The sequence below is a fragment of the Oscillatoria sp. FACHB-1406 genome (assembly GCF_014698145.1).
Classification (GTDB): Bacteria; Cyanobacteriota; Cyanobacteriia; order Cyanobacteriales; family Spirulinaceae; genus FACHB-1406.
On the sequence record NZ_JACJSM010000034.1, the window covers coordinates 1 to 52897 of the forward strand.

General features: G+C 49.1%; 39 protein-coding genes. 19 read left to right on the top strand and 20 right to left on the bottom strand.

Annotated elements, in window-relative coordinates:
• Positions 1–332: 332 nt before the first annotated feature.
• From H6G50_RS22575 to H6G50_RS22585, 3 genes are read right to left on the bottom strand one after another with little or no spacing between them, the layout of a single operon-like run.
• Positions 333–971 (bottom strand): nucleotidyltransferase family protein, encoded by a 639-nt coding sequence (locus H6G50_RS22575; RefSeq protein WP_190721604.1) that lies wholly within the window; start codon positions 969–971, stop codon positions 333–335.
• Positions 968–2128: an XdhC/CoxI family protein gene (locus H6G50_RS22580; protein WP_190721606.1), complete on the bottom strand. Its 1161-nt coding sequence runs from the start codon at positions 2126–2128 to the stop codon at positions 968–970. The genes H6G50_RS22575 and H6G50_RS22580 overlap by 4 nt, the downstream gene beginning before the upstream one ends.
• Entirely contained in the window at positions 2125–4245 is a 2121-nt protein-coding gene (locus H6G50_RS22585) for a xanthine dehydrogenase family protein molybdopterin-binding subunit (RefSeq protein WP_190721608.1), read from the bottom strand. Before H6G50_RS22585 ends, H6G50_RS22580 begins: the two co-directional genes overlap by 4 nt.
• Positions 4246–4343: 98 nt before the next feature.
• On the opposite strand from H6G50_RS22585, the gene H6G50_RS22590 reads away from it, so the two are divergent.
• The gene (locus tag H6G50_RS22590) at positions 4344–5474 is read left to right on the top strand and encodes an RNA-guided endonuclease TnpB family protein (RefSeq protein WP_190721610.1); all 1131 of its coding nucleotides are present in this window, start codon (positions 4344–4346) and stop codon (positions 5472–5474) included.
• A gap of 52 nt (positions 5475–5526) precedes the next feature.
• Here the strand turns inward: H6G50_RS22590 and H6G50_RS24595 are convergent, their stop codons facing one another.
• Positions 5527–6522 (bottom strand): FAD binding domain-containing protein, encoded by a 996-nt coding sequence (locus tag H6G50_RS24595; RefSeq protein ID WP_190721612.1) that lies wholly within the window; start codon positions 6520–6522, stop codon positions 5527–5529.
• Positions 6519–7238, bottom strand: a complete 720-nt coding sequence (locus H6G50_RS22600; RefSeq protein WP_190721614.1) for a 2Fe-2S iron-sulfur cluster-binding protein — start codon at positions 7236–7238, stop codon at positions 6519–6521. Before H6G50_RS22600 ends, H6G50_RS24595 begins: the two co-directional genes overlap by 4 nt.
• A gap of 365 nt (positions 7239–7603) precedes the next feature.
• Between H6G50_RS22600 and H6G50_RS22605 the strand changes: the two genes are divergently transcribed.
• The 4 genes from H6G50_RS22605 to H6G50_RS22620 all read left to right on the top strand — a co-directional run bounded on the left by H6G50_RS22605 (position 7604) and on the right by H6G50_RS22620 (position 10146).
• Entirely contained in the window at positions 7604–7870 is a 267-nt protein-coding gene (locus H6G50_RS22605) for a type II toxin-antitoxin system ParD family antitoxin (RefSeq protein ID WP_190721616.1), read from the top strand.
• Positions 7867–8175: a type II toxin-antitoxin system RelE/ParE family toxin gene (locus H6G50_RS22610; protein ID WP_190721618.1), complete on the top strand. Its 309-nt coding sequence runs from the start codon at positions 7867–7869 to the stop codon at positions 8173–8175. Before H6G50_RS22605 ends, H6G50_RS22610 begins: the two co-directional genes overlap by 4 nt.
• A gap of 703 nt (positions 8176–8878) precedes the next feature.
• On the top strand, positions 8879–9415 hold the full coding sequence (locus H6G50_RS22615) for a hypothetical protein (protein ID WP_190721620.1): 537 nt from the start codon (positions 8879–8881) through the stop codon (positions 9413–9415).
• A gap of 392 nt (positions 9416–9807) precedes the next feature.
• On the top strand, positions 9808–10146 hold the full coding sequence (locus tag H6G50_RS22620; RefSeq protein ID WP_190721622.1) for a hypothetical protein: 339 nt from the start codon (positions 9808–9810) through the stop codon (positions 10144–10146).
• A 126-nt stretch (positions 10147–10272) separates the two neighbouring features.
• Here the strand turns inward: H6G50_RS22620 and H6G50_RS22625 are convergent, their stop codons facing one another.
• Positions 10273–11352: a hypothetical protein gene (locus H6G50_RS22625; RefSeq protein ID WP_190721624.1), complete on the bottom strand. Its 1080-nt coding sequence runs from the start codon at positions 11350–11352 to the stop codon at positions 10273–10275.
• Positions 11353–11451: 99 nt separating this feature from the next.
• Here H6G50_RS22625 and rpsD point away from each other — a divergent pair, with 99 nt between their 5' ends.
• On the top strand, positions 11452–12069 hold the full coding sequence (gene rpsD / locus H6G50_RS22630) for a 30S ribosomal protein S4 (RefSeq protein WP_190721626.1): 618 nt from the start codon (positions 11452–11454) through the stop codon (positions 12067–12069).
• A 198-nt stretch (positions 12070–12267) separates the two neighbouring features.
• Here rpsD and H6G50_RS22635 read toward each other — a convergent pair whose 3' ends face one another.
• From H6G50_RS22635 to H6G50_RS22645, 3 genes are all read right to left on the bottom strand, one after another.
• The gene (locus H6G50_RS22635) at positions 12268–12594 is read right to left on the bottom strand and encodes a Nif11-like leader peptide family natural product precursor (protein WP_190721628.1); all 327 of its coding nucleotides are present in this window, start codon (positions 12592–12594) and stop codon (positions 12268–12270) included.
• Between the two features lie 250 nt (positions 12595–12844).
• A complete protein-coding gene (locus tag H6G50_RS22640; RefSeq protein WP_190721630.1) occupies positions 12845–13897 on the bottom strand; it encodes a D-alanine--D-alanine ligase family protein in 1053 nt (350 codons plus the stop codon).
• A gap of 64 nt (positions 13898–13961) precedes the next feature.
• Positions 13962–14873, bottom strand: coding sequence for a DMT family transporter (locus H6G50_RS22645; RefSeq protein WP_190721632.1), 912 nt, complete (start codon positions 14871–14873; stop codon positions 13962–13964).
• A gap of 93 nt (positions 14874–14966) precedes the next feature.
• Here H6G50_RS22645 and H6G50_RS22650 point away from each other — a divergent pair, with 93 nt between their 5' ends.
• From H6G50_RS22650 to H6G50_RS22670, 5 genes are all read left to right on the top strand, one after another.
• Positions 14967–15452 (top strand): DUF4079 domain-containing protein, encoded by a 486-nt coding sequence (locus H6G50_RS22650; protein WP_190721634.1) that lies wholly within the window; start codon positions 14967–14969, stop codon positions 15450–15452.
• 283 nt (positions 15453–15735) lie between these two features.
• Positions 15736–16242 carry a tRNA adenosine(34) deaminase TadA gene (gene tadA, locus H6G50_RS22655; RefSeq protein WP_347239986.1) on the top strand — a complete coding sequence of 169 codons (507 nt, stop codon included), beginning with the start codon at positions 15736–15738 and terminating at the stop codon, positions 16240–16242.
• Positions 16243–16378: 136 nt separating this feature from the next.
• Positions 16379–17089, top strand: coding sequence for a lysophospholipid acyltransferase family protein (locus H6G50_RS22660; protein ID WP_190721636.1), 711 nt, complete (start codon positions 16379–16381; stop codon positions 17087–17089).
• Between the two features lie 69 nt (positions 17090–17158).
• Positions 17159–17656 carry a hypothetical protein gene (locus tag H6G50_RS22665; RefSeq protein WP_190721638.1) on the top strand — a complete coding sequence of 166 codons (498 nt, stop codon included), beginning with the start codon at positions 17159–17161 and terminating at the stop codon, positions 17654–17656.
• 102 nt (positions 17657–17758) lie between these two features.
• Positions 17759–18505 (top strand): metallophosphoesterase, encoded by a 747-nt coding sequence (locus tag H6G50_RS22670; RefSeq protein WP_190721640.1) that lies wholly within the window; start codon positions 17759–17761, stop codon positions 18503–18505.
• Here H6G50_RS22670 and H6G50_RS22675 read toward each other — a convergent pair.
• From H6G50_RS22675 to H6G50_RS22700, 6 genes are all read right to left on the bottom strand, one after another.
• On the bottom strand, positions 18493–19140 hold the full coding sequence (locus H6G50_RS22675) for a VTT domain-containing protein (protein ID WP_190721642.1): 648 nt from the start codon (positions 19138–19140) through the stop codon (positions 18493–18495). The two genes, H6G50_RS22670 and H6G50_RS22675, sit on opposite strands and share 13 nt — an antisense overlap.
• 297 nt (positions 19141–19437) lie before the next feature.
• Positions 19438–20820, bottom strand: a complete 1383-nt coding sequence (locus H6G50_RS22680; RefSeq protein ID WP_190721644.1) for a cytochrome P450 — start codon at positions 20818–20820, stop codon at positions 19438–19440.
• A gap of 33 nt (positions 20821–20853) precedes the next feature.
• Positions 20854–21342: an HAD domain-containing protein gene (locus tag H6G50_RS22685; protein ID WP_190721646.1), complete on the bottom strand. Its 489-nt coding sequence runs from the start codon at positions 21340–21342 to the stop codon at positions 20854–20856.
• Positions 21343–21408: 66 nt separating this feature from the next.
• Positions 21409–22380, bottom strand: coding sequence for an alpha/beta hydrolase (locus tag H6G50_RS22690; RefSeq protein WP_190721648.1), 972 nt, complete (start codon positions 22378–22380; stop codon positions 21409–21411).
• 57 nt (positions 22381–22437) lie between these two features.
• Positions 22438–22731 (bottom strand): isochorismate lyase, encoded by a 294-nt coding sequence (locus H6G50_RS22695; protein WP_190721650.1) that lies wholly within the window; start codon positions 22729–22731, stop codon positions 22438–22440.
• A gap of 72 nt (positions 22732–22803) precedes the next feature.
• Positions 22804–24519 carry an iron uptake porin gene (locus H6G50_RS22700; RefSeq protein ID WP_190721652.1) on the bottom strand — a complete coding sequence of 572 codons (1716 nt, stop codon included), beginning with the start codon at positions 24517–24519 and terminating at the stop codon, positions 22804–22806.
• 697 nt (positions 24520–25216) lie between these two features.
• Here H6G50_RS22700 and H6G50_RS22705 point away from each other — a divergent pair.
• Both H6G50_RS22705 and H6G50_RS24600 read left to right on the top strand, forming a co-directional pair.
• Positions 25217–25963, top strand: a complete 747-nt coding sequence (locus H6G50_RS22705; RefSeq protein WP_190721654.1) for a PEP-CTERM sorting domain-containing protein — start codon at positions 25217–25219, stop codon at positions 25961–25963.
• A gap of 395 nt (positions 25964–26358) precedes the next feature.
• On the top strand, positions 26359–29529 hold the full coding sequence (locus H6G50_RS24600; RefSeq protein WP_190721656.1) for a HEAT repeat domain-containing protein: 3171 nt from the start codon (positions 26359–26361) through the stop codon (positions 29527–29529).
• 17 nt (positions 29530–29546) lie between these two features.
• Here the strand turns inward: H6G50_RS24600 and H6G50_RS22715 are convergent, their stop codons facing one another.
• Complete coding sequence (locus H6G50_RS22715) at positions 29547–31427, bottom strand: glycosyltransferase family 39 protein (protein ID WP_242032953.1); 1881 nt, start codon at positions 31425–31427, stop codon at positions 29547–29549.
• A 356-nt stretch (positions 31428–31783) separates the two neighbouring features.
• The gene (locus H6G50_RS22720; RefSeq protein WP_190721658.1) at positions 31784–32989 is read right to left on the bottom strand and encodes an argininosuccinate synthase; all 1206 of its coding nucleotides are present in this window, start codon (positions 32987–32989) and stop codon (positions 31784–31786) included.
• Between the two features lie 238 nt (positions 32990–33227).
• On the opposite strand from H6G50_RS22720, the gene H6G50_RS22725 reads away from it, so the two are divergent.
• A complete protein-coding gene (locus H6G50_RS22725) occupies positions 33228–33929 on the top strand; it encodes an NAD-binding protein (protein ID WP_190721661.1) in 702 nt (233 codons plus the stop codon).
• On the opposite strand, the gene H6G50_RS22730 is transcribed toward H6G50_RS22725, so the two are convergent.
• The gene (locus H6G50_RS22730; protein ID WP_190721663.1) at positions 33926–36856 is read right to left on the bottom strand and encodes a TIGR02921 family PEP-CTERM protein; all 2931 of its coding nucleotides are present in this window, start codon (positions 36854–36856) and stop codon (positions 33926–33928) included. The genes H6G50_RS22725 and H6G50_RS22730 overlap by 4 nt on opposite strands.
• 368 nt (positions 36857–37224) lie before the next feature.
• Here H6G50_RS22730 and H6G50_RS22735 point away from each other — a divergent pair, with 368 nt between their 5' ends.
• Positions 37225–39606, top strand: a complete 2382-nt coding sequence (locus H6G50_RS22735) for an ATP-binding protein (protein WP_190721665.1) — start codon at positions 37225–37227, stop codon at positions 39604–39606.
• A complete protein-coding gene (locus H6G50_RS22740; protein ID WP_190721667.1) occupies positions 39593–42355 on the top strand; it encodes a hypothetical protein in 2763 nt (920 codons plus the stop codon). The genes H6G50_RS22735 and H6G50_RS22740 overlap by 14 nt, the downstream gene beginning before the upstream one ends.
• A gap of 76 nt (positions 42356–42431) precedes the next feature.
• Here H6G50_RS22740 and H6G50_RS22745 read toward each other — a convergent pair whose 3' ends face one another.
• Positions 42432–44837, bottom strand: coding sequence for a GH116 family glycosyl hydrolase (locus H6G50_RS22745; RefSeq protein WP_190721669.1), 2406 nt, complete (start codon positions 44835–44837; stop codon positions 42432–42434).
• A 332-nt stretch (positions 44838–45169) separates the two neighbouring features.
• Here H6G50_RS22745 and H6G50_RS22750 point away from each other — a divergent pair, with 332 nt between their 5' ends.
• The 3 genes from H6G50_RS22750 to H6G50_RS22760 all read left to right on the top strand — a co-directional run bounded on the left by H6G50_RS22750 (position 45170) and on the right by H6G50_RS22760 (position 49001).
• Positions 45170–45460: a hypothetical protein gene (locus H6G50_RS22750; RefSeq protein WP_190721671.1), complete on the top strand. Its 291-nt coding sequence runs from the start codon at positions 45170–45172 to the stop codon at positions 45458–45460.
• 250 nt (positions 45461–45710) lie between these two features.
• Entirely contained in the window at positions 45711–46739 is a 1029-nt protein-coding gene (locus tag H6G50_RS23945) for a hypothetical protein (RefSeq protein ID WP_199303381.1), read from the top strand.
• A 108-nt stretch (positions 46740–46847) separates the two neighbouring features.
• Positions 46848–49001, top strand: a complete 2154-nt coding sequence (locus H6G50_RS22760) for a DUF4912 domain-containing protein (protein WP_190721673.1) — start codon at positions 46848–46850, stop codon at positions 48999–49001.
• 539 nt (positions 49002–49540) lie between these two features.
• On the opposite strand, the gene H6G50_RS22765 is transcribed toward H6G50_RS22760, so the two are convergent.
• Positions 49541–52897, bottom strand: a 3357-nt coding sequence (locus tag H6G50_RS22765) for a tetratricopeptide repeat protein (protein WP_190721674.1), incomplete at its 5' end; no start/stop codon positions are given.

Genomic DNA, 52897 nt, shown 5'->3' on the forward strand with positions numbered 1-52897 from the left:
TTTCCCAAAATGGCAGTTGAGATTGGGATTGGATTCTAAAAAGAGCGAAAAACCTCGCTATCAGAGCGTGAGAAACCGAGGCAGAGCTATGTCGCACAGAGGGCTACTATTTGTCGTGCGGAATGTGGGTTGGATTTATGTTTGAAGTCTTATCGAATCATTTTTTAGCATGATTTCTCGGCTTGAGCTTATCGAATTGTTCTGAGTGGTGCGATGTGCGGTTTGTTCTGGGAGGGGCAGCACACTGAATGGGGTTGTGTTAGGCATGGGTCGTTTCCTCATGCTTGCGTACTGATTACCAGTGTACTTTGCCTAAATGAAAACATTAAGCCCTAATTAGTATTAGAAACCTTCGCGATCGCACTGCTGTAATCATGAGGAGTATCGATATCAATGATTCCTTGAGGGAACGAAACTCGTGCAACTTGTCGAATATACTTTTGAATGATTTTTCTCGCACCCATATCGCCACTGAGGGCAGTTAGTTGAGTAAAAAAAGAGCGATCGAATAAAGCAGGAACGCCTATAACTTGAGTATATTCTGAAGCAACAATAGGCGCAGAAGTTGTTCGATAAACGTCAATTAGTTGCTCAATTAAATGAGGAGATACAAAAGGTTGGTCGCACAACATTAATATCGCTGCTTCCGTTTGAGAATAGCTTCTACTTAGGGTTTCTATTCCCATCCGAATTGACGTACCCATTCCCTGATGCCAAAGTGGATTTTCAATCGTTTTTACCGATGCAGCTATCTCTGGTTTAATGCGATCGCAATAGGCTCCAAGAACAACAATAACGGGATGACAAACCGATGCAGTTGCTACCTCAACGGCGTGTTGAATCAAACTTCGTCCGTTATATTCGAGCAGTTGTTTTGCTTTTCCCATACGGGTTGAAGCCCCCGCAGCTAGGATGATAATTGCGATGGATGATTCCTTTTTTCTCACGGGCTGAGCAGTAGAAAGCGTCATAAAGTAGAAACATAATGCTCTTTTAATATATCGACTGGCGAAACTTTAACGGTCAGTTTTTGATGAATAGAACCCTTACGGTCTTTCAACATCCCGCCACAACGATTTGATAAGACAGCTTGAATTTCTGCAATAATTGCGATCGCAATCTCTTGAGGTGTCTCTGCACCAATATCGAGTCCGACTGGAAAATATAATTTATCTAACTGTTCTTTTGAATGATGGATCTGTTGCAGTATTTCGTTAGTGCGCTGTTTCGCTCCTAAAATTCCTATGTACTTTACCGAAGAAGGCAACAACATTTTTAAAATTTCGAGGTCGTCGAAGTAATTATGAGTCATCACCACAGCAACGGTATCTAAATCGATACTGACTTGCTTATCAAGCATTTCTCGACGGGTAAGAATGACACGATCTGCCATCAAAAAGCGATCGCGGGTTACTTCATTCGCCCTACAATCGACGACTGTAACCTGCCAGCCTAATGCTTTGGCAAATTGTACGATAGAAATCGCATCGCTTCCCGCGCCAAAGATAATCAGTGGTGTCGGCGGATGAATGACTTCTATAAAGACTTCTATACTACCACCAGGAAGTTGATATTGATTGATGTTCGATTGTTGAGCGTGAAGGGCAGATTTCGCCTCGTAGACGAGAGTCTGCCATAAATTTGGGTCTTCGATATCGCTGGAGATAGAACCATCTGAAGCCAGCATCAATCTAGCACCGATCGCAATTTCAACCGAACCTTCAACCTTAAAAACAGTTGCAATAACGCCTCGCTGTCTTTTATTGAAACATTGTTGTATAAAAGGTAATGGATTGAGCGAGCGAGCGAGACGTTCGATGAGAACTTGCACTACACCATTACAACCGATACCAAATCCCCAAATAATATCTTCATCAGCCGTAGTATCGTAAGTGACAACAATCGGTCTGCCAGATGGCATTCTTTGGCGAGTATGTTCGAGAACATCGTTTTCCAAACAGCCGCCGCTAATCGCTCCTACCATTTGCCCCGTACTCGTCATTAACATACGGGCACCAGGTCGCCGATAAGTCGAACCTTGAGTATTGACAATTGTAGCTAAATATGAGTCCTCCTTTTTTTGCTGACATTCCTCAAAGACTTTCAGAATTGCTTGTAATTCGTTCATAAAAGCTTATCGGGTGTGATGGGCAAATCGCGAATTCGCTTGCCCGTGGCATGATAAACCGCATTGGCAACAGCCGCCGCGACCCCAGTAATGCCAATTTCTCCTACGCCACGAGCGCCTACAGGATTGAATTTGAGATCGGGTTTGCCGACAAATGCCACATCGATGCGAGGAATATCGGCATGAGAAGCAACATGATAGGTTGCCAAGTCGTAAACGACCGGATTGCCCAAATTGGGATCGAGTTCGCCTTCTTCCATCAAAGCGTGACTGATGCCCATAATGATTCCACCCCGCACTTGACTCGCCGCCGTTTTGACGTTGATAACGCGCCCTATATCCATGACGGAGAGCCAGCGCGTAACCCGCAAGCGTCCGATTTCTTCATCGATCGCTACTTCGCAGAAATGGGCACCCGATGAATGAAAAGCATACTTTTTCTTTTCTTCCCCTGGAGCAGTTGAAGCCGTTGCTTCCCAGGCGGCGCGTCCAGATTCCTTCAAAATAGCGATCGCTTCTGGAGCGTTTTTTGTCTTAGCTTCTTGAAGCACTTTTTCGCAAGCACCCTTAACCGCAGGCAAAAGGGATGCCGTCATTTGAGAGCCTCCCGCAATTCCCCCATCGGGCAAGCGAGAATCCCCCAATTCCACCCGAATTTGCTCGACGGGCAAACCCAAGGCTTCTGATGCCGTCATCGCAACTACAGTATAAGCACCCGTTCCCATATCGTTTCCTGCCGTCAAGACGTGAGCCGTACCATCGGGCAAAAGTCTTACTTTAGCGGAAGTCGCGCCGCGATTGCCGGGATATGTAGCGGCTGCTATGCCAATACCAACGAGCTTGCCATCGCGGGTAAGCGAGCGAGGTTTTTGGCGTTCCTGCCAGCCAAAGCGTTCTGCCCCCACCTTGAGACAATCGGCAAAATGATGCTCGGAAAAGGGTAAATTCTTGCGTTGGTCGCCTTTTGCGATGTTTTTGAGCCGTAGAGCAATTGGATCGATATTCAACTTCCAAGCCAGTTCGTCCATTGCCGATTCTAAGGCCCACATCCCTGGAGTTTCACCAGGTGCGCGCATAAAAGTAGGCGTTCCCACATTCATAATCGCCAACTCTTGATAGAGTCGGATATTGGGGCTTTCATACATCACGGGAACCATTTTAGTACAAGGTTCGCTAAATTCACCTGCTGGTGAGGCGGCAGACTTTACCTCGTGTTCGATCGCGTTTAAGGTTCCATCTGGGGTTGCACTAAGACGGATGCGCTGTTCGGTGTGCGATCTGTGTCCGGTGTTAGCGGTCATTTGACGGCGCGAGACAACGACTTTGAGAGGTTTTCCTACTTGTCTAGCAGCCGCGGCACAAAGCAACCCGTGGGGCCAAGGAAACGCTTTTGAACCAAAAGCTCCGCCAATGTAAGGACTCAGGAGTCTAACGCGCTCTGCTGGCAAGCCTAACACTTCAGCATAGGTTCGCTGCCCCACCAATACCGCCTGGGAAGGTTCGTAAATCGTAACGGCATCTTTGCCCCGCCACTGAGCAATAATGGCAGGGGGTTCCATCGGTGCATGATGCTCCATCGAAGTCAAATAAGTTGCCTCAACGGTCAGAGCGGGATCGCTCTGTGGCACCTTTCCACTGGCAAAACTACCTTTTTCAAAATTGAGCTTTTCCCCCATCATCCCTGGAGCTTCTTTATAAGTCGCCTTTTCCGGCTCGACCAGGGGAGATTGCGTATCGTACTCCACCTCGACCAAATGAGAGGCATGACGCGCGCGCTCAAAGGTATCGGCCACAACTAAGCCAATAATTTGTCCCCCATAATGAATGCGATCGTCCGCTAAGGGCAAGCGCGATTCGTAGGTCATCGAGGTCATGAAATCGTTGGTAGGTTTAAAAAGTTTCGGCGCATTGCGATGGGTAAAAACGGCGATAACCCCTGGAGATTTTTCGGCAGCGCGGGTGTTAATAGTACGAATTCGACCTTTGGCAATTGTCGAAGTGACTAAATAGCCATGTACTAACCCTTGAATTTGATGTTCGGCAGAGTAGGTAGCTTTACCCGTAACCTTTGCCCGTCCATCGATGCGGTTGAGTGAAGTTTTCATTGGCTCGTTCATCGAAAATCCTGGGTCTGAAACCCCGCCCAATAGCTGCGCTCCGGGCGGCTTTATATTTGAAACCATGCTATACTGGGATGAGTTAACATCTCAGTTAAATGCAGACTATATCAGTTCGTTGTAAGCTTCAAGTCCCACCAGAATTGCGTCAAGAGATTGACCGCACTCTGAGCGGGTTTGCCGATGCTTGCAACCAAATATTGTCTGTAGCTAAACGCGATAATTGCTGGAATACGACTAAGCTCCATCACAAGGTTTACAAACCAGTGCGGGAAGCGACGGGGTTGAAAGCTAATCACGTCTGCCAAGCAATTCGTCGCGTTATTGGCAATGCCAAAGCTGTTAAAGAAGTCCATAAGTTTAGACCAACATCTCTCAACTTGGATACGCGGACTTTTAGTTATATTGAGGAATCGCAAACAGTTGGCGTAACTTTGATGTGCGGTCGAGTCAAGTTCAAATTGAGTATTGGCAACTATCAGTTGGCATTGCTCAAAGGGCAATCCCCAACTGCTGCTACGCTTAAAAAGACAAAACTCGGCGACTACTACATCAATATCTGTGTCAATCTGCCTACTGAGCCAACTGGGAAAACACCTAAAGTAATTGGTGTCGATCTCGGTCGTCGCGAAATTGCTACCACCTCTACGGGTAAAACCTGGAGCGGTCAGCAAATCCAAGCGGTTCGGGATAGGTACAGTCGAGTTAGGGCTAACGTTCAATCCAAACGCACTCGCAGTTCGAGAAGACTGTTGAGAAGGCTTTCTAGGAGAGAACAAAGATTTCAAAAATGGCTCAACCATAATATTTCTTGCCAGCTAATTCGAGAAGCGAAAGAATTGAATGCGGCGCTGGCATTTGAGTATCTGACTGATATTAGGCAGTCTTTAAACCAAAAGCCACGGAGTAAAACAGAACGGCGGCGCACGAATAATTGGAGTTTTTACCAATTGCGAATGTTTGTCCAATACAAAGCAGCAATTGTGGGAATTCCAGTTGTGTTTGTGCCTCCTGCATACACTTCCCAAACTTGCGCGCGCTGCGGTCACGTCCACACCGAAAAAGGGAAATCGTTTCGCAATGGTAAGAAGTTTAAGTGTTTGCATTGTGGTTTTGAGTTTGACGCTGATTTAAACGCTAGTTTGAACATTTCTGCACTGGGGATGTCCGTAATCCATCCTGAAAGTCCGGGGATGAGTTGTCAGTTAGAGGGACAGTTGTCTCTATGAGCGATATCTCAAATCTGTGGCTAAAGCTCTGTCCCTTTAGGGCGGAGTAAGCTTACGCGATTCCTCCTCCTTGGGCTGACACGGTTAAGGCACGACGAATGGCACGCTTGGCCATCTCAACTTTAAAAACATTATGTTTTAGGGGCTTAGCTCCTTTTAAAGCAATCTCAGCGGCTTGTTGAAAGGTTGCCGTTTCTGGGGCTTTGCCTTTTAAAAACTCTTCGGCTTCGAGCGATCGCCAGGGTTTATGCGCTACCCCTCCGAGTGCCATACGCCCTTGCTGAATTTTGCCATCTTGAATATCCAAAGCAACCGCTACAGAAACCAAGGCAAAGGCATAGGAAGCGCGATCGCGTAACTTCAAATACACGCCAGATTTAGCAAAAGATGTAGGCGGCAAAAGCACTGCCGTAATGATTTCTCCAGGCGCAAGATTATTATCCAACTGAGGCGTGTTGCCTGGAAGTCGATGAAACTCGGTAAAAGGAATTTCTCGGGTTCCCCGCGCTCCTTCAACTTCAACAATGGCATCTAATGCCGCTAATGGCACGCACATATCCGAAGGATTAACCGCGACACATTGGTCGCTTGCGCCTAAAATCGCGTGCATTTTATTAATTCCAGTCGCCGCCGGACAGCCCGAACCAGGTTGCCGCTTATTACAGGCAAACGCCGTATCGTAATAATAGGGGCAGCGAGTGCGCTGCATTAAGTTGCCGCCAACGGTAGCCATATTGCGAATTTGCTGCGATGCCCCCGATAGAATGGCACGGGACAGCAAGGGATAGTTACTGCGGATCTCAGGATGATCGGCTACTGCGGTATTACTAACCAATGCCCCAATGCGAAGTCTTCCATCGCGGGTACGCTCGATTTTGTTGAGATTCAAGCGGGAGATATCGATGAGTTGCGAGGGTTCGTCGAGAAAAACTTTGAGGCGATCGATTAAATTAGTCCCCCCTGCAATAAATTTAGCCGTTTTTTCTTGGCTTGCTTTTTGGATGGCATCTTTGGTCGAGATGGCCCGAAGATAAGTAAAATTTTTCACGCTGATTCCTCTGCATCTTGCACCAACATTAATGCCGTCGGATCGGGCGGGGTTTGTCCGGTTGCTTGTTGTACTGCCGCGACGATGCCGTTATAAGCACTACAGCGACAAAGATTGCCGCTCAATCGTTCGCGAATTTCTGTTTCAGACAATTGAGCGAGTTGCGGCGGACTATTGAGATCTGCGGTGATGGCGCTAGCACAACCGCGTTTGACTTCATCTAGTAAAGCAACGGTCGCACAAATTTGTCCGGGAGTACAGTAACCGCACTGAAAACCATCATTTTCAACAAAGGCAGCTTGCACGGGATGTAAAGTTTCGCCTTGTGCCAACCCTTCAATCGTGACGATTTCCTTGCCATCTTGCATGATAGCTAAAGCGAGACAAGAATAAACTCGCTGTCCGTCGATCAGTACCGTACAAGCGCCGCATTGTCCGTGGTCGCAACCTTTTTTACTGCCCGTTAAGTCAAGCCTTTCTCGCAGTGCGTCTAGAAGCGTTACGCGCGGTTCGATGTTGAGGGTTTGCTCTTTACCGTTGATTTTAAGCGTTACTTGCGCTTCTCCTTGAGCCGTTGGCGTTACGGATGTTCCTTGTTGGGCTTGAGCCGATTTAATCAACGATGGAGCGGCGATCGCTCCTCCTGCTGCTGTTATTGCCCTTCCTAAAAAACCCCGTCGAGATGACGATCCCCATCTTTTGTTTTGGTCTGCCATTTGTTTTTCTGGTAGCTTGAGTGTTCTCCGAAATGCTGGGCAAGCTCGACTAAATATATGTTTGAGAGTGTTCTATCCACTCTCAAAACAATCGCCATTGTTTTAATGGGTTGGGAAGTGTTTTGCACGAACATATTTTCTTCTGTTGAATTATAACAGCTAAATATTCGCGCTTGGATTTATGTTTGAAGTCTTAGCGAATCATTTTTAGCTGGGGTACTGCGTTTGAGGTTGATTCGCGCTTGGATAGTGTCGAGAGGCGATCGCCCCAAACTCATGAGAACTAGAGAGTAAGGTCGCTCTTTCAGAGGCAGGCTAAAGCGCGATCGCATACAATAAGAGCAGCATTCCTGCCATAGTCCTCTATGCAAATTGTTCTCCCACCCGAACTTGAAGAACTCGTGCAGCGCCAACTGGTTAGCGGCAAATATCAGACTGCGATCGACGTTCTTATTGCAGGTGCAAAACTCCTCGAACAGCAAGAAGACATTTATCAGGGACGACTGCAAGAACTCCAACAGGAAGCCCTTATTGGATGGGAAGCCGCTCAACGGGGTGAACTCGTCGATGGCTCCACCGCAATGACACAAATTCGCGCTAATCTACATTCTCGTCATGCTACCCAGCCATGACCCCCCAGTTTCGCCTCACCGAACCTGCGATTCGGGATATTGAGCAAATTGCAGACTACATTGCCCGTGAATCGGGTTTGGCTCAAGCGGATCGCTTTCTAACCCGGCTTGATGCAAAATTTGCCAAAATCGCTCAATTTCCCAATCTCGGACGACAGCGCAGCGAAATCTTACCTGGATTGCGTAGTCTTCCAATGGATCGATACCTCATTCTCTACATACCAGCAAATCAGGATGTAGATATTCTTCGAGTTGTCAGTGGCTATCGCGACCTGCCAGCCCTTTTTGCTGACTCCGATGAATAAAAACTGTTTTCGTTTCCTGCACCTAATCTCACATCCGCTCTGCGGCGAGTCGTCATTCATCAGGAGTCCGGTATTGACGCGCGATCGGAAACGATGCCTTAGAAAAGTTTTTCAACCTGCAATAATTCTTAGAAAATTCGGCTGTTCGGGTATTTTAGGATAAAGTGCGACAAAGCAACACTGATGTCTCCTGTGCTAAAGAATATCCTCTGCTCAAACATTCAACACTGGCTTCAATTCAAGTTGAAGTCCTGGCGAGCGCTCGGTGTTTTGTTCGGTTTGACTTTATGTTGCAGCCTGATGTTGCATGGTTGTGCAATTGGATAGCTTGCTACCAAGGTTTAGCGCTCGCCGAAAAAAACGATTCGACAAGGACTACTCTTATCGAATCACGACTGTGGGGAGCGAGTTAGGAAAAGCAGGCGATTTGCACGGATATGAACGTAAACTTGATTGGGAAAGATTGCCGCGATACTTTGAGAAACGATTCGATAAGGTTTTTTTGAAGTCTTCTTGACGAATCATTTTCGGCAGAAGTGTCCGCGAACCTCTGTCCCCTGCCCGTAAGGGTTTCGGGGTCAACGCCAAAGGTTACAGCATCTCCGGCAACCGCGATCGCGGTGGATTATTTCAAGCCGGACGAGCCGAGGGGCGCGCTCGCTGGTAGGATGAGCAACCAAGGCCGTGGAAATCCTACCCGCAAATGAACCCAACTCCAACGCTCGTTGCCAATAGCTGGTTGACCGTCTTTTTCGCGCTCTTGCTCGCCACACTCTTAAGCGCTCTGGTGGGTTGGTTCGTCAAAAAAAGGGCATTACCCCTCAAACCTATGATGGCTTTTAGCTCGCAACAGTGGCGGTTTATAAGGATTTGGGTCAAGGTCGCTCTCGTTGTTGGAGTCATCCTACCCTTGGTCATGTGGGTAACTTTTTGGGAGCAGTCTCTTGTGCGCCAGTTTTTCAGTTGCTATTTGTTGACTGTTGCCGTTCAGCTTGCCTGTGAGGTGACTTTGAGCCGTCTGTTGACCCAAAGCGTTGTTGTCATTATTGGCACCCTTTATACAGGCTATCGGATTTGGCAGGTGTGGGAAGGTCTGCACTTAGTCGCTTATCCGATGTATGGGCTGGGCTTATTGGGGTTAGTTTTGTGCTTTTGGGTCGCTAACCTGATTATGCTGATGAGCGTGGCCATTCCGAGCATCTTTCCCGAATCGGAGGAACAATCGGCTGAGACGGGTTAATCCATTCTCGCGCGCTCGCTCGATCGCGCGAATCTTGTCCCAGAGAGCAAGCCGCTTGAATTGTTGCCCAGTACAACGCAGGGAAACGAGTTGGGGTAACTCAAGAGTGATCTACGGGCGGAAAATAGAGAACTGCGATCGCGCGTTGAAGAACGCGGCGGTTCCGAACCGTATCACTTGGACAGGAGTGAGTCGGTCATTGCGAGGAGCTAACTCTGGGGGCGATCGCAAGTCTCTTACCAACGCGACACGATCGCGCAAACCTTACGCCAAATTCACGCGCCTCTCGATTCTAGATCGAGTGCGATGATACGCCTCATGGTTCGTCAACATGGCAAGACTATGAGCCAATTGTCAAAAGACTTTCGGAGTAAATTATATTTTTTGGAATTGTGTGTTTAAGATCGAGGGCAGGTTGTCGGGAAGACGCGCTCGACGATCGCTTTTTCAACGGCGATAGCGATCGCGTGGTTTGGGTGATTCGTTTTGAGTTCGTCGAGAGCGATTTCAAAGTATCTACGGCCGGTCAACAACTCGAAATTGAAGACCCGACTTGGGGAACCGTAATACTGACTCATTGGAGTCAACTTCATTTTTACCAATATTGGCACTCCAGCTACAGCACCCAAACTCAGGGGAAAGTCGCCCGGTTGGAAAAAAGATACTCCCCGCACCCCAAGAAAGCGATATCCGACGGTCAAAAAGGGTCGAGGACAGTTCCAATCGAGTAAAAATTACGTCGAAGTTCGGCTTGAACCTGGAAAAATCTCCTTGAATTCGACTCAACTACGGGTTGGGTTACTTTGTCATTAGTCTAAACTCCAATTCTCAAAAATGCTATCGAGCATCTTAGTATCTTATTTGGGTTCAACGACAACTGGCGAGCTTCCTCGAGCGATTAATGCAATTTTTCTGGCTTGAGGATCGAGGAGGCACATTTGATTTTTGTGGAGTTGAAAGACGACTAGATCTCCTTCGAGGTGAGTGGCATGACTGACGTTCCAGAAAGCAAATGGTGTTTCAAGGGCGAAGTGGATTCTCGAACCCTTTTTCCGGTTGAAACCCATAATTCCGCCTGCCGCCCAAACAGAGGTTTCATACTCCCAATTGCTGTTTTTGGTTAATTTGAGAGCGCGTCCAAAACTCGTCGAATTACAACTATTGTCTTCTCGTTCGGGGGAGAGCGGAACTCGTTTGGCAAAATCGGAGATAATTGGCTCTTGCTTTTCGCTCACCAGGGCAAACAAGTCAAATTGTTGCCGCTCATTTTGGCGAAAGCAAGGCTCCTCGTTAGGGTTAACTTTTTTGAATTCTTTAACTTGTTCTGGCGGTTCCCCATTGAGGCGCGCTCGCATGAGTTGCTTGCCATCCATGCTGATAAAATATAGAGCATATTTTTGACTCGCTTGTAGCTGTTGGATGGGAACGAGTTCGAGTTGAGTTAGCAAACTCGTCTGACTGTTAGCGCCATACCATCCAAACAAGCAGATATAACTAATTCCGTGAATAATAAAAATAGCTTTTAAGGCTTTCCAGAAGGAATTTTTCCGATCGCGCAGGAGAAACCAGAAGAAGGGAAATTCAACGAGCAAAGTTAGCAGAAAGGCAGCCGCAACGAGAATGCCGAGCCAAAGCTCGATATTTTCTAGGGTGAGATTTTGGGAGCGGGCAGCCCATTGCGGAAGTAGAAGTATTCCTGCCCAAGCAGAAGCGTAGTTAGCAACAACGAGCAGATTTATCGATAAATTTCGGGCGACTCCGAAGAATTTTGCGAGTAATAAACCTTCAAAAATACCAATGATGGCATTTCCTAGAAATAAATGAAACATTCCCGCCCAGATCAAGGGCGTTCCCGCGTTGGCGAGGGCGGGAGCGGGGAAAAACGCGATCGCAACAATTGCCGCAATTTTCCATTTTAAAGGCCTGCTGTTCGCCATAACTTCTCCCAAACTGGTTTTGCTAGTTGTAGGCTATATCGAAACCTGCTATAATGGGGCGTTTGGGATCACTTCACAGTTAGGAGAAAGGAACGCAATATGTCTCGCTATAGAGGCCCGCGCTTGCGAATCGTCCGCCGTCTCGGCGAGTTGCCCGGTTTAACTCGCAAAAGTCCGGGTGCTGCTCGGAAGGATAAACCACCCGGCCAACACGGCCAAAACCGACGCAAGCGCTCGGAATATGCCATCCGTTTGGAAGAAAAACAAAAACTGCGCTTTAACTACGGCGTAAGCGAAAAGCAGCTAATTCGCTACGTGCGCAAAGCCCGCCGCGCTACGGGTTCGACGGGACAAGCTTTGTTGCAATTGTTGGAGATGCGCCTCGATAATACGGTGTTTCGCTTGGGGATGGCGGGGACAATTCCCGGCGCGCGCCAATTAGTCTGTCACGGTCACGTTACGGTTAATGGTCGAGTGCTTGATATTCCGAGTTACCAGTGCCGTCCGGGAGATGTTATCGGGGTTAGAGACCGCGATGGCTCTCGGAAGTTGGTTAAGGCTAATATGGAATATCCGGGTCTGGCTAACCTTCCCAGCCATTTAGAATACGATAAAAATACGATGGTCGGGAAAGTCAATAGCGTTATCGATCGCGAGTGGATCGCTCTCAGCATTAACGAACTGCTCGTGGTTGAGTATTATTCGAGAAAGGCTTGAGTTTTTGGAGTAAGCGCTTGCTGGCGTAAGTGCTTACTTCTCGACTATCTCGTTCGCTGCTCGCTTTTATCGGCAGCTTTCGTTTAAGCTCGGAAGGCAAGCTGCGTTTCTTCTACGCCTTCTCTAACGAAGACAGCCGAAACCAACTAACTCTCCTCAGCCCGAAGTCTGAGGAGAGTCAATTTTTGCTCGCGAGGCTCACAGATAACGCTTAATTGTATCCCGGCGGTCGTCGTGGGGTACTTCGTCCAGTTTTTTGAGGTGTTTCTCCCATTTATTGAGCCAAGTCGCCAGATGCTCTTCACCGTTCTGGTGGCGCGCGATCGCGTCTTGGAACTGCTCGTAAAATTGGGCAAATCTGACGTATTCATCCAGATCTTCCCCTTCAATATCTTGTCCCTTTTCCTGCGCGATCGCGGCAAATGTTTGGCGATTGGGAGGATTCAAAGATTTTAACCGATCCTGCAACTCGCGGTCTCCGCAGGCTGTTTGAAAAAAACGAATTACTAGCTGTCGTTTGGACATCGCGCCACTGGATTACAATCAATAAGCTTCACTGTTCATTTTAGGAAGATTTCACGAACACCTGCACGATCCCAATCCTAATCGAACGGGAGTCCGAAAAATCCACCATTAAACATTACTTAATTTTCTGGCTGTAGATAAATTTAACGTGAGTTCGACGGAGCCTGAAACCTAACTCTATTGTAAGCTGAAACTTACATTCTTTCGTGGCAAGGTTCAAAACTCGGGTTTTCATCGAACTCGCGTCAAATTAAGCGCGTTCGAGGGCCAATTGAATCAGGCGATCGATCAGTTGAGGAAAAGGAACGCCGGTTGCTTCCCACAAGCGCGGATACATACTCGTTGCGGTAAATCCGGGCAGCGTATTGATCTCGTTGATAACAATTTCGTCCGTCGCCTCAATATAGAAAAAGTCCACGCGAGACAAACCCGCTCCCTCTAAGGCAATAAAAGCTTTCAACGCCATTTCTCGGATGCGATCGCTAACCGCTTCCGGTAAGGGCGCGGGAATCGCGAGTTCTGCCAAACCTTCGGTATACTTCGTCTCGTAGTCGTAGAACTCGCTCTGATAAGTAATTTCACCGACAACGGACGCTTGAGGATTGTCGTTACCGAGGACGGCGCATTCGACCTCGCGAACCGTCGCGCCCGCTTCGACGATAATGCGGCGATCGTAAGTAGCAGCGCTATCGAGGGCGGCTTCGAGTTCGGCACGCGATCGCGCTTTGGCAATTCCCACAGACGAGCCTAAGTTCGCCGGTTTAACAAAACAAGGATAGCCCAAAGCCGCCTCAATTTCATCGCAGAGTTTAGGGAAAACGCAGGGATTCGACCAAACTTGCTCGCGCGTCACCCCCACATACTTCACCTGGGGCAAACCCGCCTCTGCAAACAGCGACTTCATCACTAACTTATCCATTCCCGCCGACGAACCCAAAACGCCGCTACCGACAAAGGGGACTTGCATCAACGACAGTAACCCTTGAATTGTCCCATCTTCGCCATTCGGGCCGTGCAAGATCGGGAACCACACATCAATGCTCGCAGCTTCGGCGGGAAATTGCCATAACGTTGCCCGGTTGGGTTCGTCTGCTGGGAGGGGCTTACCAGACTCTAATACTTGGCGGGCGACTTCTGGGGTGTGCCAGCCGCCATCTTTAGCGATATAAAAGGGGAGAAACTCATACTTTTCCTGATTTTCCGGCGCTTGCAACCCACGCGCGATCGCGCGGGCCGAACTAATCGAGACTTCATGTTCCCCCGAACGTCCGCCAAAGAGAAGACCGACTCGCAGCTTACTCATGCTCTTGATACCTCACATCCTAAATTTCCATCGATTCTAGAATAGTGCAGAACTTTCTAGCCGTTCAGCGAAATAAAATAAAAATGCCCGCAACTGCCAAACTCGTCCCCAGCAGCGCTCTGAGGCTGATACGCTCTCCCGATAGGGCAGAAATCGGCAAAATGAATAAGGGACTGGTGGTGAGGAGGGTTTGGGCGATCCCGGCGGGCGAGTATTTAAAGGCGGTTTGTTGGAGAATCATGGCGAGATAGGTTCCGCTGAAAGCAGCAAGCACGACGAGGGAGAGGAGGCGCGGCGACTTTTTTAACTTTTTTAAGGATGGGAGAGGTTGTTTGGGCGATCGCAAGGCCAGCAGCAAGCCGATAACCGCGATCCCCGCGCCAATCCGCAATAAACTGCTCCAAATCGGGCTAATTTCCGTTCCTGCTAATGCAGCGCGCGAGAGGACTCCAGCGATCGCTTGGGAGAGTTGGGCGAGTAAGCCCCACAGTAAGCCGGTTTGGAAGCGTTGCGGCGAAATAACGGTATCGCGCCGCGATCGCTCGCAAATCGTCCAAGCCACGCCGAAGAGAGTCAGCGCAATGCCGCATCCGGAGAGGACTTCAAGGCGTTCGCCCAAAAACAGGAGTGCGATCGCGGCAGAGAGGGGAGAAGAGAGTGTTTCTAGCAGCAAGGCTTTACGCGGCCCCAAAGCGTTCAAAGCCAGAAAATAAGCCGTATCGCCCAACCCGATTCCGATCGCGCCGCCCAGGAGTAATAAAGCCGTGGAACGGGGATTGAGGCGATCGATCCCCAATCCCAATCCGATTAAAGTCAAGCCCAGCAAAACCGACGCGATCGCACCTTTCATCAAATTAAGCTGGAGTGGCGGAATTTTCACCCCAACGCGCCCGTAAATCGCAGTCGCCGCCGCCCAACAAAATGCAGCACTCAAGGCGGCGAATTCTCCAGTAAAGGGCGAAATTGCAAGTTGCATCAAAAATCCGGGGAGGCAGTCCAGGCTCATGCTACCCCAATTGGCAACATTTCGTTACAATTCTTCCCGGAGTATTCAACTGACTGGAAATTGATGAACGACTTACGCGACTTTTTAGAACCGATCGCTGCTGGGTTTCGGAGCTTCGGAGTGCCAGAACCCATCGTACATTGGGGGCATCCCCTGATGATGGGAATCGTTATTTTCGTTATGGGAACTTTTGTCGGTTTAACCGGATGGCGCGGGCGAATTTTAGCTTCAACAGACGGTGAAGCCGCAATTAAAAACCGCAGCGAACATCGCAAAATTGCCCCTTGGATGTTTCTGTTTATTGCCCTCGGTTATACCGGCGGTATTCTCTCGCTGGTGATGCAGGGCGAACCCATTTTAGAAAGTCCGCACTTTTGGACGGGTTCGGCAGCCGTAGGATTGCTCGGATTGAACGGCCTAATTTCTGCAACGAAATTTGGCGGCAATAAAGAATCCTTGCGCGCCGTTCATGCGTATGTCGGAAGTTTTGCCCTGGGTTTATTAGTGCTGCATACCTTCTTAGGGCTGAAATTAGGACTTTCGATTTAATCCTTTTGAAAGGCTAGTCTCTCGCTGGCAGATTAAGCTTAAACTGGCTCGTCCCGATCGCTGGAAATTCCCGCCGCACTTTACTCGGGCGCAAGTGCTGAATTTGCGCCCGTAAAACTTAGGATTCGCTCGAATTAAATCTTGTCCCTTGGGTAGATGCAGCAATAAGGAAGAAAACGTAAACTTTACGCCATTGGTCATTCAATTTCTGTTAAATTCACACTTTGATGGTTTTGTCAATAGCCAGTAATTGAAGCTAACCGTTAACAGGGATTAAAAATTAGTGCTTGAAAAAAACCCGATCGAGGAGACAACATACCGCATCCATCAACATTGGATGCAAAGGGCATTAAAGCTGGCACAAGAAGCCGGAGAATCCGGAGAAGTGCCGGTGGGAGCCGTAATTGTCGCTCCTGGGGGCGTAATGCTGGCTGAAGCAGTCAATCGGAAAGAACGCGATCGCGATCCGACCGCCCATGCCGAAATTTTAGCTCTCCGAGCCGCCGCCAAAGCGATCGACACCTGGCATCTCGATGGCTGCACCCTGTATGTTACCCTCGAACCTTGTGCTATGTGCGCCGGAGCAGCAATCCACGCTCGCATCGGTACAATTGTCTACGGTGCGGACGATTCCAAAACTGGCGCAATTCGGACTGTCGCCAACCTACCAGACAGCCTCCTCTCAAATCACCGCTTAAGCGTCCTAGCAGGCATCCGAGAAAACGAATGCCGCAGTCAACTGCAAGCCTGGTTTGCCCAGCGTCGCACCCGAAAATTCATGCTTGAATGACAATGGTTTAACTGTCCCTTCAACCCAAGACATCAGCCCCTAAAAAAACTAAGGTAATGTCATAACTCAGGAACAGCTTGCTGCTACTGATTGTCTTTAGTAAACTTGCCTTATTTCCCCGCTCGCATAGATAAAGATGTCGAACTCCAACGAAGCTATTTCTTCCCGCATTTCGCCCGTATTCGCTCGCGTCGCTTATGCCCTCGGCTCTCGTCTCGTTTTACCCTTTTTCTTCGGGCGTATTGAAATTATCGGACAAGAAAATGTTCCTTGCCAAGGCCCCGTCATTTTTGCCCCCACCCATCGTTCGCGCTGGGATGCCTTAGTCGTTCCCCTCGCCGTCGGCAGATTAGTCACCGGACGCGATCTCCACTTCATGATCTCCTGCAACGAGTATAAAGGGCTGCAAGGCTGGTTTATGAAACGTTTGGGCGGCTTTCCTGTCGATCCTCTGCGCCCCTCAATTAGCTCCTTCCGTCACAGCGTGCAACTCCTGCGTCGCGGCGAAGCCCTCACCATTTTCCCCGAAGGCAATATTTACCGCGAACAAAAAGTTCAACCGATTAAAAGCGGCGTTGCGCGGATTGCCCTGGAAGCGCAATCGCACCTGCCCGAAGAAGCCGTTAAAATTGTCCCGATTAGCTTGTCCTACTCCGAATCCTGCCCGACTTGGGGGAGTGAAGCCCGAGTGGAAATTGGTAAACCCATTGATGTTTCTCATTACCGCAATGGTTCGATTCGCACAAATGCACCGCGTCTGACTGCCGAACTCGAATCTGCTTTAAAAGATTTGCACGAAGATCGACAAACCTCAGATTGTCAGGTTTGGCTTCCCAGTGCATCTTAAGGGCTTTTTGCTCGCGCTCTTTCGATTGAGCTTATGCCAGAATAGAATCTATCGGTTCATTGGTGGGCTATGAACGCAATCAAACAATACTGGCGCTTCGCGATCGTGTTAGTTTTCACCGTAGTGCTGATATTAGCTTCGGCAACTTTAATTCAGGCTGCCCCAACAGGTGAGATTGCAGAAGCGCCAGCATTGAGATACGCGGTGAGTGGCTGCCAGAGCGAGCAAGAGCAATCGCAAAGTCTCGCTAAAGGCTCCTATCCCGCCAAAAAAATTTCGGTAGCGGTGGATAGAGATAATATTAAATTTGCTCATGCGCTGTCCTACGTTTGTTGCGCGGACTTACGTTTAGAGCGCCGAGTTGAAAATAGCGAGATTGCCATTACGGAAGTTAATGAGGGCGATTATTGTCGCTGTATGTGCGACTATTCCATCGAAGCAACGCTCGGTCCCCTCGCTTCTGGAACTTACGATCTTAAAGTCTTTGGGGTTCGCTATCAACCTCCTTCCGGAGGGTATGAAATCGATCCGCAGTTATTATTTCAAACCCAACTCGACATCGAATAGCGTCCATCGTTTTCGCTCTTACAACCTCAATGGATGAGAGCAAGTCAATTCGTGAATTAACTCTTCCCTCTTCCCTCTTCATCATTCATCATTCATTAATTCGTGCTTCACATCGCTCAAATCACCGATACCCACCTATTTTGCGATCGCGCTCAAACCCTCTGGGACCTACAAACCGCCGCCTCATTTCAAGCCGTTATCCAACGCTTGCAGCAACTCGAACCGCAACCAGATATTTTACTGCTTACGGGAGACTTATCGCAAGATATGACCCCCGAATCCTATCAACATTTGTGCGATGAATTAAAATTCCTCGATATCCCAATTTATGCGCTACCGGGGAATCACGACGATCTCGATACAATGGCGAAAGTGTTAAAAAAAAGCTCGATTTCTCTCCAAAATGAATTTACCGTTAGTAACTGGCAATTTCTCCTTCTCAATTCTACCATTCCCGATCGCGAAGAAGGCTATTTATCGGCAGAAACTTTAACCTGGTTAGAACAAAAATTACAGCAAAATCGCGATCGATTCATTATTATTGCCCTGCACCATCCCCCCATTGCCGTCACGCCAAAATGGGAAAAGAGTATGCTGCAAAATGCCGACGATTTGTTTGCAATCCTCGATTGCGCCCCCCAAGTTAAACTCGTTCTCTTCGGTCACATTCATCAAGCTTTCGAGCGAGAACGAGAAGAAATCCTCTATCTCGGTACGCCTTCAACTTGCCAGCAATTTGATGAAAACGACGAACTCGCGCCCAAGCAGCAACCCGGATTGCGCCTAATCGATCTTACATCCGACGGAACGCTAAAAACGCGAGTCGAGCGTATTGCTTATTTTTCTTGAGGTTCGTATGTTTCTTGAGGTTCGTCTGGGGGGGAATTTTTTGCAGAACGGTGTTCGGCGACAACGTGCCAAATAGAAGGCGCGATCGAAACGAGAATAATAACCGCAATAATTGGCAATAAATATTTATCAACATCGGGAATCACTTTACCCAGAAAGAACCCCAATAACGTTACGCCAACCGTCCAAACTGCGCCGCCAATCAAGTTGTAAGTCATGAAGGTTTTGTAGCGCATAGCAGCCGTCCCCGCGACGATGGGGGCAAAGGTTCGGACAATGGGCATAAAGCGGGCGAGAACAATTGTTTTTTGCCCGTGTTTGGCATAGAAATTTTGCGTTTGAATGAGATATTTACGCTTAAAAATTCTCGAATCTTCTTTCTGAAATAATCGACGACCGAAACGGTGTCCCGTTGCATAACCGACATTATCCCCGAAGACCGCACACGCAAAAGCCCCAAATATCAAAACAAAGATATTTAAAAAGTTTTGCGAAGCGAGAAACCCAGCCGTAAACAATAAACTATCTCCCGGCAAAAAGAAGCCAATCATGAGACCGGATTCTGCAAAGATGATTGCCCAAATCCCTAAATAACCGATATGTTTAATCCATTCTTGGAGGTTTTCGCCGTGCATAGTAGTTTGTCGTTAGACCTGTAAATGTTTTAGGGTTAATTATCGCGCGATTATCTCATCGCAGCGTAACAAACCCGGCTTCTTTAAGAAACCGGGAGGTTCTGTGCGTCAATTTTAAGGGGAAAAAGGGAAGGATAACTGTCGGCGCGATCGCATTTCTGTTAGCGGGACAAAGATTATCCTCTATTCTAATCGAGATAGTGCCAACGTCAATGGTGCAAGTCCCCATTCAAAAAAATAGCAACGCCTTCTCCCCACTTCCTTTAATATTGTACTAACGCCGAGCCTTAAATCATCTCAAGTTACTAAACTCATAGCATCCAATTGACGGTTGCGATCGCGCGTTCTCTTTAACTTCACGCGCACTCCTCCCGCTGGTGTCATTGTTACGCCCCGCCGTTCGGGTTTAACGGGCTTATTATCAGCCAGTTCAAACTCACAATGCGAGAGTAAAGTTGCTAAAACTAACTTCATTTCTAATAGGGCTAAAGCATAGCCGATACAACGCCGATTTCCACCCCCGAAAGGAACAAATTCATAAACCGTATATTGCCGTTCGAGGAAGCGTTCCGGTTTAAACTGTTCGGGTTCTGGATATAAATCTTCGCGGCGATGAGTGAGATAAATACAAGGAACTAAAGGCGTATAAGCACTATAACGCTGCCCCATCACTTGTACGGGTTTTAAGGCAACGCGAGGAGCGGAAATAATAGCAACCGGATAGATACGAAGCGTTTCATTACAGAAGGCATTGAGATAAGGGAGTTTCGCGATTTCTATCGCCTCGATATTATTCCCTGCCGTCTCCAACTCCGCCAGTAACTTAGCGCCGACTTCCGGTAAAAAATGCACCCAATACATCGCCCAAGCGAGCGCAGTCGCCGTCGTTTCGTGTCCGGCAAATAATAGCGTCATCAGTTCGTCGAGCAATTCGCGATCGCTCATGGGGTTGCCATCTTCGTCCCGCGCTTGCATCATTAAACTGAGAATATCTTCGCGATCCGATTGAGAGCGATCGCGTCGTTCGTTAATTTCTTCTTGTAACAAGGCTTCAATCTTTCTTTGTTGTAGCAGCATTCTACCCCAAGGACTCCACGAACCCCAATCTTTTTGTAGGAAATCAAAGAAAATGAAACTCGATCGCAACGGAGAATTGGTAATTTCTAAAATACTCGCCAGTAGCGGCTTGAGTTGGGCGTAGCGCTCGCCCTCTCGCAAGCCAAATACCGCTTGCATAATCACTTGCAAAGTAATCTCTTGCATGAGATCCCTCGCAATAAAAGTTTTTCCAGGAACGAGTTGTTGTGCGGCATTTTCTGCAATCTCTTGAATCATCCTGCCGTAAGATTGTAGCCGTTCTCCGTGAAAAGGTGGCATTAAAAGTTTTCGTTCTCTTTTATGGCGATCGCCATCCAACAACAGTAGGGAATTATCGCCGACTAAAGGACGTAAAATGCCGTTAGAACTTCCCGCAGTAAAGGCATCATAACCCCCCATAAAAATTTCTTGGTTCGCTTGGGGATGGCTGAAGAATACCATCGGTTGCCAATTACTAAATCTCACCGTAAACGTTTCGCCGTAGCGTTTCGCGTTTGCATCCAGGTAAGCGAAAGGATCGGCAATCCACTGAATTAATTGTAGAAGCTGTGGCGCTCTCGGTCCGTCATGGAGTTGAGTCATTTGTAAAGACGATTGATGAGGTAAGGAATAGCTCTATTCTAACGATTGATTCTCTAGATCGGTAGATAAGTAGAGTTTTAAAGATAGCGCCGCCCCTTCATCAAAGCCCTCATTCGCATCAGTAACGACGACTCGCGCGCTCGGAGGATAATGCTCTCTAATATCGTCGATTGCAACCCAAAAGTCATTTTCTGCCCGAGCTTGTTGCAAAAATTCTAACACTTCTTGATGGCGAAGGTATTGTAATTTATGGATGAGTTGGGGCGGCAAAAAAGGGGTGAAACCGACGACGCGATCTGCTAGATTTGGCGAAAATAAGCTGCGCGTGAATTCAAAGGAAAAGATTTCTCGCCAGGATGAGGAAATCACGATTAAAACTTCGGGGTAATGTTCCAACACTCCTTCAAAGCGCTGCAAGCAGGCTGAATCAAATTGCAATCTATTTTCCTGCGACCGGGAAACATCGAAAGTTTTTTCGGGAACTAAAACTCCATCAATATCGAGAAATATCCAGGTTGTCATTCATCCCTCACTTCTAGTTTTTGTCAAGAATTTGTAGCTTTTACATTCATCGCGATCGCGCCGCGCTTAATCCTTAATTCGATCTAACACTTTTTTAACCGCAGTGACAATCGCATCGGGACGATCGATCCAGACAAAATGACTGCTTTTATCCGCCTCGATTTGAATGAGATTGGGTGATAGTTTGCTGAATTTTAGGTGCATTCTATCGCGCGCTCGATTAGCGGTTTTTAAAGGAAGGGCTTTTGTCCAGAACGAAGGGATAAAAAATGAAGCTGCTTTAAGACTCGCGATGGGAATATCGGATAACTGTTTCGCGAGGCTAACTTGGCGCGCGCTCTCTTCAAGGCTTAACATTTCTCGCGTCATCGTTATCCAATGTTTTGAGCGACAGAAAGAACGTTTTGTATCTTGAAGAGGGGTTTGCTTGAACTTGCGAAGTTCTGGCTTTAAAATCTCAAAAATCCCTAAATCTTTAATGATTCTGACCAGCCCCAAACTCGACCCGATAATCGACATGATAAAGCCGGAGATAAAAAAGAGCTTTAAAAGTTTTAGAGCGCAGGGCAAGGCTAACATTTCCTCCTCGTGCAATCCATCCGTTAGCACAATTCCTGCAACTTTTTCTGGAAATAAGTTCGCATACAAGCGTACATTGTAGCTGCCAAACGAATCGCCGATTAAAATGTAGGGTGGTTCGATCTTAGCAGCGGTTAAGAGCGCGTCTAATTCCTTAGCAATTTGCTGGCTTGTGCGGGGATAAGGACTGCGATCGCTCCAACCGTACCCAGCGCGATCGTAAATGCAAACTTTGCATAATGGGGCGAGTTTGTCAAGCAATAAATATCCTTCAACGCCGCCTAAACTGTGGTCGAGAACAATCGTGGGTTGTCCCGTTCCTGCAATGCACAAATGCAGGGAATATCCGCCGATATCGAACCTTTGACCGGGGGGCAGTTGTCGGTCTTCAAAAAATGTCGCGATCGCGTGATACAATGTTATTATTGCTAACAGAAGCAATTGAAGGTCAACCGGCATAATAACTCCGTTATACGAAAGCCGCGATCGCGACTTGAATCCTAGGTAGTCCTCCGATTAAGACTGCCGCCAGTGTTTCATTTCCTCTTCAATAAAACTCTCGACTAAATCCCGATACATTTTTGCGATCGCGTCTGCATTTAGCCCTTCTTCTTCCGCCCACGCTCGACGCTCCTCTAACATAGCTTCCAAGCGTTCTGGCGCTCGAACTGCCATTTCACTCGTTTTAAACTGAGAGGCAGCCTTAACGTATTCAAAACGCTGACCGAGTAGCGCAATAACTTGACGATCCAAGCGATCGATTTCTGCTCTAATTTCGGTCATATTTTCACAGCGATCGGGGTGCTTCATTCTCGATTAACTGCTCTTTTCAAATAAAATAGCAGCCCGGTTCCTTAAAGAAACCGGGTTTTATAGCCATCGTTAGAAAGAGAAGGTCGTCCGAACCGTTCCCAACCAAAGATCGGGATTAAGGCTATTCATTCCGGGCGCGGTAATCCAGATTAGACCGGGCGTAATTGTAATATATTTATTGACCGGAATTCGGTAGAACGCCTCGACATGATAGCTCGTGTCGCGGTCTGCCCGATTGCCTAAATTATTCCCTAAACCCGCAACATTCAGCGTGCCGATATTCGGACTCGAACCGACTAACTTGGGTTCCATTCCAAACATTAGCCCCAAACGACTTCCTGCCAAACCGAAATCGTCTACACCCACGTAACTATTCCAATACCAAATATCGCCATCGCCGGTATTAATCGCGCGCGCAGCAGTATAACCCGCCCAACCGCCGACAAAGATTTTATCCGTGAGATTAAAAATCGCTTGCACGCCGTAATTATTACTCACTACAGGTGCAGTTCCCGTACCGAAAAATGGATTCCCTCGAACGTTGAAATTTGCCGGACGGCTGCCGATCGCCCACCCCATACCATTACTCGCATAAGCATTAGCATAAGTTAAACCGATTGTCAAGCGCTTGTCAAAGGGCGTAAGGGTTAACTGACCGGCTGCAACATGGTCTCCGCCCAACAAACCCGCTCCCGGCGAGGGATTGCTTGCTTCGCTGGCGAGGTAAGTTCCCGCAATACTGACCCAATCGTTGAGGGCAACCTCTGCTGAAATTCCCGCACCTTGACCGACGCGGTAAATCGGACTGAAACGCCCGAACCGAGAAATCGACCCCGTACCGCTCGATTCAAAGGGACTGATGGGGTTAAACACATCATCGAGGTCTAAACCGCTAGTCCCAACCATCACCTTACCGCGATCGTTGAGAATGGGGAAACTGTACCAGAGGTCGTTAACGAAAACGCTATTGTCGCTGTTGCTTTCAAACCCGTAGCGACCTTCGCGCGTTACGCCGCTGCTACTCAGAAGGGAGTAAGTTCCTGCGTTCCCCGCTTCCAAGCGTACCCGCAGGCGGTCTTTGCCCGTAAAACTGGTGTCGAAGTTGAAGCGAATGCGGTTGACAAAGGTCGCATTGCCGGTATCGGTAAAGCGCCTTTCGCGGATGCCGTCGCGGTTAGTATCGTAGAGTTCCCCCGGGTCGTTGAACATCTCGTTCGCTGCAAAGATGACCTCGGGCCGTAATTTAGTGGTCGTGGAAAATTGATGGTCTTCAAGGAAAGCAGTGCGCGCTTCCAGGTTATCGACGCGGGTTCCTAGGGTTGCCAATTCCGCCTCAAACTCTTGCATCAGGCGGCGCAAGGTTTCCAAGTCTTCTTTAGTCGCGAAACCGCTACCGGATGAGGCGATTAAGCGCTCGATTTGGTTCAAGCAGGCATTTAAACCGGCGGCGAATTCGTAACGAGTTAAAGGACGATTGCCTCGGAAACTGCCATCGGGATAACCCACCAAGCAATCGTAGCGTTTGATGAGGTCGTCGAGGGCTTGGAATGCCCAATCGGTGGGGCGCACGTCGCGGAATTTGGATGCGCCTTGCACGCTTTGTCCGAGGGAACTGTCGATACCTTCACTGCTGTAACTGTCGATTTGTTGCAGCATTTCGCTGCTGCCCGGGAAAGTATTTTCAGCGTCCGGATTGGGGACAGCAGCAGCAAGATTGGCTAGTAATAGCGAACTGCCCGTAACAACAGGAGCAATTTTAAGAAATTGCCAGAGGAATTTTGACATAGGATTTGTTCTCACACCTTAAATCTGAGATTGGTAATTCGATGAGGTTCTAGAGAGCCAGTCCAAGCAAATAACTTGACAAAATTACAGAATTATATTGATGCTTTAGTGAAGATTTCAGGTGTAAGGCAGACATTGCCTTTCCTTGGCTCAAACCAACAAAAGGCTAAATAGTTGGTAATGCGTAGCCAGAGCGATTTTGTCACTCTTCGAGTCGCGGACAGGCCCTCTAGGGTCATTGCTTGCCGTCCCCATTATAGGCGGGTTCTATTTGTTAGGCAAAGGTTAGCTACTCAATTAACACTTTTATTAATTTTTGTCAATGTTTTTTCAACGCATCTTTACCGAAAATTAATAGAGTCACCCAGTAGCCTTTACCACTGTTGTTGCAGGAAAACCTTTAAGCATCAGCATTTGGGCTGATATATCTTTTTTTACCCTATTTTTCTCTATCTTTAAATATATTTTTTTGATGAAGCTGCACATAAACTGTTGGCTCTTCCGAGCGAGCTATGCCAATCTAATTACAGTGATAACACTCAGATAAGCGCGAAATCACCCCCCTAAGTCAGTCACAAAAATAAGTAGGTTACGCAAGATTTTTTAGGGGTAGTTTCTACTAATGACGAAGTTATCGGCAATCGCATTTGTAGAGTAATACTCCTGTCAACCTTTACTTGTTTGGAGATTTGGGAAAATGGCTACCGCAACTATGATGAAAAAGTTATCTTTGGCTACCGCTGGTGCAGCATTGATGGCGCTGGGTGCAACAGTAAAAGCTGCTAACGCTGCTTCAATTGTCAATGGTGGATTTGAAACTGGAAACTTCTCAGGATGGACGGTAGTTAACCAAGCATTTAGTAGTGGTAACTTTTTCAATACTGCTGGAGGTAGTGCTCCATTATCTGGTATTCCGATTTCAGGTGCAAGTGAAGGGACGCGATATGCAGTGACCGACCAAGGGGGCGGAGGCTCACACGTTTTGTTTCAAGATATCTTCCTAGAAGCGGGTTCGCAGTACCAACTCTCATTTGACTGGTTTGCTCAGACTTCTATACCCCTTTTCAATCCGGAAACCATGAACGCATTTGGCGTTGTTAATCAACAGTTCCGAGTGGATATTGTTTCGGCTGGATTTAGCGACTGGTTTGACAATTCTTCATCGGCTGGGGTACTAGCCAATATTTTAGCTCCAACTGTCTCCCCCGATCGGTGGACTAGCACCACATTCGATTTAAGTGCATGGGCAGGTCAAACAGTGCGATTGGCTTTTCGGGAAGTTGACAACCAAAATTTTTTCCAGGCTGGTGTTGATAATGTGAAAATTAGTTCTACTCCTAACCAGGCAGTTCCCGAACCCGCTTCTACACTTGGTTTGCTAGCGCTTGGTGCAATGGGTGTAGGTTCGACGCTGAAGCGTAAAGAGCAAAAAAATGCAGGCTAACAAGTTGTAACAAAACTGTCAAACCATCAAAACGTAATCCGTGCTTTTCTTAAGGAAAGCGCGGCTACTTTTTTTGGATGCTGTGGTACTTAGAAACCAAGTTTCTGGGGTGTCTGAGTAGAGAATGTCATAGACGATCGCTCGCTAAAATTGGTTGTAAGTTATACCAATTTAAGATGACTTTGCCGAGAATTAACTCTCCTAAATTTTCAGGATAACGGTGCGTTACGCTTTGCTAACACACCCTACTTTTCATTCTATGCAGCTTCACATCAATCTGGTATTAGCACTATTCTCAATTATCAGATCCCTGTTGCTTGAACGCAGTACGCTTGAAGCGATCGCGTTTTTCCCCTCTGGCTGTAGCCACGATCGCGGACGCTGATTAAAATAGAGTGACGATTTATCGAGCAGGCGATAGCGCTACCGCTTTGGCAATGGCATACCTCTTCAACCTCAAACAATTCATCAAGCGGTGTCTCGGATTGAGGGGCGAATCGGGTTCTCGCCTCGCCCACCTACTGCTTCTTGCTGTTTCGATGATGGGGTTTAGCGTGGTAGGACTGACGGCGGCGAGTTCGCTGTTCCTCTCTCGCGTGGGGGCGAATTATTTACCGCTTTCCTACGTTCTGATGGGTTTGGTTTCCCTCCCCGCTTATACGTGGCTTTCGCAAGTGGTGGATCGCTACAATCGCGTGCGCTTGTGTCAAGCTTTTTTAATCTCGGCGGCGCTATTTTTCCTAGCCCTGCGCGGTTTGCTCGTTTTCGATGCAACTTGGACTTACTACGCTTTGCACGTCGGTTGTTACTTCCAGTGGATTCTCGTTCCGGAGGTGCTGTTTGCGAGTTTGGTGTCCGATTATTTCACCGCGCTCGATTGGAAGCGTTACGCGCCGTTTTTGAAGATGGCGATGGCGGTGGGCGGTTTGCTGGGGGGCGGTTTGACGGTTTTGCTGGCGGCAGAGTTTCCGCCAGAAAATTTATTTTTAGTTTTACCGATTTTCTACGCGATCGCGTTTTTCCAACTGGTTTATCTGAACTCCCGACAGCGCCCCATCTCTGCTCCGACTGTTGCTGATGGGGAAGGGGAAATTAATTGGCAAACATTACCCACCTTACTGCAAGATTATCCGATTATTTTGTTCTTGGCGAGCAGTACCTTTTTCTATATTCTTCTGTACAGCGTTGCCGAGTTTACCTATTTGGGAATCTATGCCGAACAGTTTAGCGACCCTCGAGAACTGACGAGCTTTTTGGGGACGATGCGCGCGGCAAACAATATTTTGCCGTTTTTTATTCTCTATTTTGTGACGCGCGCTGCGATCGCGAATTGGGGCGTGAGTCGCTCCAACCTCATCTATCCCCTCACGACTTTCCTCAGTTTCCTCGGACTGTCGCTCAATTTCAATTTACCGGCGGCGATCTTCAGTAACGTTAATGCCGATGGATTAGATGATAGCCTCAATCAACCGATTCACAATTTAAATTACAACGCCGTTCCTTATGCCATTGTCGGACAGGTGCGCGCGATCGCGAATGGCTTGATTTATTCTTTTGGTTTAGCAGTTTCGGGACTAATTTTATGGGTGTCTAAATCCCTTTTAACCCCGAACCAAATTGCTTATACCGGGATTGGGTTAAGCGTACTCTTCCTCGTGGCGCGCTACTGGATGGGACAAAGTTACGTGCGATCGCTTCTCACTCTGCTAAAATCCGGTGCTGCTAACCTCGAGCAAGTCGGCGAAGGATTCACGCATCTCCCCCACCGCTATCGCTCCCAAATTCGCCTTTTATTAACCCGCGACGATTCCCTTTCGCAAAATTTAGGCTTAGAACTGGCGCGACGCATCGAACATCCCAGTCAGTTTCTCCCGGAAGTCGATGCTTTGCTCGAGCGCCTCGATCCCAGTTTAGAGCGATCGCTGCTTAACTTTTTTAAAACCCCTGGCGATCCCGAACTCTCGCGCTATCTGCACCGATGTCTTGTTTCTCCTCACGAAACCGTCCAGCGCCTCGCACTACTTGCCACCATTGCCAGCAAACAACCCATCGAGCGCCACGAACTGCACGCTTTAGCGCTTAGCCTCGATCCCACCATCCAAGCGTTAACTTACATTGCGGTTGAGGAAGCGCAGTATGATGATGAAGAATTCCGCGCGCTCTATCCTCCCTCTTGGTTGTTGAATCTCGATCGCGCTGCGGCAAGCGTTACGATTGATAGTCTCCGCAGTACCGGCGATCGCAAGTATATCCCCCTCCTGACTTCCCTCGCATCACATTCTTGCCCGGAAGTCAAGCGACAGGCGCTAGAAGCATTAGCCTTGTTAGCGCGTTCTGGGGATCTCGACCTCGCCCTCCTCGCCGCGACAGAATTAACCGCTTTCGACCCGCCCCTGCGTGCCGCCTCCTTAAAATTATTGAGCGTAGCGCGCCATCCCGCCGTCTTACCCCAACTCGCCCGGGGGCTAGAACATTCCAACTTAGCAGTACGTTTGTGGGCAGCCAAAGCGCTGGCTGCGTATGGAGAAGAAGGATTGCCCCTAGCGGCCAAGCAATTGCGATCGCCGCGCGCTGAAGTCACCGAAGCCGCGATCGCCGCGATCGGTCAAGTACGGACGCGCGCCGCAGAAGACCTCCTGTTTGAGGATTTAAAAGCCGATTACAGCTTAGTATTACCGAGTTTGCGCTGGCAGGCAGCCATTCCCCCCCACAACCCAGATTTAAACCCCCTGAAGATTGCGCTGGAAGATTTCCGCGATCGCGTAAGCCATCGCGTCCTTTACGTCCTCTCCAACCTCGATCGCGAAGGCACTGCCAGCACGATTCGCCGCATCCTCAATACCTCCGACGCGCGCCTAAAAGCCAACGCCCTAGAAACCCTCGCTGCTAGTCCCTATCGGCGGTTTGTGGTTCCCGTTCTTCCCCTATTCGAGCCGCAACCTGCCGGAACCTATAACTTAGTTGCCACTCAAAAAAGTTTAACCGAAGCGTTGAATGCGAGCAATCGCTGGATTCGTTTGGCGGCGAGCTTTGCCACGGGCGGCGGCGTACCCAATAGTTGGCAGTGGCCCGAGGAATTCACCCCCGAGGATTTGCCGCCGACACCGAGCGCGGAAGCCCAATTTCTCGAGCGCACCCTATTTCTAAAAACAGTATCCCTACTCCAACCGCTTTTCCTAGACGAACTGTTACTTGTCAATCGCGCCTTGCGCTGCGAGCATTTTGCGGCTGGAGAGATTCTGTGCGCGGCGGGAACGATGGGGCGCGGGCTGCATATTGTTTGGCGAGGCAAAGTCGAGATCGCACCAACGCCTTCTACAGAAACGCTTGCCGCCAGAGCGCACGGAGAATCCGCTCTTTCGGTTCTCGAACCGACGGAGATCGAAGTATTGCCGTATCTGAAACCGGGGCAATTTTTTGGGGAGATGACGCTGCTGGACGATACCCCTTTAAGTTTCAATGCGATCGCGCGATCGCATTGTACGATTTTAACCCTTTCAAAAGGCGATTTCAGCGCCCTCGTAGACCTTTATCCGCGATTGTTAATGGGATTATCCAATCATTGATATTGTAGACTTCACCCTCATTCATCCAAAGCGCGAATATCGCTCACATCGGGACAGCGATAGAGTTTTAGACCGTAACCGTTAATGTTAGGAAAAGAGTTGGACTGGGCGATACAATCGTGGAGATCGATAGGAGCCTGAAAATTGACCAACCACAGATCCAGCGATCGCGGCATTGTTTTCAGAACGCGCGTCAGCGTTTCCGTTGCTACCGTTGAGTTTTTTTCGGGTTGATGGGCAAGCAAGAAATTCGTTTTTTGAGCAATTTCTGTATTTTTTAACTCCCACGCCAATCCCATCATTTCTCCCACTTGGACTAAGGTTTCATGAGTTGTGGCAATTAAGACAGACTCTGCGGCTGCCGACTGTTCGAGGAAGGGCAGAGCGAGATCGGGGCGATAATACTTTTGATAGCCCCAATTACAAACAACGGTAATTGCACTCAAGAAACCGACCAACCAAACTATCGCAACGGTACGTTTTCCATTCCCACCGATCGCGCGATGGCGAGGCGGTTTGAGGCGATCGGAACGTTCCAAACTCGCCCCCAAGTCTCCATATTGCCAGCAAGCCGCCAAACTGCCGCCTAACAGTAAAATTGCCCCCGGAAAATAGACGAAACTATAGCGCGCGCCGCGCGTAATATCGATGCCTTTTAAATAGGTAACGGCAAAAAAGATCGCGATCGCGCCTGCCACAAACGCTAAAGCAACCCGCAATCCTAAATGATAGTTTGGGTGTCGTACCTGCATTTTTGCGCCCCAAACTAAAATCGGCACAACCCAACAAAAATAGGCAAACATCAAAATTCCCGACACCACCACTACGGCTAAAAAGGGCGATTCTACTGGCAATAAATACAGCATCGTAATAACCGACGCACCCAATTGAAAGATCGGGTTAATCAGTCCCAAAAAACTGCGATTATCCTGACGAATCCAAGCCGTCATCGTACTTCCATAGTTATCGGGCAGGACAAAATGCAGCCAAGCTAAGATAAAAAGTCCCGTCCCCAATCCGGTTAAACCCAAACGATAGAGATTATTTTTAAAGAGTAAAAACAGTCGCGTTTGTCGATCGCCCCTCGAACTTTTGAAAGCGCGCGAACTCAAACTTGTCGCTTGGCGGGCGTGGGTATTTGACTTGACGCGCCGCCACAAGATTGCCAGCAAAACTGCTAGCGCGATCGCTTCGGCTCCCAATGCCAGAACGAAAAAGTAGTGCGAGCAAAAGCCGAGGATATTCGCCACAATCCAAAGGGCGATTAGTCCCATCGGAATCGTCGAACCGCGCCAAAGGTACTTAATCGCCGCTGTGAGACACAAGAGCGAAGAAATGACAAAAAGAATGGCGAGCGTATAATGGCGGGCTTCCTGAGCGATGTAGATGCCGTAGGGAGAGACTGCCATGAGCGCGGCGACAACATGGGCGATCGCGATCGAACCGAAGGCAACGCGCGCCAATAGGTACATCGCGGGGATGGAAAGAACGCCCAACAGAGCAGGGAGCGATCGCGCCACCCAAACCGAGATATAATGCCCCATCGGAAACAACTTCATCCAGAAGTGCGCCAGCAGAAAATACAGCGGCGGATGGTTATCTTCGTGCAGCAGATGTGAGATAACATCGCCCGCAGTTCCCCCAAAATTCGTTTGGAGCGGTTGCAGCAGCGTTGTCAGCGCGATCGCTTCGTCGGTGGGAACCCCTCGAAAGCTATTTCCCAAGCTAAACACCAACGTTGCAAACTCGTCCGTCCAAGGCGGTTTTGCCGACAGCAGCGTAAAGCGCAAGAGCGCGCCAATTCCAATCCATACCAGTAGTAAAGGCCAAGTTGAAGCGCGCTGCATCGGTGCAAGCAAGCGTTTGGGGGTGGGAGCGAGCAACTTGGATAACTGCATGGGAGTGGGAAAGATGTTGTCCTGGAGCTTCTAATTGTGGAACAAAGTTTCCTTAGCCGCAAGCCAATCTTCAGTGTATCGAGAATCCGTTAATTTCGGTTTTTAAGGGCTTCAAGTTCGCTAGGGCGGTTTTTCCGGGAGAGTTTTAAGGCATGGCCGCCGCGATCGCTGAAAATGGGTAGGAGAAGAAATAAGTAGGGCTTGGGCGAATAATCTTGTCAATTATTCACCCAAGCCCTAGATAAGTCCCGTACTGTGGAACCAACATTCCTGTAATCCCTTTGACGATCGAAAGCTATTTATCGGACGGGGATTTCAAGGCGAAAGTTCTATGCAGTTTCAATTTTAATTGAGTCTTACTGACCCCGCATTTTTTCCGACCAAACGCGAGTTGGCAGTCCCCAAACATAAATGAAGCCTTCCGCCGCTTTATGGTCGAATTGGTCTTCTGCACCGTAGGTAGCCAAGTCGGTTGCATAGATAGAATTTTCCGATTTGCGTCCGACAATTTTGGCACTGCCTTTAAACAACTTGACGCGCACGGAACCCGTAACTCGTTCCTGCGTTTGGTCGATAAACGCATCGAGAGCGGTTTTTAAGGGGGAGTACCACAACCCTTGGTAAATTAAACGGCTGTAGGTGTCCTCAATGCTGCGTTTGTATTGGGTAACATCGGCAGTCAGCGTCAAGCTTTCTAAGTCGCGGTGGGCGTGGATGAGGACGAGGAGAGCGGGCGTTTCGTAGATTTCGCGCGATTTAATCCCGACGAGACGATTCTCGATCATATCGATGCGTCCGACTCCGTGTTTGCCCGCGAGGTCGTTTAACTGGGAGATGAGGTCAACAGGGTCGAGGGTTTGTCCGTTGAGGCTGACGGGAATGCCGCGCTCGAAGCCGATTTCGATGTATTCGGGTTCGTCGGGCGTATCTTCTACGGCTTTGGTTAAAATAAAGACTTCTTCGGGGGGTTCTTCCCAGGGATCTTCGAGAATTCCCGCTTCGATCGCGATTCCGAGTAAGTTGCGATCGATACTATAGGGGGAAGACTTTTTCACGGGGGTGGGAATGCCGAAGCGTTCGCCGTAAGCGATGGTTTCTTCGCGACTCATTCCCCATTCCCGCGCGGGGGCGAGAACTTTCAGTTCGGGATGAAGGGCGAGGATAGACACCTCAAAGCGAACTTGGTCGTTCCCTTTGCCGGTACAACCGTGGGCGACGGCATCCGCGCCGTAGGCGGCAGCGGCTTCGACGAGCATCTTGGCAATTAAGGGACGCGCGAGGGCGGTAGAGAGGGGATAACGGTCTTCGTAGAGGGTATTGGCTTTAATAGCGGGAAAGGCGTAGTCTTTAACGAAGCTTTCGCGTCCATCGACGACGAGAGAAACCGATGCGCCAGATTTTAAGGCTTTTTCTTTAATCGGGCCGAGTTCATCTCCTTGACCGAGGTCGGCGGCGAGGGTAATGACTTCCTCAACGCCCCACTCTTGCTTGAGATAGGGAATGCAAACGGAGGTATCGACTCCCCCGGAGTAGGCTAAAACAACTTTGCGTGCGCGACCCATTCAGTGTGACCTCAAAAAACGAAACAATCGGCTATTGTATCTGAATTTTTCATTTACGTCCGATTTCGTTGTGTCTAAACTGAATTTGCGTCTGATGGGAATTCCTCGAAGCCCTAGGAGCCAGGAAAATAACGCATAATTTCAGTGGAGGGCTACAGAAAGCCCGCGCTCTATGCGTCAGCATGAGCGTCGGGTAGTTTACTGTATGATGAAGATACTCTGAGTTGAGAGAAAAAATGTGAGTTTGCGGCGATCGCTAAATTTTTTAGGCAACCTGGGTAATACCAGTCACCAGTTTGCTGTAATTGGTTTGGGACGTTTTGGGAGAGCCGTCTCTTCTGAGTTACATCGCATGGGCTACGATGTATTGGGGACGGATATTGATGAAAAGCTGGTCGCTCAAGTTTTGAGCCAGCGGATGGCTGCCCACGCTATCCAATTGGACTCGACCGAACCGCTGGCGTTGAAGGAAGCAGGGATTTTTGAGTTCGATACGGTCATTGTCGCGATCGGAAATTACTTGCAACAAAGTATTATTACGACGTTGAATTTGAAAGAAGCGGGAGTTCCTCACGTTGTTGCGAAAGCATCTACGGAAATTCACGGAAAATTACTGGAAAGGGTTGGAGCCGACCGCGTAGTTTACCCGGAAGCCGAGGCGGGGTGCAATTTAGCGCGAGCGCTTACCCGACCTTCAGTGCTGGATAATTTTGACTTAGACCCCGAACATAGTATTGTCGAAGTGTTAGTTCCGGAGGAGTTTCACGGAAATACGATCGCGGAATTGCAACTTCGCAGCCGTTATGGTTTAACGTTATTAGCGATCGGTAGCGAAGATAAGCATTTCCAAATTAACCCCCTTCCCAACCAACGCCTCGATAAAGGGATGGCAATGGTGGTTTTGGGGGCCAATAAAGATATTAATAAGTTGCTCGATTAGCGCTTGTGCGAGGGATTTCGCTTGTACGTCGCCACTAACAGCAGCGCTATCGCGCTTAACCCGACTATAGCGCCCGGTTCTGGTACGGATGCGGCATTGAGCGGATTATTGGGCTTATTCAACTGTTCCTTACCATCTTCTACTTTACGCTCGAAGCGATCGCTCGAGGCTTCCGCTTCGGCAAGTAACTTGCGCTGTTCGTCGTTAACCAGGACAATCATGGACGAGTAAGGCGTAACGATGCCCTGGGTTTTCGCGATCGCGTGAATCGCATCCAACGCCTTCACCTGTTTTCCATCCGTCTCCCGACTCAGCGCCCGCACCAACACCCGCGCCGCCAGCGGTGCAAAATCTTCCCCAGCAGGCGTTTGCGAAATCTCAAAAGAAACGGGCTTCACCTTGACATTTTGTTTGTCTTGTGTACTGTCTCCACCGCTTGCCAACTTTTCTACCTGCCAAACATAACCATCGGCAACAAAAATTGGCAACTTCGCGATCGCAGACTTTTGCAGCTTCTCCGCGATCGCAAGGCGTTCCAAAACGGCTGCTAAATCCGTTGCCGCCCCGCCGTTGCTATCCTGAATCGCCTTCAGCATCCCATCATCGTAAGCAGGTGCGAGGTTATCTAAATGCACCACCCAGAGGGGCGCAGTCGGAACCGGCACTTCCCCCTTATCTTTGGAAAGTTCGTAACTGCCCTCATCGGTAATCAAGAAAATGCCGTCGTAAGTCGTACTTCCTTGCAAACTCGCAAACTGCCGCAGCATTTCTTTTAACGGCAACGTCCCGTAAAACGTTAGCTTGCGCGGCTCGAATGACTGCAAATGGTCGAGACGTTGCGGTTGTCCGCCCGTCGCCGTCGTAAGGTATAAATCGGCATCGTTATTGGTTGGATTATTATCGGCGAAACCTTGTTGCTTCAACCAATCCAACGTTTTTTGTAAGGCTGCCCCTTGACGGCTCATACTGTACGACGTATCGAGAACGATAGCCAAGCGTTTATTCTCCGGTGTAACGCGCTCCGATTCATTCAAACCTTTCGCCGCGACGCGATAGCCATTTAACGTTACCTGCTGCACCTGTTTCGGCGCTGAACCAGCAGCCGGTAGAAAGGCTTCCAACCAATCCTTATCGAATCCCCTCACTGCCTTGCCATTCCGCAGGCGTTCGGTGCGATCCGTCCAGAAAATATTGCGCTGTTCTGCCAAATCCGGCAGCGCCCAACCCTTTTCGTCGCGCATCACTTGATAAGTCATCCAGAGGTGCATTTCCGTCGGGCGCGTCACCGCTTCTCCCCGCCGCATTCGGTCTCGTTCCCAAGCGGCGAGTTTTGCCGGAACGGGGAAGGCACGCAGGCGATATTGGCGCGGCCCGACTTGTTCCAAGAGGGCGGGGTCTACCGGGCGCGGGCGGTTAACTTGGGAGTTATAAACCTTTTGGGCTGCACCGCGCGGCGAAACTTGGAAGGGAAAGCGCTTGCTTAAATCAGCGCTATCGCCCAACCAAACGCCCGTTAAAACCGCACTTTCTGGCAGCGAAAACGAATAGAAAATTTCTTCGACATCAAACGTTTGGTTGTTATAGACTTCGTGAAGTTCGACTTCAGCATAATCGCCTCGTTCTTTGACGCTAACGGCTTGTTTGGCCAGCCAAACTTTCTGCTGACCGATATTTAAAACCCCCGCTTTAGCATCGTCGAGGATGACGGTAGATTTGAGCGCGCGGAGAATGGATTTGCGTTCGCCTTTTTGGATGGGGGTATCGAAAAATTGTTCGTAGAGTTGGCTGGCTTTTTTATCGTCGGCGCGATCGCCTTGGTATAAAAAGGGCGATGCCAGAGTATTGTAGGCATTTTGTATGCCTTGCACCATCGGTTCGGGAAAACCGAAGATACTGCGATACATGACCCGAATTTGGTTGCTTTCTTTCCAAGTGCCGAGGTAACGGTAAGGAGAAAGGTAAGCATTCAACAGTCCGCTACGAATATCTTCCGATTTTGTTAGTAAGGTTTGCCGTTGCGCGTCGGTTTGCGGCGGCGGTTCCAGCAGCTTAAAAACTTGCGTCTGCGGCTGGTTTTGGAAGGCAATGTAGAGCGCAGTCCAAGCCGTCAGTACGCCTAAAAGCATTTGGAGGGCGCGCATTCTTCCATATTGCGCCCCAAACGCTCGTAAGATTCGCTGCCCGGAATGGACGTACAAACCCGCCAGCATTGAAGGCATTCCAACAAAGAGGGTTATCGAAATCGCAAAGAAAATGGCAAAGGTCGGAATGAACCATAATGCTGAGAAAAAATAGTGCGTCAGTTGCCACCAAAACCCGCTTAGCCATTGGAACGAGAAGAACGCTTTCAGAAACCAAGCGGCAACGGGTAGCGCATAAAATAGCAGGACTGCACCGACATACAACCCGACAACCAGCATGAGGACGTGCAGGGCGACTTGCACCCAAGGTAGAAAGCGTTGGGCTTTTCGTCCGGTAACGGAGGTGGGTTCCCAGGCTGGAAAATAAACAATCTCGCGATTCTTAGGAAAAACGCCGAGGTAGCCGACGAGTAGTTCGACAGCGAAGGCAGCGACGCAGACTAAGACAGTGCCTAAAACGAGGTGGCTGGCGGGGGTGAGTTCCCGCAGGACGAAGGAGCGGACGAGGAACAGGAGGAAGAGGGGCGCTTCTACGCCGTAGAAGAGGCGCAGGAGTTCGAGGGGCTGACGGCGAAATTTTATTGCGCCAATCAGGGTGCAAATGGTCGGTGTAAGAATAATACCGAGAGCGGAGATTAAAAATTCGGATTGGATTTCGCCGGAAAAGACGGCTTGGACGAGGGGAATGAAGATGAAGGGAAGAATCCCTACATAAACGACGGATAGAAAAGTTAGATTCCAGAGCCAGAAGCTGGCGAAGTAGGCGAGTTCGAGGAAGGGTTTCATCTTGACTTCTGCCGAGTAGGGGCTGTTAAGTCTTCACGCACAACGCCCACGATTTCGTAAAAGCCTACGGATTATTACAAAAGTTCATGGAAGAGGCGAACGGATAGTGTAGGATGACAATTTTATTGAATTACTTCAGCAAACTTGCTGGCAACCGTTCGCTCAAGATTTCGACCCAGTTGGAAAAATATGTTGCTTCTTTACTTCATACAAACTATGCAAAAATATGACCAATATCTACATCTTGCCACCAAATTATCAGTAGCATAATCTGCCGCTATCAATTTTACTATAATAAAGATGGAGAATGCCGACTTTAGGGCAAATTGGAAATAGGCAATACTAAATTAGCGCTCTTGAATATCAGTATGAAAAAAGTTGCAAGCCCTATCTCAACCGGAGGTGCTGGATCTGATTACGAAAACCGAGTTGGTGCTTACTACCTAGCAGCATTGCTATTGCAAGCAGTTCCTCGCGGTCAAGAGGCAGGAGTAACACGAGAAGTCCGTTTTCAGCGTCTCTATGAGGGAGAGCCACTAGATGACCTTATTATTGTTTCGGAGCTTCAAGTGGGTGAGGCTAAGCTTGCTCTCCAAATTAAACGAGATTTAACTTTCGGTGAAAAAGACGAAACTTTTGATGAAGTAATCCAAGCTTGTTGGGAAACTTTCAAGTCTTCGGAATTTCATATTGGTATTGACCGCTTTGGGATTGGAATCGGGCTTTATTCAAAAAATATTGATGAATACTATCAAAGCGTTCTTACTTGGGCGCGTACCAGTACAGATTCAAACGACTTCCTCAAAAGAATTAATCAACAAAATTTGGCAAATAAAACTCAGCGTAGCTTTATCCAATTGATTCGTGGCAAGTTAGATACTTACTTAGGGAGTAATGTAACCGATGATGAGTTATGGGACTTCCTGCGCTCGATGGTTATTTTGCATTTTGATTTTCAGCGAGATGGTTCGCGTGACTATAGCTATACTGTTGAGATGGTGAATCATCTGCTAAATACTGATAAAAAAACTGAAGCACCGCAACTTTTCACTGAACTTGTTGATGTGGCTGCTCAGGCAAATAGAACTGCTGGTAGCTTTAATGCAGATATTTTGAGAGACAAATTGCAGGCTAAGTTTGCCTTGCTCTCACCCATCAATTGTCGTTCTGATCTTGAGAAGATAGGAGAAGAATCAGATTTTGCGCTAAGGGATATCCGAGTTGATATTGGAGGTTTAACTCTTAGTCGAACCGCTCTAATCGTTGATGCTCTAGAAAAGCTTTCAGAAGCATCACTAATTGAGATAGTTGGCTCATCTGGAGTTGGTAAGTCAGCCGTATTGAAGACTCTTGTTGAGTATCAACGAGGAGAAGGTCAAGTTTTAGTTATTTCAGGAGAGCGTATCACCGGGACAGGTTGGAGCAGTTATGCAAGCACTCTACAACTCAAACAGCCACTAAATAAACTTCTCGTAGCATTAAGTGGAAGTTCTAGACCAACTATTTTCATTGATGGGATCGATCGGATTGTTGACATAGGTAAACGTGCTGTTGTGAATGATTTACTTCGCACGTTAGCAGAGGTTCCACTCAGCGAAGATGGTTCTCGGCATTGGACAGTTGTATTCTCAGCACGGGAAGAAGATCTTCAAGATGTCTACCTATGGTTGAACTGGCAAGCACTAGGAAAACCAATAAGGTTGCAAGTACCGGAATTAACCGTAGAGGAACTCCAAAGTATTGTCGAACACAGTCCTCGACTTAAACCACTGTTATCTCTGAGTCAGCTTTCACCGATTCTTAAGAATCCATTAATGTTGAGACTTCTAGAAGATCCACGTATGCTTCCAAATCCAGAAGACTTACCACCTGTTGCTACGGAGATTGAAGTAAGCAATGTGTGGTGGGAAAGAGTCATCATTGGTCAAAATCTTATTGTTGGTGAAGCCAGAGAGCAAATACTTATAAATCTAGGTGAACAGGCTGTTAAATCTCCCCGAACTCGGCTCCGCATTAAAAATGCTGATTCAGAAGCAGTTATTTCTCTGAAACTAGATCGGATTATTATTAAAGACCCTGATCGGCGATTGTTTCGCTTTGGTCATGACTTACTTGAGGACTGGGTGATGCTTCGCGTACTAAATGAATATCGAGAGGAACTGCCTGCTTACCTAAAAGAGTTGGGTGAACCTTTCGGTTTATTGAGATCTGTTCAGTTAGTGGGAGTCGCTCTCCTGGAAAACCATGCCACGGCTGAATCTTGGATAAACTTGATTGAACAAGTTGAACAAGCTTCGGAACTTTCTCCTAGATGGCGGCAAGCATTACTGACTGCACCTCTAGTATCTCCACGTTCCAGCGAATTGCTTGATAAAGCTGAATCGCCACTCATAGCTGATAATGCACGGCGACTTATCGAGTTAATGGTTGCAATCCGAACATTGGAAGTGATGCCAAACTTTTCACTAATGTCTTTATTTACAGAAGAAGAATTACGGTCAAGCGATCGCTTGATGCCACTTTTAATGAGCGATCCAATTCCAAGATGGTCAGTATGGCAACCTTTCATGGGTTGGTTGCTAAAACACCTCAATGATTTACCCACCACCGTTCGCCCAGAAGTTGTTAAGCTCATGGAGATTTGGCAAGTCAAATCTCCAACAGACTCAATTTATCGAAAGGAAATTGGTGAAATAGCGATCGCATGGCTTAATGAAGCGGAAGGAGAGGTTGGTAATGCCGAGATATAACGAATACGAAACCCGTTTACACAGAATTGTCCTACACTCAGCAGATGTTCTGCCAGAGAAAGTTGGAACTTACCTTAGTGAACTCGCTAAGTCTAGGAATTACGATACGAAAAAGGATGTAGTTTCTAAAATTCAAGACTTCAAGCCTCTTGTCGATTCAATTCCAAAAGAATTTGTTGATTTTGTCATCACTGTGCTTATCGAAAAGCCAATCAATCCAGAAAGTCACACCAGTATTTCTAGACAAATAACTCCCTCACTAGAAGATAGGAATTTTGGTATAGAGGAGATTTTTGATTTTTTTCCACCTGCTCCTGTTCAAGGGCCTTTCTTATATCTCTTACTTAATAATGAGGATGAAGGACTGCGGCTAGTTCATGCTCTTGCCAATGCTGCATCTGAAAAATGGCGTGAGTATAAACAGCGAAAAGAATTCGATCAACCTGCATTGACTCCTCTACCAGTAACTATTAACTTACCTTCTGGTATTCGTGAATTCTGGGGGGATACAGAAGTTTATTGCTGGTTTCGAGGAACAACTGTTGGTTCATATCCAGTGATTTCTGCCTTGATGGCATTAGAAGAGTGGATGGAGAGACAGATTGAAGCAGGTAGAGATGTTGAATCCCTTGTTGAGAAAGTGTTGCGTGGGAGCAATTCTGTTGCTGTGCTAGGTATTTGCTTAAGTATGGCACTTGCTTATCCTGAAAAGTGTCTAAAAGTAGCGTTGCCAATCGCTAGTTCTCCCGATATTTGGGAAATGGACATAAGTCGTCTAGTTCATGAAAGCAGCAATTCATGGGATGGGCTTAAGGAATGGGAATGGGATGAGAGCAAGAAGTTATATTACGAGGTTCTGGAAAGGCGAAATAAAAGACCGCAGCGTTCGCAGGAGATTAGAGGTTTAGCTATGCACTATATTTTGTCGAAAGATCGCTCTTTAAGAGTTCCATTCGAGCAGGCAGTTGAGAAATTCACAGAAAACCTTCCCTTTCGTTATCAAGAAGAAAAATCAGATCCAAACGCTGTAGCTGCTCTCCGAGAAAAGATGGAGAACTATCAAGTTTTTGGGAGGATAGAAAATTATAGACAACAGCAAGTGGGTGAGCATTGGCACATTTGGGTGGAGCGTCCTGAAGAAATTAGAAAACGCAATGATGAGCTTTTTGCCCCTAACTTTGAATGGCAACGTTGGCTTGGGGTATCTCTATGGGCAAAACAAACAATTAAAGATGGTAGGCAACAAGAGCGGATGACTTTAGAAGAAGCTGTTGCAGTAGCTAAAGAATTACAAACATCTGAAGACTTTATTCAATCGGATCGAGAAGATATTCATGGTGTTACTCGTCTTCAAGCAATAGCTGGTGTTGCCGCAGCTATTCTGATTGCAGATTTTGAGTGGACTAGAACACAGAATCATTTGGAATGGAGCCGTGCTATTCTACTTGCGGCTGCTCGTATGGCTGAAACATCCATGTATGCTATGTCACCGTTTAGCGCGAAAGTTTATGCTGGGCGAGGTTTAGCTTTACTGGCTACTCATGGTGTAGTAGATATTGAAGTACGGCAGCAGATTCTCCAGTTAATAAGTGAGTCACTTAGACGCTTTTCCCGTGCTGGAGAAGTGGTAAAAGCAGTCTTCAGTGGTCTACAAAATGCTTGGAATGTCGATCCAGTATTGTGCTGGAATGCCTTGAGCCTTTGTCTCTCTCTATCTGTAATTCCCGGAAAACTTTACTATGAAACTAGCCATAAGGAGCTAGAAACTTGGGAGGACAATGTTATTCAGAGTCACTTTGACTATATAGCAAAAGACGAAATTTCTGAGCTTCCTGGAATCCCCACAGCAAGAAGCATTGTTTTTATTCACGGGAATGCTGAGTATGGGCTTTATGCTTTGCCACTTACAGAACTGTGTCGAGACTCAGCCACGAAAAACAAATTGCTCCAGCTTTGTGATGATTTAGTAGCTCGAACAATTGCTGACAACTTGCCAGTGGACGGGAAGCCCTATTCAGAGCCTCATAAGCCCTATATGTGGAATCCTTTTATCTTTAACTGGGCAGCCTATTTGGCAAAATCGCTCAGTGTTGAAGAGACTCGTCACCACATTCTGAGACCACTACGAGACAATTGGTCTCAGGTTCCAGAACTGACGGCAGATCTTCTGAATGGATATATCAGTCATCAAATCGCTTACGTCGAAGGACCAACCGCACAAACTTTAGAAATTTGGAAGGAAATTTGCAACTGGGTACTGGATAGTCCAGAAATTGCGAAAGAAGCCAGTTATGACTACCTCGATCGTGATATTGGGGAAGTTTTACAACTGATCGTCTTTACCCAGCATGGTAGTTCTCGCATTAAGGATGACTGGCAGCACGCCCACCTTTTTATTGATATTTTTGACAAGTGGGTTAGCGTAGCTGGTCATAATCCTTACGCCTATAGTCATCTTCTTACAATGCTCAATGGTATTGGCTGGCAGTTTGCACCAGAATCAACACTCGAATGGTTGAATCGATGTGCGAGTAATGCTGTTCATTCCAAAGGTTATGAACAGCGTGGGAATGGAAGACGAACAGCAGAATTATTAAACCGTATTTGGAACAGCTTCGAGCGACAGATTCGTAATGATAAGGTACTCCTAGAACTGTATTCTAATCTTGTGTATCGACTCGTGGAAACTGGTATTCCCCTTGCGAGTGTGCTTCGACAGAATCTAGAGGGGCGGAGATCGGTGCTTTGAGTCTCTGATACAGCACTATTCAGCAAAGGTAGTTTCCGTATCCATAAATAAAGGAGTTTGCTTACGGAAGTGTCATTCATTTTAGCTCTCCATAAATCGCCCAAATCGCCATTGCGCGCAGGTAGTGACTGGCGCGGAAGGTTCCGGCGGCGGTAATGGCTTCGGGGGTACGAAACTGCAAACCGTTGTCGTAGATTTGGCGGACGACGGTTTCAGCAAGGCGGAAGGCTTCGTCTTTGCGTCCCATTTGTACTAGGAAGGCGGCGAGTCCGAAGTTAATTCCCGTCCAAACTTCGAGGGGATGGGTGGAGTTGGGGTTTTCGGGCGTACCGTCGGGTTTTACGCCATTCGCTGCACCAAATTTTCCTTCGTTGAATTTCAAAAAGCACGAGTCATAGATTTTGTCAAGGGCAATTTCGGCATAGTTGCGCTCGACGACGGCGGGTAAATCGAGGAGTTGGGCGTAGTATTGCCCGCAAAGTTGATCGGCCATGACGACTTCGGAACCGCTTTGACTGTCGAGGCGGTAGTATTCGCCGTTCCAGAGTGCGGGATGGTAAAGCGATCGCGCTTGTTGCAACCAGTCGCGATAAGTGGCGATCGCGCTTTCAATCCCTTGGGGGTAGTCGGTGGGTTGCAAGTTGGGATTAGCAGGTGGATATTGCAGTAAGATTTGTGCGATCGCGCAAGCCGCCTCGAGGGCAGCAATCCACAAGCCGCCGCAGTAGGCGCTAATCCCCTGCAAGCGCCAATCATCGAAGGTTTGATCGGGCGCGCCGGAATTTTCCGGGATGCCATCGCCGTCTTTATCGAATTCCTTCAAATAGACTAAAGTTTGTGCGATCGCGCCCCAACATTCCCACAAAAACTCCGTATCCGTTGCCCCCGTTAACAAATAATCCCGATACACTTGCAACACAAAATCGCAGGGTAAATCCTTCCACTGATTGCAATCTTGGTAAGCGGTGTAATTCGTTTTCTCCCAGGGATGTTCGTTCGGCGCGCCCAAGTCGTGAGGGGTAGCCCCAGCAAGCTTGCGGGGGGCGGTGGTGCGATCGTAACCGATCAGGCGTAAGGTCGCATCCTGCTGGGGGATGGCGCGGGCAAAGGCTTCCATTGCTGCCTTTTCCAAGCGCGGAAAATGATACAGCAAGCCAAACGATCCGTACAAGCGTACATCCAAACTTTCGTACCAACGATAATCCAAACATTCCAAGACGGCAAACTGTCCCACCGGATCCGTCTCCGTCGCCGCCGTCCAGAGGGTTCCCCCATCTGCGAGTAAATATAACTCGTTAAACAGGGCCATTTTCAACCAATCCGGCCAATCTTCCCGCCCCAAAACCGGCGCTTGCCAAGCTTGAATTTTATCCCGCCAGACATCGCTATGTTTGAGGGCAGTGCGAACCACCGTCCAAGCATTATTGCCGGTACGGGCGAAAAAGTCGGTATGGCGGCGATAGTAGCGCGTACCTTGCGCAAATTCCGTAATCGGGAAGTCCCACGCCAAAATAAAGGGAATTTTGCGCGTTTTTCCCGGACGCACGGTAAAGCGCACGGCCATTGCTGCGGCAATTTGTTCGCCGGGGGAAGCGGGGGTTTCGTCTTCGAGATCGGGGAGAGAACCGTTAGCGGCGAAAGAATCCCAAACTTCGCTCCCATCGCCGCTGGGGTTCCAACGTCCGAGATAGAAATTTTCCAAACTAGGGTTAGCAATGGTTGCGATCGCCATTTGTCCTTCCCCTTCCTGTAACTCATCGTAGAGACGCAGGCGGTTGAACAAACAGCCGACGCGATGAAAATCGGCAATCCATTGATTGTAATTGCCGGTACTGTCGCCCCAGCGCGGCTGATAGTCATAGATGGGGCTGCCGTCATCCCGCATCTGAATGACGGGAGACTGAACCGCATTGGTAAACCAGCCGACGCTATTTTGCCAAGTGAAGAGAATGCTGAGGGTAATGGCGCGATCGCTGGAGTTATGAATCGTCCAATCGAATACCGCGACGGGATAGCTCGATTCTTGGTAAGAATGCGCCCAAATCGGCGAAAACTGCTCGCAGATAATTTCCGATTCAAAAACGCCCGCATACTCGAACCAACTGCGGGGATAGAGGGCGTGATAAGTACCGCCATCTTGGGGATACCAGCGCCAGCGCGACAAACTCCCATCTTCCGGCGCATCCGTACAAAGGGCATAAGCTTGCGCCGTCCCGCCCTCCGGTTGCTCGAAAATACTAAATTGACAGGCGGGCAGAGAACGGAAGGTATGTTCGCCGCCGTCGAGGTGCCAGAGGTTAAAATCGCCGCGCGGAGAACGGCCGATACAACCGGATCCCAAGCCGCCCAAAGGCATTCCGTGCCAGGGGCCATCGTCGAGATTGCTAGCGTAGCGGACGGTATAGGGATTATCCCATCCAAGGCCGATAGGGCGCTTCCAAGCACAGGTGGGGATTTCGGGGCGGGGAGTTTGAAAGATCATCGGAAATTTAGATGGGAAACCCCGTCCTTCTCGGACGGCTTTACAGGGACTATAGTAGGTGGCTTTAGCCCAGTGAGGATGTCAATCCCTGATTTTAATGGATTCCTGTAGAAGTAAGTTTAGGAAGAGAGTAATTGTAGGGTTACGCGATCTCGATCGCATCTCGAAGTTGGATCGGATCGCGTAAATACGCCGTTGAGATCGATAAGCCTTATCGAATTTATCACCCGCGAGGACGGCAGAGATCGTAGTTTTTGCTTTATCAAACCTTCACAATTATAAGAACAGCCCTCTAAAACCCCTTCTCTACGATGTATCCCTCACTCTTCCTAATGCGCGCACTTTCCATGAAAAGCGTCCTCTACTTCATTTTGCTTTGGGAAAGGTGTCTGCGAAGCTTATCCTCGCAACGTTCGCTCGCCAACGCTGCACGGGCGAGTTCGAGAGAGTTTCTCGCTTTGGTTTGGGGAACGTGGCTGTTATTATTGACCAGTCACCTTGCCCTTACCGAGTTTACAACTTATCCTTCTCGGCTCTCCCTAGAACCCACGAATGTTAGCAAAAGCTATACACCGCCAGATTTGGGCGCACCGACTTCAACTTTCGGGACGGGAACCCGTTAAAGGGCGAGCGAAAGGTTCGGACAGAGAAAGGGATTAGACACGCATTCAAACTCGCTCCAGATGCGATCCCGAAGCTGCGATCGCCAACTTTCTTTCGCTCGGTTTAAGTTTCGCAACGATATTCGACGTATATACGCCCCCAGAGCCAGAAACTAAGGACGCTGTACGAGTTTCCGGTAGACTATGCTAAGACGCATCGCCATAACTCAAAGCTTATCTTTACAATTGCTCTGTCTCCCAACTTTTGCGTATGCTCGCGTTTTTATTAGACTCGAAATTGCTCGGAATTGCCGCGCTCTCATTTCCACTCATCTCGATCGCGTTCCCCAGTTTCGGTACAGCCCTTCCAACCCAGTATGCTGAAGGGGAGGGCGAAACGGCGATCGCACAAAACGAGACAACGACAGAACTGCTGGCTGCGATGAATCGCTTGCAAGCGCAGTTAACCGCATCGGCTGGAGAGGATGCTAATTTGAGCCAAGAGAGCGATCGCCTGCAAGGTTTGCTCCAAAGCACGTTACAAGAGCAATCGCTGACGATTACGCCAGAACTGAGTCAAGCGAGTGAGAGCTTGAGAAGTGCGATCGCAGCGCGCTTAGAACGCCAAGACGCACCCCTCACGCCGGAACTGCGGCAAAAACTGGGAGCGATTCGGCGATCGCTCGGCACGCTCTTTAGCAATAATCCTTACAGCGTCAGCCCAGAAATCCTCGAAAATAGTCCCGTCTTGCAAAGTTGGGGAAAAGAAGTTCCCGATGTTCTCGAAGAAATTCGCCACGATCCCGCCTTTCGCACCCGCGTGCGGCTGGGCTATGCTCATTACCCTTCCACCGATGGCAAAGGCGGCTTTAACGTCGGTGTAGAAGATATTTTGCTCGGGCGCAGTGGCTTTACGGTGAGTGCGAACTACGATCGCGCCTTTAACGGCGATCGCGCTACCGCAGGAGTCGATCTCAACTATTACGTCCTCCCGCTGGGCAGTTATGTTAACATTGCTCCCGTCGTTGGCTATCGCAACATTACCACAGGCCCCTACTGGACGGATGGCGTTGCCGTGGGCGGAAAAGTCATTCTCCCACTCTCTCGTACCGGGGCCGCCGATATTTCCTTTTCTCAACTATTCGTTTCTCCCGGAAGCGCTAACGAAGTCGGCATTACAACCCTCTCTGCCGGTTATGCTTTTACTCCTAACCTGCGCCTTTCAACAGATATTCAAAAACAAAATTCCATCGGCGATAAAGATAGTCGCGTGGGCATCGTTTTAGAATGGATGCCTTAGTTAAATGAATAATGAATGATGAATAATGAATGGTGAATGGTGAATCGCAACTCATGAATAGCGATCGCCCATAGTAACCCGTAAACGTAATTAAAGTTAATAATTTCGATGCTAAAAAACAAAGTTTCCCTTGCAACTCTGGCAGTCTGGGCTATGCTGGCGACGGTTCCCAAGCCGTCGGAAGCGACTAAGTTGAATATTCTGTTGCTCGGACAATCGCCCTCTTCATCCTTCTCGGTTCCGGATTGGCAAACCCCCGCTGAAAACGCGACTGCAACCGACAGCGAAACTTCCTCCTCAAATACAATCCTCCTGGCCCAAACTCCTTCCCCAGCAGAGAGCGGTTCTAGTCCTAACGATGCTTCCCCTGCACAGACGACGGATGGAACGGCTACCCCTGGAGCGGAAAATCAAGGCAGCTTTCCTTGGGGATGGTTGTTAGCCCCGTTAGGACTTCTGGGATTGTTACTGTGGTGGCTCAAGGATAAGGATAGCGAGCCGAACACGCCGGAACCGAGCGGGACGGCAATTCCTCCGGCTGCAACGACAGAAACGGTAAATCCACCAACGCCCGCTACTCCCGCAGAAACGATAGATTCATCCGCTCCGGTGACTACCGCAGGAACGATAAATCCACCGCCCGGTGTTAGCGACAGCGTTGTGTCAGAGTCTCCAAACACTGCGATCGACAATTCTACGGTTATTCAACCGAGCGTTACTGAGGTAGTCCCTGCGGATACCGGCTCGAATCTGCCCTTGGATGCGGCGATCGCGGGTGGAGCGGGTTTGGCTGGCGCAGCGATGGGCGATCCGACTCAGGATGACGAAGCCGCAGCAATGCCCGCAACACCGACGGATACGGCGGCGGGATTCCCTAGCGATCCCGATTGGGAAGGCACGCCGGAAATGGTTGGAGTTGATGGAGCGGAAAACAGCACCGGCGGGAACTGGGGAACCACAGACGCGAGCGGCGGTGCAGCAGCTTGGGAAAATCGCGTCGGAGACGAACCGACGCTGCCACCGATGGAGGAAACACCGCCTGTTATGACTGGCGGGAGCGATCGCGATATCGCTTCGAGTTGGGCGGACAAACCGACGCTACCGCCTCCGGAGGCGAGTCAGAGCGACGATGCGAATTGGGTGGACGAGTCGGTAACGCCTGCCGATTCACCGGCAACAATCGATAGCGGTTCCAGTTCGCGTTGGTCGGACGAACCGACGCTACCGCCTCCGGAAGCGAGCGAGAGGGACGATGCGAATTGGGTAGATTCCCCGACAACAACCGATAGCAGTTTCAGTGCGGAGGATGGGGGAGCGGCTGCGGCGCTCGGTGCTGCGGCGGGGGCTGCGGCGGCTGGAACGGCGGCGAATTGGGAAAATATCGAGAATTCCAACCCAACGACAGAGGTTCCCGCCGGAGATTCAGAGAGTAATGTTTCGGATCCGTTGTGGCCGGATGAGAGCGAGATCGGCGGTACTGCGGCGGTAGGTGCGGGAGCGACTGGCGTTCTGGATGGCGGCACTTCCGAGTCGGCTGAAGGGACAAGTCAGCGCATTTTCTTAGTGCCGCAGGATGTTCATTCGGCTTATGCTTATTGGGAACTTCCTGAAGCGGAAAAAGAACGGTTGCGGAATGCAGGCGGACAGCAGATGGGGTTGCGGTTGTGCGATGTTACGGGGATAGATCCCGAAGGGCAAGAACCCCATAGTTGGCAACATTATGACTGTACGGAATCGACGCAGCATTGGGATTTTGATATTCCCGAAAGCGATCGCGATTACTTGGTTGAGGTGGGCTATCTGACGGGAGATGGAGAGTGGTTGCTGGCGGCGCGATCGCATCCGATTCGCATTCCTAACTCGCAAGCTCAGTTTGCTCCGAGCGATCGCACCGAGCAATTGTCCGAAACCGCTCGTGGAAATGCGATCGCGGATGAATTATCCTTCTCGGTAAGCTCGCCGCTCGTTCCCGCTGCCGCCCCAGGCAATGAAGCGTTGAACGCAGAAGTTTTACTGCCCCCTCCCGGCGAACTCTGGGCGATTGCGAATGTCGTGGCGAGCATCCAAGGGGCGACGATGCCCGGTGCAACGGTTACGATTGACGGGCAGCGCCTGGAAGTTAACCCCGACGGTACGTTTAATCTTCCTCTCGATTTATCCGATGGCGCGATCGATCGCCCGATTCTGGTGGAATCGACAGACGGAATCGAAACTCGCTTGCTGCAAGTTCAACTCAACTCTCGTTCTCCCTTTGATGTGTAAGAAGTAGTAAGAAGTAGGGTGTGTTAGCGAAGCGTAACGCACCGTCTTAAGTGAAAGTAGGGTACGCTACAGCGCGCTGAACAATCTCTTCTTTTTCCGAATGATGGTGCGTTACGGCGCTGAAAAATCTCTTCTTTTTCCGAATGATGGTGCGTTACGGCGCTGAAAAATCTCTTCTTTTTTTCCGAAGTTTAGCTTGCACCTAACGCACCCTACATCTGCAAGTTCAACTCAATTCTCGTTCTCCTTTCGATGTGTAAGAAGTAGCAAGAAGTAGGGTGTGTTAGCGAAGCGTAACGCACCGTCTTAAGTGAAATTAGAGTGCGTTACAGCGCGTTGAACAATCTCTTTTTTTTCCGAAGTTTAGCTCGCGCCTAACGCACCCTACTTCTTACTTAATTATCAATTTTCCATTATCGAATGGCACTGAAATAAGAGTTGAAAAATCGCCTGTAGAGACGTTGTATACAACGTCTCTACAGATAATTTCGTAGGGTGGGCAGCGCCCACCAGCATTAAGTTAGTGTCATTGTCCATTATCAATTAATTTTCCACTCGCCGCGAACCGTAAACGCCGCCCAAAGATTGGGGTTTTTCCCCGCTTTCCACATCTCCAATTGTGCCGCTCGCAACGCCGCTGCCGGAGTCAGATTTTCTCGCAATATCTTGCCATACATCGCACTCATTAAATCTGCCGTCGCTGCATCGTTCACATTCCACAAAGATACGATTAATCGTTTCGAGCCTGCATACATAAAGCCTCTTGTCAACCCCACCAATCCTTCACCGCCGACGTTTTCTCCTAACCCCGTTTGGCAGGCACTTAACACCACTAATTCCGCTGGAAGATTGAGGTTAAAAATATCGTTGAGGCGCAAATAACCGGGTTGGGCGAGTCCGTTGGCATTCACCAGGGAAAGAACGAGTCCGGAGAGTTCGGGGTTGGTGGGATTGACGAAGCCGTGGGTGGCGAGGTGGAGGATGCGGTATTGGTTGAGTTGGGGGCTGTTCGTCCAGTCGCGATCGGCAGCAAAGTCAAAGACGGCGTTGCGTTCGGCTTCGGGAACCAGGGCGAGGATCGCTTCGGCTTCGCGACGGGTATTGGGGAGGCGTTGGATGTCGCCGCGATCGAGGCTGCGAAGGGTTCTGGTGAGTTCGGCGGGGAGGGATGGGGCTGTTCGGTTGGTGACGCGGGGATCGTTAGCGGTGTAAACGGGATCGGCGAGGAGGGCGAGGGTTTTTGGGGCGGGGGTGCGGTTTTGGGTTTGTTGGCGCAGGACGGAAATGGCGGAGGCAGAGGGCTGGGTGAGGACTTCGTTTTGGGCGAGGAGGGGGGTATATTCGGGCGCGTTGGGAACGGGCAGGGCGGCGAAAGGAATGGTTTCTAACTCGCCTTCACCGGCAATCAGCAACCGTTTTCCGGCGATTTGCGCCCAAACGGGAGCGGGGAGGATGAGTTTAACCAGTTCGTCGCCCTTGCGTCGGGTATCGCTAGCACTACCGCCGGTAGATGCGGCGCTGAGGAAATTTTGGATCGGTTTGGCAAGTTCGTTGCTTCCGGGGAGTTCGTAGACGTTGAAGGTGTTGCTGCTGACAGCCCAGAGATAGCTGCGTTCTTCGCCGAGGGAGTATTGCAGCAGGACGGTTTCGGGGTCGAGGACTTGTTGCTGGATTTGGGGTAGGGTGAGGGGTTGGGGCTGTTTGAGGTCGGCGTAGGCGGGGTTGGTGCGGCGGATTTGCGCCAGGAGTTGGTTGAGTTCGCCGAGGACGGTATCGCTTTGGTTGTCGAGGGCGGTGAGTGCGTCGGCGGTGGGGTTGCGATTGAGGAGGGCGGCGCGACGGACTTCAATCGCTTGCAGTTGCTGGCGCAGGTTTCGTTCTTGTTCGAGGAGTTGGGGTGCTGCGCCTTCGTTGAGGTTGAGGTTGGCGCTGTTGAGGAGTTCGAGGAGGGTGCGGGCGCGTCCGCGTTCGTTGGTGTTGAAGGCTTCTTGGGGGTTGCCCATTTGCATCAACAGGTCGGTTTTAAATTTGTAACGGTCTTGGACGGTGGCGAAGTAGGAGGTGCGGAGGTCGGTGTTATCGATTTGGGTGCGGAGGTCTTCGATGAGGGCGATGGCGGTGTTGATGTTGTCGAGGGCTTGGGGGAGTTGGTTTTGTTGGCGGTGGAGGGCGGCTAGGTTTCCGAGAACGTAAACTTCGCCTTGCTTATTTTCGACAGCACGAAGTAAGGGTAAAGCTTGATTGTAATACTCCAAGGCTTTCTGTTTCTCTCCTAAATCGGAGTAAACCCCACCGATATTGTTGAGAGTGGTGGCTTCTCCGCCGCGATCGCCCACCGCACGATGTAAGGGTAGGGCTTGGTTGTAATACTCCAACGCTTTCTGTTTCTCTCCTAAATCGTTGTAAACCGCACCGATGTTAGTAAGGGTAATGGCTTCTCCGCCGCGATCGCTCACTGCACGAAGTAAGGGTAAGGCTTGGTTGAAAGACTTCAAGGCTTCCTGTTTCTCTCCTAATGCATCGTAAACCGTACCGATGTTAGTAAGGGTAGCCGCTTCACCACGGCGATCGCTCACCGCACGATGTAAGGGTAAGGCTTGGTTGTAATACTCCAACGCTTTCTGTTTCTCTCCTAAATCGGAGTAAATAAAACCAATATTATTGAGGGTAGTGGCTTCACCGCCGCGATCGCTCACCGCACGACGTAAGGTTAGCGCTTGGTTGAAATACTCCAAGGCTTTCTGTTTCTCTCCTAAATCGTCGTAAACCAAACCGATATTGTTGAGAGTGGTGGCTTCACCGCCGCGATCGCTCACCGCACGAAATAAGGGTAAAGCTTGGTTGTAATACTCCAAGGCTTTCTGTTTCTCTCCTAATGCGTTGTAAACCGCACCGATATTGGTTAGGGTAGCCGCTTCACCTCTGCGATCGCTCACCGCACGAAATAAGGGTAAAGCTTGGTTGTAATACTCCAAGGCTTTCTGTTTCTCTCCTAAATCGTCGTAAACCAAACCGATATTGTTGAGAGTGGTGGCTTCACCGCCGCGATCGCTCACCGCACGAAATAAGGGTAGGGCGAGAGCATAATACTCCAAGGCTTTCTGTTTCTCTCCTAATGCGTTGTAAACCCGACCGATACCAGTGAGGGTGATGGCTTCACCGCCGCGATCGCTCACCGCACGGTCTAAGGGTAGGGCGAGTGCGTAATACTCCAAGGCTTTCTGTTTCTCTCCTAAATCGAAGTAAACCGCACCGATATTGCTGAGGGTAGTAGCTTCCCCGCTGCGATCGCTCACTGCACGACGTAAGTGTAGCGCTTGGTTGAAATACTCCAACGCTTTGTGTTTCTCTCCTAATGCGGTGTAAACCAAACCGATGTTGTTAAGGGTAGCCGCTTCACCGCCGCGATCGCTCACCGCACGACGTAAGGGTAGGGCTTGATTGTAATACTCCAACGCCTTCTGTTTCTCTCCTAAATCTGAGTAAACCGTACCGATGTTGTGGAGGGTGTTCGCTTCACCACCGCGATCGCTCACCGCACGAAGTAAGGGTAGGGCTTGGTTGAAATACTCTAACGCCTTCTGTTTCTCTCCTAAATCGGAGTAAACCGTACCGATGTTGTTGAGAGTGGTGGCTTCACCGCCGCGATCGCTCACCGCACGACGTAAGGGTAGCGCGAGAGCGTAATACTCCAAGGCTTTCTGTTTCTCTCCTAAATCGGAGTAAAGGAAACCAATATTGTTGAGAGTGGTGGCTTCACCGCCGCGATCGCTCACCGCACGACGTAAGGGTAGCGCGAGAGCGTAATACTCCAAGGCTTTCTGTTTCTCTCCTAATGCGTTGTAAACCGCACCGATATTGCTGAGGGTAGTAGCTTCCCCGCTGCGATCGCTCAC

Coding starts and splice junctions, on each gene's coding strand:
- H6G50_RS22610 (WP_190721618.1), top strand. CDS start 7,867: ATGACCCCCCAGTTTCGCCTCACCGAACCTGCGATTCGGGATATTGAG.
- H6G50_RS22625 (WP_190721624.1), bottom strand. CDS start 11,352: ATGGCGAACAGCAGGCCTTTAAAATGGAAAATTGCGGCAATTGTTGCG.
- H6G50_RS23945 (WP_199303381.1), top strand. CDS start 45,711: ATGCTCGCGTTTTTATTAGACTCGAAATTGCTCGGAATTGCCGCGCTC.
- H6G50_RS22645 (WP_190721632.1), bottom strand. CDS start 14,873: ATGCAACTTGCAATTTCGCCCTTTACTGGAGAATTCGCCGCCTTGAGT.
- H6G50_RS22760 (WP_190721673.1), top strand. CDS start 46,848: ATGCTAAAAAACAAAGTTTCCCTTGCAACTCTGGCAGTCTGGGCTATG.
- H6G50_RS22750 (WP_190721671.1), top strand. CDS start 45,170: ATGCGCGCACTTTCCATGAAAAGCGTCCTCTACTTCATTTTGCTTTGG.
- H6G50_RS22740 (WP_190721667.1), top strand. CDS start 39,593: ATGCCGAGATATAACGAATACGAAACCCGTTTACACAGAATTGTCCTA.
- H6G50_RS22580 (WP_190721606.1), bottom strand. CDS start 2,128: ATGAACGAATTACAAGCAATTCTGAAAGTCTTTGAGGAATGTCAGCAA.
- H6G50_RS22720 (WP_190721658.1), bottom strand. CDS start 32,989: ATGGGTCGCGCACGCAAAGTTGTTTTAGCCTACTCCGGGGGAGTCGAT.
- H6G50_RS22665 (WP_190721638.1), top strand. CDS start 17,159: ATGAACGCAATCAAACAATACTGGCGCTTCGCGATCGTGTTAGTTTTC.
- H6G50_RS22635 (WP_190721628.1), bottom strand. CDS start 12,594: ATGTCCAAACGACAGCTAGTAATTCGTTTTTTTCAAACAGCCTGCGGA.
- H6G50_RS22615 (WP_190721620.1), top strand. CDS start 8,879: ATGAACCCAACTCCAACGCTCGTTGCCAATAGCTGGTTGACCGTCTTT.
- H6G50_RS22745 (WP_190721669.1), bottom strand. CDS start 44,837: ATGATCTTTCAAACTCCCCGCCCCGAAATCCCCACCTGTGCTTGGAAG.
- H6G50_RS22605 (WP_190721616.1), top strand. CDS start 7,604: ATGCAAATTGTTCTCCCACCCGAACTTGAAGAACTCGTGCAGCGCCAA.
- H6G50_RS22735 (WP_190721665.1), top strand. CDS start 37,225: ATGAAAAAAGTTGCAAGCCCTATCTCAACCGGAGGTGCTGGATCTGAT.
- H6G50_RS22585 (WP_190721608.1), bottom strand. CDS start 4,245: ATGAACGAGCCAATGAAAACTTCACTCAACCGCATCGATGGACGGGCA.
- H6G50_RS22660 (WP_190721636.1), top strand. CDS start 16,379: ATGTCGAACTCCAACGAAGCTATTTCTTCCCGCATTTCGCCCGTATTC.
- rpsD (WP_190721626.1), top strand. CDS start 11,452: ATGTCTCGCTATAGAGGCCCGCGCTTGCGAATCGTCCGCCGTCTCGGC.
- H6G50_RS22680 (WP_190721644.1), bottom strand. CDS start 20,820: ATGACTCAACTCCATGACGGACCGAGAGCGCCACAGCTTCTACAATTA.
- H6G50_RS22575 (WP_190721604.1), bottom strand. CDS start 971: ATGACGCTTTCTACTGCTCAGCCCGTGAGAAAAAAGGAATCATCCATC.
- H6G50_RS22590 (WP_190721610.1), top strand. CDS start 4,344: ATGCAGACTATATCAGTTCGTTGTAAGCTTCAAGTCCCACCAGAATTG.
- H6G50_RS22705 (WP_190721654.1), top strand. CDS start 25,217: ATGGCTACCGCAACTATGATGAAAAAGTTATCTTTGGCTACCGCTGGT.
- H6G50_RS22685 (WP_190721646.1), bottom strand. CDS start 21,342: ATGACAACCTGGATATTTCTCGATATTGATGGAGTTTTAGTTCCCGAA.
- H6G50_RS22675 (WP_190721642.1), bottom strand. CDS start 19,140: ATGCACGGCGAAAACCTCCAAGAATGGATTAAACATATCGGTTATTTA.
- H6G50_RS22600 (WP_190721614.1), bottom strand. CDS start 7,238: ATGGCAGACCAAAACAAAAGATGGGGATCGTCATCTCGACGGGGTTTT.
- H6G50_RS22650 (WP_190721634.1), top strand. CDS start 14,967: ATGAACGACTTACGCGACTTTTTAGAACCGATCGCTGCTGGGTTTCGG.
- H6G50_RS22695 (WP_190721650.1), bottom strand. CDS start 22,731: ATGAAGCACCCCGATCGCTGTGAAAATATGACCGAAATTAGAGCAGAA.
- H6G50_RS22640 (WP_190721630.1), bottom strand. CDS start 13,897: ATGAGTAAGCTGCGAGTCGGTCTTCTCTTTGGCGGACGTTCGGGGGAA.
- H6G50_RS22730 (WP_190721663.1), bottom strand. CDS start 36,856: ATGAAACCCTTCCTCGAACTCGCCTACTTCGCCAGCTTCTGGCTCTGG.
- H6G50_RS22715 (WP_242032953.1), bottom strand. CDS start 31,427: ATGCAGTTATCCAAGTTGCTCGCTCCCACCCCCAAACGCTTGCTTGCA.
- H6G50_RS22700 (WP_190721652.1), bottom strand. CDS start 24,519: ATGTCAAAATTCCTCTGGCAATTTCTTAAAATTGCTCCTGTTGTTACG.
- H6G50_RS22690 (WP_190721648.1), bottom strand. CDS start 22,380: ATGCCGGTTGACCTTCAATTGCTTCTGTTAGCAATAATAACATTGTAT.